Origin of the sequence: Pseudorhodoferax aquiterrae, assembly GCF_014652235.1 — a bacterium.
GTDB lineage: Bacteria > Pseudomonadota > Gammaproteobacteria > Burkholderiales > Burkholderiaceae_C > Pseudorhodoferax > Pseudorhodoferax aquiterrae.
Map to the genome: position 1 here is coordinate 165,033 of NZ_BMYK01000004.1, position 55,203 is coordinate 220,235.

At 69.8% G+C, this 55,203-nt stretch carries 52 protein-coding genes (2 of these 52 running past the window's edge); 36 read left to right on the forward strand and 16 right to left on the reverse strand.

Features of this window, described 5'->3' with window-relative positions:
- The 7 genes from IE209_RS08710 to IE209_RS08740 all read left to right on the forward strand — a co-directional run.
- Positions 1-31, forward strand: the final stretch of a protein-coding gene (locus IE209_RS08710; RefSeq protein WP_189686568.1) for an ABC transporter permease. 1,073 nt of this gene lie to the left of the window's left edge; only the last 31 of its 1,104 coding nucleotides appear in the window; its start codon lies beyond the left edge, outside the window; its stop codon occupies positions 29-31.
- Positions 28-948 carry an ABC transporter permease gene (locus IE209_RS08715; protein ID WP_189686569.1) on the forward strand — a complete coding sequence of 307 codons (921 nt, stop codon included), beginning with the start codon at positions 28-30 and terminating at the stop codon, positions 946-948. The genes IE209_RS08710 and IE209_RS08715 overlap by 4 nt, the downstream gene beginning before the upstream one ends.
- A 13-nt stretch (positions 949-961) precedes the next feature.
- On the forward strand, positions 962-1,963 hold the full coding sequence (locus IE209_RS08720; protein WP_189686570.1) for a formamidase: 1,002 nt from the start codon (positions 962-964) through the stop codon (positions 1,961-1,963).
- Positions 1,960-2,652 (forward strand): biuret amidohydrolase, encoded by a 693-nt coding sequence (gene biuH / locus IE209_RS08725; protein ID WP_189686571.1) that lies wholly within the window; start codon positions 1,960-1,962, stop codon positions 2,650-2,652. The genes IE209_RS08720 and biuH overlap by 4 nt, the downstream gene beginning before the upstream one ends.
- Positions 2,649-4,220 carry an ABC transporter ATP-binding protein gene (locus tag IE209_RS08730; protein WP_189686572.1) on the forward strand — a complete coding sequence of 524 codons (1,572 nt, stop codon included), beginning with the start codon at positions 2,649-2,651 and terminating at the stop codon, positions 4,218-4,220. The genes biuH and IE209_RS08730 overlap by 4 nt, the downstream gene beginning before the upstream one ends.
- Before the next feature lie 194 nt (positions 4,221-4,414).
- Complete coding sequence (locus IE209_RS08735) at positions 4,415-5,110, forward strand: cysteine hydrolase family protein (RefSeq protein WP_189686573.1); 696 nt, start codon at positions 4,415-4,417, stop codon at positions 5,108-5,110.
- 39 nt (positions 5,111-5,149) lie between these two features.
- On the forward strand, positions 5,150-5,878 hold the full coding sequence (locus tag IE209_RS08740; RefSeq protein ID WP_189686574.1) for a GntR family transcriptional regulator: 729 nt from the start codon (positions 5,150-5,152) through the stop codon (positions 5,876-5,878).
- A 61-nt stretch (positions 5,879-5,939) separates the two neighbouring features.
- On the opposite strand, the gene IE209_RS08745 is transcribed toward IE209_RS08740, so the two are convergent.
- A complete protein-coding gene (locus IE209_RS08745; protein WP_189686575.1) occupies positions 5,940-6,824 on the reverse strand; it encodes a LysR family transcriptional regulator in 885 nt (294 codons plus the stop codon).
- A 76-nt stretch (positions 6,825-6,900) separates the two neighbouring features.
- Between IE209_RS08745 and IE209_RS08750 the strand changes: the two genes are divergently transcribed.
- On the forward strand, positions 6,901-8,148 hold the full coding sequence (locus IE209_RS08750) for an SGNH/GDSL hydrolase family protein (RefSeq protein WP_189686576.1): 1,248 nt from the start codon (positions 6,901-6,903) through the stop codon (positions 8,146-8,148).
- A 40-nt stretch (positions 8,149-8,188) separates the two neighbouring features.
- Here the strand turns inward: IE209_RS08750 and IE209_RS08755 are convergent, their stop codons facing one another.
- Positions 8,189-8,980 carry an exodeoxyribonuclease III gene (locus tag IE209_RS08755; RefSeq protein ID WP_229882759.1) on the reverse strand — a complete coding sequence of 264 codons (792 nt, stop codon included), beginning with the start codon at positions 8,978-8,980 and terminating at the stop codon, positions 8,189-8,191.
- A gap of 10 nt (positions 8,981-8,990) precedes the next feature.
- On the opposite strand from IE209_RS08755, the gene pyrE reads away from it, so the two are divergent.
- Both pyrE and IE209_RS08765 read left to right on the forward strand, forming a co-directional pair.
- Positions 8,991-9,707, forward strand: coding sequence for an orotate phosphoribosyltransferase (pyrE, locus tag IE209_RS08760; RefSeq protein WP_189686578.1), 717 nt, complete (start codon positions 8,991-8,993; stop codon positions 9,705-9,707).
- Positions 9,704-10,348 (forward strand): DUF4124 domain-containing protein, encoded by a 645-nt coding sequence (locus IE209_RS08765; protein ID WP_229882760.1) that lies wholly within the window; start codon positions 9,704-9,706, stop codon positions 10,346-10,348. Before pyrE ends, IE209_RS08765 begins: the two co-directional genes overlap by 4 nt.
- Positions 10,349-10,360: 12 nt before the next feature.
- Here IE209_RS08765 and gatB read toward each other — a convergent pair whose 3' ends face one another.
- The 3 genes from gatB to gatC are packed head-to-tail and all read right to left on the reverse strand — an operon-like array spanning position 10,361 to position 13,622.
- Positions 10,361-11,851 carry an Asp-tRNA(Asn)/Glu-tRNA(Gln) amidotransferase subunit GatB gene (gatB, locus tag IE209_RS08770; protein ID WP_189686579.1) on the reverse strand — a complete coding sequence of 497 codons (1,491 nt, stop codon included), beginning with the start codon at positions 11,849-11,851 and terminating at the stop codon, positions 10,361-10,363.
- Between the two features lies 1 nt (position 11,852).
- Entirely contained in the window at positions 11,853-13,319 is a 1,467-nt protein-coding gene (gene gatA / locus IE209_RS08775) for an Asp-tRNA(Asn)/Glu-tRNA(Gln) amidotransferase subunit GatA (protein WP_189686580.1), read from the reverse strand.
- Between the two features lie 3 nt (positions 13,320-13,322).
- Complete coding sequence (gatC, locus tag IE209_RS08780) at positions 13,323-13,622, reverse strand: Asp-tRNA(Asn)/Glu-tRNA(Gln) amidotransferase subunit GatC (RefSeq protein WP_189686581.1); 300 nt, start codon at positions 13,620-13,622, stop codon at positions 13,323-13,325.
- A 204-nt stretch (positions 13,623-13,826) separates the two neighbouring features.
- Between gatC and IE209_RS08785 the strand changes: the two genes are divergently transcribed.
- Genes IE209_RS08785 through mrdA form a run of 4 tightly spaced genes read left to right on the forward strand, consistent with a single transcriptional unit; the run spans position 13,827 to position 18,414 of the window.
- The gene (locus IE209_RS08785; RefSeq protein ID WP_056671509.1) at positions 13,827-14,870 is read left to right on the forward strand and encodes a rod shape-determining protein; all 1,044 of its coding nucleotides are present in this window, start codon (positions 13,827-13,829) and stop codon (positions 14,868-14,870) included.
- Between the two features lie 16 nt (positions 14,871-14,886).
- Entirely contained in the window at positions 14,887-15,831 is a 945-nt protein-coding gene (gene mreC, locus IE209_RS08790; RefSeq protein ID WP_189686582.1) for a rod shape-determining protein MreC, read from the forward strand.
- Entirely contained in the window at positions 15,828-16,358 is a 531-nt protein-coding gene (mreD, locus tag IE209_RS08795; protein ID WP_189686583.1) for a rod shape-determining protein MreD, read from the forward strand. Before mreC ends, mreD begins: the two co-directional genes overlap by 4 nt.
- Before the next feature lie 25 nt (positions 16,359-16,383).
- Entirely contained in the window at positions 16,384-18,414 is a 2,031-nt protein-coding gene (mrdA, locus tag IE209_RS08800) for a penicillin-binding protein 2 (protein ID WP_189686584.1), read from the forward strand.
- A 220-nt stretch (positions 18,415-18,634) separates the two neighbouring features.
- Here the strand turns inward: mrdA and IE209_RS08805 are convergent, their stop codons facing one another.
- Both IE209_RS08805 and IE209_RS08810 read right to left on the reverse strand, forming a co-directional pair.
- Entirely contained in the window at positions 18,635-19,090 is a 456-nt protein-coding gene (locus tag IE209_RS08805) for a hypothetical protein (RefSeq protein ID WP_189686585.1), read from the reverse strand.
- Between the two features lie 83 nt (positions 19,091-19,173).
- Positions 19,174-19,653 (reverse strand): Lrp/AsnC family transcriptional regulator, encoded by a 480-nt coding sequence (locus tag IE209_RS08810; RefSeq protein ID WP_189686586.1) that lies wholly within the window; start codon positions 19,651-19,653, stop codon positions 19,174-19,176.
- 150 nt (positions 19,654-19,803) lie between these two features.
- Between IE209_RS08810 and IE209_RS08815 the strand changes: the two genes are divergently transcribed.
- From IE209_RS08815 to IE209_RS08835, 5 genes are all read left to right on the forward strand, one after another.
- Positions 19,804-23,412 carry an indolepyruvate ferredoxin oxidoreductase family protein gene (locus tag IE209_RS08815; protein WP_189686587.1) on the forward strand — a complete coding sequence of 1,203 codons (3,609 nt, stop codon included), beginning with the start codon at positions 19,804-19,806 and terminating at the stop codon, positions 23,410-23,412.
- A gap of 166 nt (positions 23,413-23,578) precedes the next feature.
- Complete coding sequence (gene yajC, locus IE209_RS08820; protein WP_145548832.1) at positions 23,579-23,914, forward strand: preprotein translocase subunit YajC; 336 nt, start codon at positions 23,579-23,581, stop codon at positions 23,912-23,914.
- 46 nt (positions 23,915-23,960) lie between these two features.
- Positions 23,961-25,844 carry a protein translocase subunit SecD gene (gene secD, locus IE209_RS08825; RefSeq protein WP_189686588.1) on the forward strand — a complete coding sequence of 628 codons (1,884 nt, stop codon included), beginning with the start codon at positions 23,961-23,963 and terminating at the stop codon, positions 25,842-25,844.
- A 15-nt stretch (positions 25,845-25,859) separates the two neighbouring features.
- A complete protein-coding gene (gene secF / locus IE209_RS08830; RefSeq protein WP_189686589.1) occupies positions 25,860-26,810 on the forward strand; it encodes a protein translocase subunit SecF in 951 nt (316 codons plus the stop codon).
- A 19-nt stretch (positions 26,811-26,829) separates the two neighbouring features.
- Entirely contained in the window at positions 26,830-29,181 is a 2,352-nt protein-coding gene (locus IE209_RS08835; protein WP_189686590.1) for a DUF1631 family protein, read from the forward strand.
- Positions 29,182-29,190: 9 nt separating this feature from the next.
- On the opposite strand, the gene IE209_RS08840 is transcribed toward IE209_RS08835, so the two are convergent.
- Genes IE209_RS08840 through IE209_RS08850 form a run of 3 tightly spaced genes read right to left on the reverse strand, consistent with a single transcriptional unit; the run spans position 29,191 to position 32,030 of the window.
- On the reverse strand, positions 29,191-29,640 hold the full coding sequence (locus IE209_RS08840; RefSeq protein ID WP_189686591.1) for a Smg family protein: 450 nt from the start codon (positions 29,638-29,640) through the stop codon (positions 29,191-29,193).
- Between the two features lie 34 nt (positions 29,641-29,674).
- Positions 29,675-30,805: a DNA-processing protein DprA gene (dprA, locus tag IE209_RS08845; RefSeq protein ID WP_189686592.1), complete on the reverse strand. Its 1,131-nt coding sequence runs from the start codon at positions 30,803-30,805 to the stop codon at positions 29,675-29,677.
- 25 nt (positions 30,806-30,830) lie between these two features.
- Positions 30,831-32,030 (reverse strand): LysM peptidoglycan-binding domain-containing protein, encoded by a 1,200-nt coding sequence (locus IE209_RS08850; RefSeq protein ID WP_189686593.1) that lies wholly within the window; start codon positions 32,028-32,030, stop codon positions 30,831-30,833.
- Positions 32,031-32,213: 183 nt separating this feature from the next.
- On the opposite strand from IE209_RS08850, the gene def reads away from it, so the two are divergent.
- From def to IE209_RS08880, 6 genes are read left to right on the forward strand one after another with little or no spacing between them, the layout of a single operon-like run.
- Positions 32,214-32,732: a peptide deformylase gene (gene def / locus IE209_RS08855; RefSeq protein ID WP_189686594.1), complete on the forward strand. Its 519-nt coding sequence runs from the start codon at positions 32,214-32,216 to the stop codon at positions 32,730-32,732.
- A 4-nt stretch (positions 32,733-32,736) separates the two neighbouring features.
- Positions 32,737-33,207, forward strand: coding sequence for an outer membrane protein assembly factor BamE domain-containing protein (gene bamE, locus IE209_RS08860; RefSeq protein ID WP_189686595.1), 471 nt, complete (start codon positions 32,737-32,739; stop codon positions 33,205-33,207).
- A 3-nt stretch (positions 33,208-33,210) separates the two neighbouring features.
- Entirely contained in the window at positions 33,211-34,161 is a 951-nt protein-coding gene (gene fmt, locus IE209_RS08865; protein ID WP_189686596.1) for a methionyl-tRNA formyltransferase, read from the forward strand.
- Positions 34,161-34,901: an AzlC family ABC transporter permease gene (locus IE209_RS08870; RefSeq protein ID WP_189686597.1), complete on the forward strand. Its 741-nt coding sequence runs from the start codon at positions 34,161-34,163 to the stop codon at positions 34,899-34,901. Before fmt ends, IE209_RS08870 begins: the two co-directional genes overlap by 1 nt.
- On the forward strand, positions 34,898-35,239 hold the full coding sequence (locus IE209_RS08875) for an AzlD domain-containing protein (RefSeq protein WP_189686598.1): 342 nt from the start codon (positions 34,898-34,900) through the stop codon (positions 35,237-35,239). The genes IE209_RS08870 and IE209_RS08875 overlap by 4 nt, the downstream gene beginning before the upstream one ends.
- A 51-nt stretch (positions 35,240-35,290) precedes the next feature.
- Positions 35,291-36,484: a phosphoglycerate kinase gene (locus IE209_RS08880; RefSeq protein WP_189686599.1), complete on the forward strand. Its 1,194-nt coding sequence runs from the start codon at positions 35,291-35,293 to the stop codon at positions 36,482-36,484.
- On the opposite strand, the gene IE209_RS08885 is transcribed toward IE209_RS08880, so the two are convergent.
- Both IE209_RS08885 and IE209_RS08890 read right to left on the reverse strand, forming a co-directional pair.
- On the reverse strand, positions 36,485-37,423 hold the full coding sequence (locus IE209_RS08885) for a DUF3014 domain-containing protein (protein ID WP_189686600.1): 939 nt from the start codon (positions 37,421-37,423) through the stop codon (positions 36,485-36,487).
- Positions 37,424-37,492: 69 nt separating this feature from the next.
- Positions 37,493-38,593 (reverse strand): fatty acid desaturase, encoded by a 1,101-nt coding sequence (locus tag IE209_RS08890; protein ID WP_189686601.1) that lies wholly within the window; start codon positions 38,591-38,593, stop codon positions 37,493-37,495.
- A 133-nt stretch (positions 38,594-38,726) separates the two neighbouring features.
- On the opposite strand from IE209_RS08890, the gene pyk reads away from it, so the two are divergent.
- The gene (gene pyk / locus IE209_RS08895; protein WP_189686602.1) at positions 38,727-40,175 is read left to right on the forward strand and encodes a pyruvate kinase; all 1,449 of its coding nucleotides are present in this window, start codon (positions 38,727-38,729) and stop codon (positions 40,173-40,175) included.
- 7 nt (positions 40,176-40,182) lie between these two features.
- On the opposite strand, the gene IE209_RS08900 is transcribed toward pyk, so the two are convergent.
- Positions 40,183-40,953, reverse strand: a complete 771-nt coding sequence (locus tag IE209_RS08900) for a DUF481 domain-containing protein (protein WP_189686603.1) — start codon at positions 40,951-40,953, stop codon at positions 40,183-40,185.
- A 284-nt stretch (positions 40,954-41,237) separates the two neighbouring features.
- On the opposite strand from IE209_RS08900, the gene IE209_RS08905 reads away from it, so the two are divergent.
- The 3 genes from IE209_RS08905 (at position 41,238) to IE209_RS08915 (ending at position 45,686) form a co-directional block, all read left to right on the forward strand.
- A complete protein-coding gene (locus IE209_RS08905; protein ID WP_189686604.1) occupies positions 41,238-42,125 on the forward strand; it encodes a fructose bisphosphate aldolase in 888 nt (295 codons plus the stop codon).
- 119 nt (positions 42,126-42,244) lie between these two features.
- Positions 42,245-43,141: a phosphoribosylaminoimidazolesuccinocarboxamide synthase gene (locus IE209_RS08910; protein ID WP_189686605.1), complete on the forward strand. Its 897-nt coding sequence runs from the start codon at positions 42,245-42,247 to the stop codon at positions 43,139-43,141.
- A gap of 148 nt (positions 43,142-43,289) precedes the next feature.
- Positions 43,290-45,686 (forward strand): DUF6351 family protein, encoded by a 2,397-nt coding sequence (locus tag IE209_RS08915; protein WP_229882761.1) that lies wholly within the window; start codon positions 43,290-43,292, stop codon positions 45,684-45,686.
- 9 nt (positions 45,687-45,695) lie between these two features.
- On the opposite strand, the gene IE209_RS08920 is transcribed toward IE209_RS08915, so the two are convergent.
- Positions 45,696-46,664, reverse strand: coding sequence for a tetratricopeptide repeat protein (locus tag IE209_RS08920; RefSeq protein ID WP_189686606.1), 969 nt, complete (start codon positions 46,662-46,664; stop codon positions 45,696-45,698).
- A 35-nt stretch (positions 46,665-46,699) separates the two neighbouring features.
- Between IE209_RS08920 and purE the strand changes: the two genes are divergently transcribed.
- From purE to IE209_RS08940, 4 genes are read left to right on the forward strand one after another with little or no spacing between them, the layout of a single operon-like run.
- Complete coding sequence (gene purE / locus IE209_RS08925; protein WP_189686607.1) at positions 46,700-47,191, forward strand: 5-(carboxyamino)imidazole ribonucleotide mutase; 492 nt, start codon at positions 46,700-46,702, stop codon at positions 47,189-47,191.
- Positions 47,188-48,372 carry a 5-(carboxyamino)imidazole ribonucleotide synthase gene (locus IE209_RS08930; RefSeq protein ID WP_189686608.1) on the forward strand — a complete coding sequence of 395 codons (1,185 nt, stop codon included), beginning with the start codon at positions 47,188-47,190 and terminating at the stop codon, positions 48,370-48,372. The genes purE and IE209_RS08930 overlap by 4 nt, the downstream gene beginning before the upstream one ends.
- A gap of 2 nt (positions 48,373-48,374) precedes the next feature.
- Positions 48,375-49,400 (forward strand): L-threonylcarbamoyladenylate synthase, encoded by a 1,026-nt coding sequence (locus tag IE209_RS08935; RefSeq protein WP_189686609.1) that lies wholly within the window; start codon positions 48,375-48,377, stop codon positions 49,398-49,400.
- A gap of 52 nt (positions 49,401-49,452) precedes the next feature.
- Positions 49,453-50,418: an SGNH/GDSL hydrolase family protein gene (locus IE209_RS08940; protein ID WP_189686610.1), complete on the forward strand. Its 966-nt coding sequence runs from the start codon at positions 49,453-49,455 to the stop codon at positions 50,416-50,418.
- 69 nt (positions 50,419-50,487) lie between these two features.
- Here the strand turns inward: IE209_RS08940 and IE209_RS08945 are convergent, their stop codons facing one another.
- The gene (locus tag IE209_RS08945) at positions 50,488-51,624 is read right to left on the reverse strand and encodes an SGNH/GDSL hydrolase family protein (protein ID WP_189686611.1); all 1,137 of its coding nucleotides are present in this window, start codon (positions 51,622-51,624) and stop codon (positions 50,488-50,490) included.
- A gap of 173 nt (positions 51,625-51,797) precedes the next feature.
- The gene (gene dacB / locus IE209_RS08950) at positions 51,798-53,240 is read right to left on the reverse strand and encodes a D-alanyl-D-alanine carboxypeptidase/D-alanyl-D-alanine endopeptidase (RefSeq protein ID WP_189686612.1); all 1,443 of its coding nucleotides are present in this window, start codon (positions 53,238-53,240) and stop codon (positions 51,798-51,800) included.
- Positions 53,241-53,280: 40 nt separating this feature from the next.
- Between dacB and tsaB the strand changes: the two genes are divergently transcribed.
- The 3 genes in view from tsaB to IE209_RS08965 are tightly spaced (at most 13 nt apart) and all read left to right on the forward strand, a layout consistent with a single transcriptional unit that may run on beyond the window.
- Positions 53,281-54,000 carry a tRNA (adenosine(37)-N6)-threonylcarbamoyltransferase complex dimerization subunit type 1 TsaB gene (tsaB, locus tag IE209_RS08955; protein ID WP_189686613.1) on the forward strand — a complete coding sequence of 240 codons (720 nt, stop codon included), beginning with the start codon at positions 53,281-53,283 and terminating at the stop codon, positions 53,998-54,000.
- Positions 53,997-54,467: a ribosomal protein S18-alanine N-acetyltransferase gene (rimI, locus tag IE209_RS08960; RefSeq protein WP_189686614.1), complete on the forward strand. Its 471-nt coding sequence runs from the start codon at positions 53,997-53,999 to the stop codon at positions 54,465-54,467. Before tsaB ends, rimI begins: the two co-directional genes overlap by 4 nt.
- 13 nt (positions 54,468-54,480) lie before the next feature.
- Positions 54,481-55,203: the 5' portion of a uracil-DNA glycosylase gene (locus tag IE209_RS08965; protein ID WP_189686615.1), read on the forward strand. The gene runs 144 nt beyond the window's last position; 723 of the gene's 867 nt are visible here — the first part of the coding sequence; the start codon lies at positions 54,481-54,483; the stop codon falls past the right edge of the window.

Consider the following 55,203-nt stretch of genomic DNA (forward strand, 5'->3'; position numbering starts at 1 on the left):
GCCGGGCAAGCTGCAGGGAGCGCTGGCATGACTTCCGACCAATGGCTCGCCCTGTTCGCCGCCATCGTGGGCGGCGCGCTGCGCGTGGGCGTGCCCTTCCTGTTCGTGAGTCTGGGCGAATGCCTGACCGAGAAGGCCGGCCGCATCAACCTGGGGCTGGAGGGCGTGCTGGTGCTGTCGGCCATGGCGGCCTTCGGCGGCGCCTATGGGAGCGGCTCGCCCTGGATCGGCGTGCTGGTCGGTGCGGCGGTCGGCGCGCTGCTGGCCACGCTGCACGGCGTGCTGTGCTCGCTGACGGGCGTCAACGACGTGGCCACCGGCATCGCGCTGATGCTGCTGGGCATGGGCCTGGCGTTCTACCTGGGCAAGCCGCTGATCCAGCCGCAGGCGCCGCAGTTGCCGGCCATCCCGCTCGGGGGCTGGAGCGATTCGCCGGTGGTGCAGGCGGCGCTGCAGATCAACGCGCTGCTGCCCGTGGGCATCGTGCTCGCGGTGGTCTTGTGGTGGGCCTTCGGCCGCACGCGCTGGGGACTGCTGGTGCGACTGGCCGGCGACTCGGCCATGGCCACCAAGGCGCTGGGCTACTCGGTCAACGGCATCCGCATCGCGGCCACGGCGGCGGGCGGGGCCATCGCCGGCCTGGGCGGGGCCTCGCTGACGCTGTTCTATCCGGGCAGCTGGAACGAGGGCATTTCCAGCGGCCAGGGCCTGATCGCCGTGGCGCTCGTGATCTTCGCGCGCTGGAGCCCGCTGCGCTGCGTGGGCGCGGCGCTGTTGTTCGGCGGTGCCGGCGCGATCGGTCCGGCCATGCAGTCCATCGGCGTCTCCTGGGGCTACCACCTGTTCAACACCGTGCCCTATGTGCTGACGCTGCTGATCCTCGTGGTCACCTGCAGGCCCGGCAGCGTGGCCGTGGGCAGCCCGGGCGAACTGTCGTCTGCGCGATGAAAGGACCGATGCGATGAGTGGATTGGGTGGTTTGAACAAGTCCAGGGCCGGCGTGGTGCTGGGCCTGGTGCAGCTGCAGCTGCCGGTGGTCGCGACGCCGCAGGACCTCGCGGCGCAGACGCGGCGCATCTGCGAACTGGTGGGCAAGGCGCGCCGCAACATGGCGACCATGGACCTCGTGGTGTTCCCCGAGTACGCGCTGCACGGCCTGTCCATGGACACCAACCCCCAGATCATGTGCACGCTGGACGGGCCCGAGGTGGCGGCGTTCCAGGCCGCTTGCGTGGAGCACCGCATCTGGGGCTGCTTCTCCATCATGGAGGCCAACCCGGGCGGCAATCCCTACAACAGCGGGATCGTCATCGACGACCAGGGCGCCATCCGGCTGTACTACCGCAAGCTGCATCCCTGGGTGCCGGTGGAGCCCTGGGAGCCCGGCAACCTGGGCGTGCCGGTCTGCGAGGGGCCCAACGGCGTCAAGCTGGCCCTCATCATCTGCCACGACGGCATGTTCCCCGAGATGGCGCGCGAGGCCGCGTACAGGGGCGCCGAGGTGATCCTGCGCACCGCCGGCTACACCGCGCCGATCCGCCATGCCTGGCGCATCACCAACCAGAGCAACGCCTTCCAGAACCTGGCCTACACGGCTAGCGTCTGCATGTGCGGCAGCGACGGCAGCTTCGACTCCATGGGCGAGGGCATGTTCTGCAGCTTCGACGGCACGGTGATGGTCGAGGGCGGTGGCCGCCCGGACGAGATCGTCACGGCCGAACTGCGGCCCGACCTCGTGCGCGAGGCGCGCGCGGGCTGGGGCGTGGAGAACAACCCCTACCAGCTCTGGCACCGCGGCTACGTGGCGGTGCAGGGTGGTGCGCAGGACTGTCCCTACACCTTCATGCACGACATGGTGGCTGGCCGCTACCGGCTGCCCTGGGCCGACACCGTGCAGGTGACCGATGGCACGTCCTGCGGCTTCGCGCCGCCGACGCGCCGCCATGCGGGAGGCAAGCGATGACGCGCCAGGTGCACGCCGACCCCTACGCTTGGCCCTACGACGCCAGCCTGCGCCCCGACAACACGGCGCTCGTCGTGATCGACATGCAGACGGATTTCTGCGGCCAGGGCGGCTACGTGGACGTGATGGGTTACGACCTCTCGCTCACGCAGGCCCCCATCGCGCCGATCCAGCGGCTGCTCGCGGTCATGCGCCCGCTGGGCTACACCATCCTCCACACGCGCGAAGGCCATCGGCCGGACCTGTCGGACCTGGCTGCCAACAAGCGCTGGCGCTCGCGCCAGATCGGCCAGGGCGGCCTGGGCATCGGCGACGCGGGGCCCTGCGGCCGCATCCTCGTGCGCGGCGAGCCGGGCTGGGAGATCATTCCCGAACTCGCGCCGCTGCCAGGCGAGGTGGTCATCGACAAGCCCGGCAAGGGCTCGTTCTACGCGACCGACCTGGAGCTCGTGCTGCGCTCGCGCGGCATCGTCAACCTGATCCTGGCCGGCATCACGACCGACGTGTGCGTGCACACCACCATGCGCGACGCGAACGACCGCGGCTTCGAATGCCTGCTGCTGTCGGACTGCACGGCGGCCACCGATCCGGCCAACCACCAGGCCGCGCTGAACATGGTGACCATGCAGGGCGGGGTGTTCGGCGCGCACGCAACGTCCGGGGCCTTGATCGAGGCCTTGCAGGCATGATTGCCCCGGTCAACGCCGCTGCGCCCGCCACCGGCGCCCTCGCGCTCGAAACCTACCACCTGACCAAGCGCTTCGGCGCCTTCACGGCCATGGACCATGTGAGCATGCGCGTGGACGCCGGCAGCGTGCACGCGCTGCTGGGCGAGAACGGCGCCGGCAAGAGCACGCTGGTCAAGTGCGTGGCCGGCTTCCAGCAGGCCGAGGAGGGCGCCATCCTGATCGACGGGCGCGAGCGCGACATCGCCAACCCCATCGTCGCGCGCGCGCTGGGCATCGGCATGGTCTACCAGCACTTCACGCTGGCGCCCGGCATGACGGTGGCCGAGAACCTGCTGCTGGCGGGCGGCGACACGCCGGCCGTGATCGACTGGACGGCCAAGCGTGCCGAACTCGAAGCCTTCCTCGCGACCACGCCGTTCCGGCTGGACCTCGATGCGCGCCCGGCCGAGCTCGCGGCCGGCGAGAAGCAGAAGCTCGAACTGCTCAAGCAGCTGTACCTAAAGCCGCGCCTCCTGATCCTGGACGAGCCGACCTCGGTGCTCACGCCGCAGGAGGCCGACGAGGTGCTGGGCCATGTGCGCGCGTTCGCGCAGAGCGGGCAGTGCACGGTGCTCATCATCACGCACAAGTTCCGCGAGGTCATGGCCTACACCGACGCCGTGACCGTGCTGCGCCGGGGCAAGGCCGTGCACCACTGCCGCGTGGCCGACACCGATCCGACCCGTCTGGCGGCGGCCATGATGGGCGAGGCCGCCACGCCGGCCGAGGTGCTGCACGCCGAGGGCGGCACCGCTGCCGCACGCAGTGCGGTGCCCGCCGGCGCCCGCGTGGCGCTGCAGCTGCAGGGCCTGAGCGCCATGGGCGACCGCGGCACCCTGGCCGTGCACGGCGTGGACCTGGCCGTGCGGAGCGGCGAGATCCTGGGCGTGGCCGGCGTCTCCGGCAACGGCCAGCGCGAACTCGTCGAAGCCCTGGTCGGCCAGCGCCCGCGCCATGCCGGCAGCGTGACCGTGATGGGCGAGCCCTACGCCGCGCGCCGCAGCGAGAACACGCGGCTCAAGCTGCGCAGCCTGCCCGAGGAGCCGCTGCGCAACGCCTGCGTGGGCGATCTCTCGGTGGCCGAGAACATGGCCCTGCGCGACTACGACGCGCCGCCGCTGTCGGCCCGTGGCTGGCTGCGCTTCGGCCAGTGGCGGAGCCGCGCGCGCGCCTGGATCCAGGAATACGGCGTGAAGACCCAGGGCGAGGGCGCGCCGATCAAGAGCCTGTCGGGCGGCAACGTGCAGCGCGCCGTGCTGGCGCGCGAGCTGGCCGGCGACATCAACGTGCTGATCGCGGCCAACCCCGTGTTCGGCCTGGACTTCGCGGCCGTGCGCGAGATCCACGGCCGCATCGTGCAGGTGGCGGGCAAGGGCGGCGCGGTGCTGCTGGTCAGCGAAGACCTGGACGAGCTGCTGGAGCTGTCGGACCGCATCGTGGTCATGAGCGAGGGCCGCATCGTCTACGAGACATCCGCTGCAGGCGCCGAGCGCCAGATGCTGGGCGCCCACATGGGAGGAGGCCACTGATATGACGCCCCCCCGTTTGGATTTCTCACTGCGTGTAGAAATCCCATCCCCCCTACAGGGGGCGCCGCGAGCGCCCGGGCAGAGCCCGTTGCGCCGCGTCCGCTGGCATGGCCTGCTCCGCGGCCTTCGGAGCAGCGGCTGGCAAGCCGGTTCCATGTCCTGCGAGGGGCGCGCCGGCGCCATGGAGAACTGACATGCAAAGCGACGTGCGCGAGATCCGCAGCCTGGCCGTGCAGGCCCAGCCGTTCGACTTTCCGTTCGACCTGGCGACCACGGCCCTGGTCATCATCGACATGCAGCGCGACTTCATCGAGCCCGGTGGCTTCGGCGCGAGTCTGGGCAACGACGTGTCGCTGCTCGAGGCCATCGTGCCGGCCTGCCGGCGCACACTGCAGGCTTGGCGCGCGGCTGGCGGCCTGGTGCTGCACACGCGCGAGGCGCACCGGCCCGACCTGCGCGACTGCCCGCCCGCCAAGCGCCTGCGCGGCAACCCGAGCCTGCGCATCGGCGACGTGGGCCCCATGGGCCGCGTGCTGGTCAGCGGCGAGCCGGGCGTGGAGATCATCCCCGCACTCGCGCCGCTGCCGGGCGAGATCGTGGTCGACAAGCCCGGCAAGGGCATGTTCCACGGCACACCCGTGCAGAACCTGCTGCAGCAGGCCGGCATCCGTTCGCTGGTGTTCATGGGCGTCACCACCGAGGTCTGCGTGCAGACCAGCATGCGCGAGGCCAACGACCGCGGCTACGAATGCCTGGTCCTGGAGGACTGCACCGAGAGCTACTTTCCGCAATTCAAGGCGGCCGCCCTGGAAATGATCCGGGCCCAGGGTGGCATCGTCGGCTGGACGGCCAGCAGCGCGCAGCTGCTGGCGGCCCTGCATTCGGAGTAAGGTAGCGGCCTTTTCCATCCTCCAGGCCCCACGCGCTCCGTGCCCCCCACCGTCTCCAAGAAGCCCCCGGCCGTGCAGGCCTCCGCCTACCGCTCGCGCGCCGACGAGGTCTACGAACAGCTCAAGCGCGATGTGGCCGAGTTCCAGCTGGTGCCGGGCGACCGGTTCACCGAGAACGAGATCAGCGAGCGCCTGGGCGTCTCGCGCACCCCCGTGCGCCAGGCGCTGTTCCGGCTGCAGCAGGAGGGCTTCGTCGAGGTGCTGTTCCGCGCCGGCTGGCGCGTGCTGCCCTTCGACTTCGACCAGTTCGAGCAGCTCTACGACCTGCGCATGGTGCTGGAGACCACGGCCATCCACCGGCTTTGCGAGGACGCGCTGCGCGTGGACCATGCGCTCATCGATGCGCTGGCCGCGGTCTGGCTGGTGCCGCCGGCCGAGCGCAGCAGCGACATGGCCCAGGTTTCGCAATGGGACGAGGAATTCCACTGCCAGATCGTGGCGGCGGCCGGCAACGCCGAGATGGCGCGTGTGCACCGCGACGTGACCGAGCGCATTCGCATCATCCGCCGGCTCGACTTCACGCAGCAGCTGCGCATCGCCGCCACCTACGACGAGCATGCCAAGATCCTCAAGGCCGTGCAGCGCAGGCGCGGCGACCAAGCCGCGATGCTGATGCGCGCCCACATCGAGACCAGCCAGGCCGAGGTCCGCAAGATCACGCTGCACCAAGTGCACCTGGCGCGCCAGGGCGGCTACGGGCCGCGCTGAGGCCTGTGCCCTGCGTCGACGGCGAGGGCATTGCGATCGTCCGTGGGACGGATTGGCGCCGCTACAACGCCTGGATCTCGCCGACCAGCAAGTCCTTCATGAGCTGCACCCGCATCGGCTGGCGGCGGCGCCGCGGATGGACCAGCCAGGCGTGCTGTGCCGGCCCGCTCCACGCGGGCAACAGGCGCACCAGTTCTCCGCGCTGCAGCAGGGCGTTGACCATCCAGCAGGGCTGGAACGCGATGCCGGCGCCTTGGCGCACCGCGTCCAGCAGCGCGACGGCGTGGTTGACGCGGTAGCGCGTGGCGACCGGCAGGTCCACCCGGTCTTGGCCGCGGCTGAGCGTCACCACACCGTCGTTCCACCCGGGATAGCGCAGGAATCCGTGGCGCGCCAGGTCCGCCGGCGCTTCGGGCCGGCCGTGGGCTTGCACATAGCCGGGCGAGGCGACGATGTAGCGCGGCCAGGTCGCCAGCGCGCGCGCCACGAGGTCGGGTGGCAAGGGCCCGCCGATGCGCACGGTGAGGTCGAAGCGTTCTTCCACCGGGTCGACGAAACGGTCTTCCAGCACCAGGTCGATCTGCAGTTCGGGGTACTGCCGCAGCGTGCGCAGCATCAGCGGGTGCAGCCGGAGCTCGCCCAGCGCCACCGGCGCCGCGATGCGCACCAGGCCGCGCGGCTCGCGGGCGCGCTGGTCGAGCTTGGCGACGGCCTCCTCGTAGTCCTCGAGCAGGCGCCGCGCGCTGTCGGCGAAGCGCAGTCCTTCCTCGGTCAGCGCCGCGCGCGCGGGCCCGCGCTCGAGCAACTGCGCGCCCAGCGAGGCCTCCAGCGCGGCGATCAGCTTGCTGGCCGTGGGTTGGGTGGTGGAGAGCGAGCGGGCCGCCGCCGACAGGCTGCCCAGCTCTGCGACCCTCACGAACATCTGCATCGCACGCAGCCGGTCCATGGCATTCCAGTTTCGAATGGAGAGGCTTCCACTTTGCCATCTTCTCGATGCGGATGGCATGGGCCACAGTGGCGCCATGCAAGGCTCTCCCCGCTTCTTCCTCGCCGCTGCGCTCGTCGCGCTTCTGGGTTGGCCGGCTGTCGCCGCGCCGCCGCCGCCATGGCAGCCCAGCTGGTTCTCGCCTGCCCAGCCCGTGTGGGGCGAGGGTTGGGTCGTTCCGCTCGGCATGTCGGCCAGCCTGCGCGACGTGACACTGCGCCAGTCGCTGCGCAGCAGCCTGGGCGGCGAGCGTGTCCGGATCGTCGTCAGCAACGAATACGGTGGCGCACCGCTCACGCTGGGGCCGGTGGCGCTGCGCCAGGTCGGTGACGGGCCGGCGCGCGCGGTGCGTTTCCAGGGGGAGGACGGCACGGTCGTGCCCGCCGGTGCGCGGGTGGTCAGCGACCCGCTTGTGCTGTCCGTCGCGGCTGGCGAGCGCCTGGAGGTCGATCTCCACCTGCCGCAGCCCACCGCGACCGCAGGCTTCCATTGGGATGCCCAGGAGCAGACGCTGTTGCTGCAGGGCAATGCCGTGGGCCACGGCACGGCCCCGGTCCTGCAGGTTCTGCAGACCCGCGCCTTCGTCTCCGGCCTGTGGGTCGACACCGGACGCGCACCGGCGACCGTGGTCGCGCTGGGCGACTCCATCACCGACGGCAACGGCTCGGGCATCGGCACGGACCAGCGCTGGCCCGACCATCTCTCGCGGCGGCTGGCACAGCGCGGCGTCGCCGTGCTCAATGCCGGCATCGCGGGCAACCGCCTGCTGCGCGGCGGCTGGGGCGACAGTGCGCTGGCGCGGCTGGAGCGCGATGTGCTGGGCCACCCCGGCGTGCGCGCCGTCGTGGTGCTGATCGGCACCAACGACATCGGTTTTCCCGGCAGCCCCTTCGCGCCGGACGAGGCACCGGCCGCGCTGGCCGAACTGCAGGCCGGGCTGCGCCAGCTCGTCACGCAGGCGCATGCGCGCGGCGTGCGCGTGATGGCCGGCACGCTGCCGCCGTTCGAGCGTGCGCTGGAGGGCACGCCTCTGGAGGGGCACCACAGCCCGGGCAAGGAGGCGCAGCGCCAGGCGCTGAACGCATGGATCCGCCAGGCCGGCGTGTTCGATGCCGTGGTCGATTTCGACGCCGTGCTGCGCGACCCTGCCCATCCCGGCCGGCTGGCGCCGGCGCTCGATTCGGGCGACCACCTGCATCCGGGCGACGCCGGCTACCGGCGCATGGCCGAGGCGATCGACCTGGATGCCTTGCTCGGTCCATCCGCCGAAAAGGTGCGGCCATGAGCGGCGTTCCGCGCGCCGCGGCGGCCCTGGGCGCGCTGCCTCAGAGCTGGAGGTCGTAGTCGATGGTCAGCGGCGCGTGGTCGCTGAACCGCTGGTCCTTGAACACGGCGGCACTGCGCGCGTGCGTGGCCATGGCGGGCGTGGCCAGGTGGTAGTCCAGCCGCCACCCCACGTTGTTGGCCCAGGCCTGGCCGCGGTTGCTCCACCACGTGTAGCACTCGCTCGTGGTTTCGGGGTGCAGGCGGCGGTAGACGTCGACCAGGCCCGTTTCGGACAGCAGCTTGGTCATCCAGGCACGCTCTTCGGGCAGGAAGCCGCTGTTCTTCTGGTTGCTGCGCCAGTTCTTGAGGTCGATGGGCTGGTGCGCGATGTTGATGTCGCCGCACAGGATGAATTCGCGCTCGCGCTTGAGCGCGACGAGGTAGGGATCGAACAGGTCCAGGAAGCGGAACTTGGCGGCCTGGCGCTCCTCGCCCGAGGAACCGCTCGGGAAGTAGCAGCTGATCAGCGAAAACTTGCGGCCGGGCGTGTCGAAGCGCAGCTCGAGGTAGCGGCCTTCGTCGTCGAACTCGGGGGCGCCGAAGCCGATCCGTACATCGCTCGGCGCATGCCGGCTGTAGATCCCCACGCCCGAATAGCCCTTCTTCTGCGCAAAGTGGAAGTAGCCTTGCATGCCGGCCAACTGCTCGAAACGTCCCGCCACGTCGGCCTGCTGGGCCTTGACTTCCTGTACACAAATACAATCCGGGCCCGTTGCCGAGATCCAGGCTTCGACGCCCTTGGTGGTGGCCGAACGGATGCCGTTGAGATTCAGGCTGGTCAACTTGAACAAGGAAGCTCCCATGGTGGAACACAAGGTCGGCGCAGCGGATGCCGGCCAGAAAGATAGCTTGGCCCAGGACTTCGTGCGCTTCGCGGTCGAGACCGGTGTGCTGCGCTTCGGGGAGTTCAAGACCAAGGCGGGCCGCATGAGCCCGTACTTCTTCAACGCAGGCCTGTTCGACGACGGCGTCAAGCTGGCCCGGCTCGCGGAATTCTATGCCTCGGCCCTGGAGGCCAGCGGCACCGAATTCGACATGGTCTTCGGCCCGGCCTACAAGGGCATTCCGCTGGCCGCCGCGCTGGCCGTGGAGTTCGCGCGGCGCGGCCGCAACCTGCCGTTCGCCTACAACCGCAAGGAAGCCAAGGACCACGGCGAGGGCGGCACGCTGGTCGGCGCGCCGCTCAAGGGCCGCGTGCTGGTGGTGGACGACGTGATGTCGGCCGGCACTGCGGTGCGCGAGTCCATCGCCATGATCCGCGCGGCCGGTGCCACGCCGCATGCGGTGGTCATCGCGCTGGACCGCCAGGAGATGGCGACAGAGGACGGCCGCGACGTGCCGCACAGCGCCGTGCAGTACGTGCGCGGGCAGCTGGGCCTGCAGGTCTGCGCGATCGCCCGGCTGCAGGACCTGCTGCAGTACCTGGCCGATGGCAGCCAGGCCGCGCTGGCCGAACACCATGGCCGTGTGCTGGCCTACCGCCAGCGCTACGGCGTGCAGGAGGGCGCCGGCTCGTGACCGGTGCGGGCACCCGCGTGGCGCTCGGCCTGCTCGGCGCAGGCTGGGCCATGCTGGTGCAGGCGCAGGGCATCTACACCTGCGTGGACGGGCAGGGCCGGCGCATCACCTCGGACCGGCCCATCAAGGAATGCATCGACCGCGCGCAGAAGGAGCTCAACCCGAGCGGCAGCGTGCGGCGCGAGGTCGGCCCCTCGCTGACGGCCAGCGAGCGGGCGCAGATCGAGGCGCGCGAACGCAAGGCGGCCGAGGAATTGGCACGCCACAACGAAGAAGCCCGGCGCAGCCGCGCGATGCTTTCGCGCTACCGTGACCAGGCCGCGCACGACCGCGCGCGCGCCGACGCGTTGGCCCCGGTCGATGGTGTGCTGGCACTGGCCCAGCAGCGCATGCAGGCGCTGGACAAGCAGCGCCAGCTGCTGGACCGCGAACTGGAGTTCTATCCCAACACCCCGCCCGAGAAGCTGCCGCCCAAGCTGCGCAGCCTGCTCGACGAGCACCAGGCCAGCGTGGCCGCGCAGCAGCGCGTGATCGCCGAGCAGGAGGCCGAACGCAAGCGTGTGAACGAGCGCTACGACGAGGAGCTTGCGCGGCTGCGCGTGCTGTGGGCCGAGCAGACGCAGCCCGGCCGGCCGCGCTGAGCGGCAGGGGCGTCAGCCCCCGAGCTTCTTGCGCAGCAGCGCGTTGACCTGGGCCGGGTTGGCCTTGCCCTTGCTGGCCTTCATGGCCTGGCCAACCAGCGCGTTGAAGGCCTTGTCCTTGCCGGCCTTGAACTGCGCCACGTTGTCGGGGTTGGCGGCGATGACCGCGTCGAGGATGGCCTCGAGCGCACCGTCGTCGTTCATCTGCTTGAGGCCCTTGGCCTCGATGACGGCGTCCACGTCCTGGCCGTCGCCCGTCCACAACGCGTCGAACACCTGGCGTGCCGCGTTGTTGGAAATGGTGTTGTCGGCGATGCGGCCCAGCAGTGCGGCCAGCTGCGCGGCCGAGACCGGTGCCTGGTCGATCGCCAGTTCGCCCGCGTTGAGCCGGCGCGAGATCTCGCCCATGACCCAGTTGCTGGCCAGCTTGGCCTGGCCGCTGGCCTTCGCGGCCTGCTCGAAGTAGGCGGCGGTGGACTTGCTCGCGGTCAGCTGCGTGGCGTCGTAGGCCGGCAGGCCGTAGTCGGCGACGAAGCGCTGCGCCATGGCGCGCGGCAGCTCGGGCATCTCGCCGCGCACCTGGTCCACCCATTCGGGCGCGATGACCAGCGGCGGCAGGTCCGGGTCGGGGAAGTAGCGGTAGTCGGCCGCGTCTTCCTTGGTGCGCATGGCGCGCGTCTCGCCGGTGTCGGGGTCGAACAGCACGGTGGCCTGCTGGATCGCGTGGCCGTCCTCGATCTGCTCGATCTGCCAGCGGATCTCGAAGTCGATGGCCTGCTGCATGAACTTGAAGCTGTTCAGGTTCTTGATTTCGCGCCGCGTGCCCAGCGGCTGGCCGGGTTTGCGCACCGAGACGTTGGCATCGCAGCGGAAACTGCCCTCCTGCATGTTGCCGTCGCAGATGCCGATCCAGGTCACGATCTTGTGGAGCTCCTTGGCATAGGCCACGGCCTCGGCCGCCGAGCGGATGTCGGGCTCGGTCACGATCTCCAGCAGCGGCGTGCCGGCGCGGTTCAGGTCGATGCCGCTCTGGCCGACGAAGTCCTCGTGCAGCGACTTGCCCGCGTCTTCCTCCAGGTGGGCGCGCACCAGGCGCACGGTCTTCAGTTCTTCGCCAAGGTAGAAGCTCACCGTGCCGCCCTGCACCACCGGGATCTCGTACTGGCTGATCTGGTAGCCCTTGGGCAGGTCGGGGTAGAAGTAGTTCTTGCGCGCGAAGATGCTGCGCGGCGCGATCGTCGAGCCCAGGGCCAGGCCGAGCCGGATGGCCCGCTCGACCGCGCCCTTGTTCATGACCGGCAGCGTGCCGGGCAGGGCCAGGTCGACGGCACAGGCCTGGGTGTTGGGCGCGGCACCGAAGGCGGTGGACGCGCGGCTGAAGATCTTGCTGGCGGTGGACAGCTGGGCGTGGGTCTCGAAGCCGATGATGACCTCGTAGCCCTGCACCAGCGGGCCCGTGGGACGGCCGGCCTGCGCGGCCGCGAAGGGGTTGGTTTCGCTCATGTCAGAAGCCCTCCGGCGTGCGGAGGTGGAAGTCGGTCGCCTGCTGGAAGCGGTGGGCCGCGTTGAGCAGCTTCGCCTCGCCGAAGTAGTTGCCCAGCAACTGCAGGCCCACGGGCATGCCACTGTCGCCGAAGCCGGCTGGCAGGCTCATGCCCGGCAGGCCGGCCAGCGAGCCGGGCAGGGTGTAGATGTCGGCCAGGTAGTTGGCCACGGGGTCGTCGGACTTGTCGCCGAGCTTCCAGGCCACGGTGGGCGCCACCGGGCCGGCGATCACGTCGCAGGACGCAAAGGCCTGCTGGAAGTCGTCGGCGATCATGCGGCGGATCTGCTGCGCCTTGAGGTAGTAGGCGTCGTAGTAGCCGTGGCTCAGCACATAGGTGCCGACCATGATGCGGCGCTTGACCTCGTCGCCGAAGCCTTCGGCGCGCGTCTTCTTGTACATGTCCAGCAGGTCGCCGTACTGGGCGGCGCGGTGGCCGAACTTGACGCCGTCGAAGCGCGAGAGGTTCGAGCTGGCCTCGGCCGGCGCGATGATGTAGTAGACCGGAATCGCCAGCTCGGTGCGCGGCAGCGAGATCTCGACCAGGCGCGCGCCGAGCTTCTCGTACTCCTTGAGCGCAGCGTCGAGCGCCGCGCGCACGTCGGCGGCCAGGCCGTCGCCGAAGAACTCCTTGGGCACGCCGATGCGCAGGCCGTCCAGGCTGTCGTTCAAGCTGCGGCCGAAGTCCTCGGCCGGACGGTCCAGCGAGGTCGAGTCGCGGTCCAGGTCGGGGCCGCAGATGCTCGACAGCAGCAGCGCGCAGTCTTCGGCGCTGCGTGCCATCGGGCCGGCCTGGTCCAGGCTGGAGGCGAAGGCCACCATGCCGTAGCGCGAGGCGCGGCCGTAGGTCGGCTTGATGCCCGTGACGCCGCAGAAGGCGGCGGGCTGGCGGATCGAGCCGCCCGTGTCGGTGCCGGTCACGGCCGGGGCCAGGCGCGCGGCCACGGCCGCGGCGCTGCCGCCCGAGGAGCCGCCCGGGATGCGCGTGGCGTCCCAGGGGTTTTGCACGGCGCCATAGGCCGAGTTCTCGTTGGACGAGCCCATGGCGAACTCGTCGCAGTTGAGCTTGCCCAGCGTGACGGCGCCGGCTGCGGCGAGGCGGGCCACGGTGGTCGCGTCGAACGGCGAGCGGTAGCCCTGGAGCATCTTCGAGCCCGCCGTGGTCGGGAAGTCGCGCGTGACGAAGATGTCCTTGTGCGCGATGGGCACGCCGGCCAGCGGGCCGGCGTTGCCGGCGGCGATTGCCGCGTCGGCCGCGCGCGCCTGGGCCAGCGTGGCCTCGGGGTCGGTGGCGACGAAGGCGTTGAGGCCGCGGTGCGCGTCGATGCGGGCCAGGAAGTGCTGGGCGGCTTCGACGGCGGAGAGTTCGCGCGACCGGATGCGCGCGGCGATGGCGGCCACGGAGGCCTGGGTCAGGTCGAACGCCATGGCTTACTCGATCACCTTGGGCACGAGGAACAGGCCGCGCTCGACGGCCGGGGCACTGCGCTGGTTGGCTTCGCGCGCATCGGGCTCGCTGACCACGTCCTCGCGCAGGCGCAGGGCGACGTCGGACACCACGTCGGCCGGGTGGGCCAGCGGCACCACGCCGGTGGTGTCGACCGCCTGCATGCGCTCCACGATGTCGAAGAAGCCGTTGATCTGGCCGAGCATGCGCGCACGCTCGGCGTCGTGCAGTTCCAGCCGCGCCAGGTTGGCGATGCGTGAGATGTCGTCGGAGGTCAGTGCCATGGAAAAAATGCAAGCAGAAAGGTCGCGGAAACGGCCTGCCACAAGGCTTTGCGGCGGGTTTTCACGGGGGGATCGGGTATTATCCCGCCTTTGCGCGAGGGCCGGTTCGACGCTGCCTGACGCGCCTTTCCCCACCCGATTCGACCTGATGTCCGGGCGACCGCAAGCCGACGCGCATGCCGTGCCCCCGAGAGGAATTTTTCAATGTTTGGTGCTTTCCGTCGGTATTTCTCGACCGACCTGGCGATCGACCTTGGCACGGCCAACACCCTGATCTACGTGCGCGACAAGGGCATCGTGCTGGACGAGCCCTCGGTCGTCGCGATCCGCCACGAGGGTGGTCCCCAGGGCAAGAAGACCATCCAGGCCGTCGGCAAGGAAGCCAAGGCCATGCTGGGCAAGGTGCCCGGCAACATCGAGGCGATCCGCCCGATGAAGGACGGAGTGATCGCCGACTTCACCGTCACCGAGCAGATGCTCAAGCAGTTCATCAAGATGGTGCACCCGCGCGGCGTGCTGCGGCCCAGCCCGCGCATCATCATCTGCGTGCCCTGTGGTTCCACCCAGGTCGAGCGCCGAGCCATCCGTGAATCCGCGCTCGGCGCGGGCGCCTCGCAGGTCTACCTGATCGAAGAGCCCATGGCCGCCGCGATCGGCGCCGGCCTGCCCGTGGCCGAGGCCTCGGGCTCCATGGTCGTGGACATCGGCGGCGGCACCACCGAGGTCGGCGTGATCTCGCTGGGCGGCATGGTCTACAAGGGCAGCGTGCGCGTGGGCGGCGACCGCTTCGACGACGCCATCATCAACTACATCCGCCGCAACTACGGCATGCTGATCGGCGAGCCCACGGCCGAGGCCATCAAGAAGAACATCGGCTCGGCCTTCCCGGGCTCCGAGGTCAAGGAGATGGAAGTCAAGGGCCGCAACCTGTCCGAAGGCGTGCCGCGCAGCTTCACGATCTCGTCCAACGAGATCCTGGAAGCACTGACCGATCCGCTCAACAACATCGTCGCCTCGGTCAAGAACGCGCTGGAGATGACGCCGCCCGAACTGGGCGCCGACATCGCCGAGCGCGGCATGATGCTGACCGGCGGCGGCGCGCTGCTGCGCGACCTGGACCGTTTGCTGGCCGAGGAAACCGGCCTGCCCGTGCTGGTGGCCGAGGACCCGCTGACCTGCGTGGTGCGCGGCTGCGGTCTGGCGCTGGAGCGCATGGACCGCCTGGGTTCCATCTTCACCAGCGAGTAAGTCCCAGGGGTAGGCGATGCCACTCGGTACGCTGGACAGAACCCCGCCACCGTTCTTCAAGCAGGGCCCTTCCGCGCTCACCAAGCTCATGGTGTTCAGCGCGGTGGCCCTGTTCCTGATGGTGGCCGATGCGCGCTTCGCCTTGATGCGGCCGCTGCGCGCGGCGGTGGCCACCGTGCTCTATCCCGTGCAATGGGCCGCGCTCGGACCGGTGCGCCTGGTCCAGGGTGGCAGCGTCTATCTGGACAGCCTGACCGAGGTGCAGGCCCGCGCCGACGCGGCCGAGCGCCGCATGGCCGAACAGTCGCAGCGTGCCGGCCAGTCCGACCTGCTGCAACTGGAGAACGCGCAGCTGCGCAGCCTGCTGGGCCTGCGCGAGCGGCTGACCACACCGGGCCAGGCCGCCGAGGTGCTCTACGACGCGGCCGATCCCTATGTGCGCAAGGTCGTGATCGACCGCGGCCTCACGCATGGCGTGCAGGCCGGTGCGCCCGTGCTCGATGCGGGCGGTGTGCTGGGCCAGGTCACGCGCGTGCTGCCGCTGGTCAGCGAGGTCACGCTGCTGATCGACCGCGACCAGGCCATCCCCGTGCTCAACGCGCGCACCGGCGCGCGCAGCGTGGCCTACGGCAACCCGGGCTACCTGGGCGGCGTGCTGGAGCTGCGCTTCATGGCCGGCAACTCCGACGTGCAGGTGGGCGACCTCCTGACCACCAGCGGTGTCGATGGCGTCTATCCGGGCGGCCTGCGCGTGGCCGTGGTCGAGGCCGTGGAGCGCCAGGCCGATTCCACCTTCGCGCGCATCTACTGCCGGCCGTTCGCACAGCTCACGGGCGTGCGCCACGTGATGGTGCTGGAGCCGCTGCGTCCGGCCGCGGAGTCCGCGGCGGTGGAGCCGCCGGCGGCCAAGGCCTCGGCGCCGGCGGCGAAGGCGGCCGCGGCCAAGGGGGCCACGAAATGATCATGCGCCCGGGCCAGCAGCTGCTGCTGCCGGCCAGCCCCGTCTTCATCTGGAGCAGCCTGGTCGTGGCGCTGCTGCTCAACATGGTCCAGAACATGGGCCTGTGGGGGCGCGCGGCCTGGGTGCCCGACCTCGTGGCCGTGGTGCTGGTGTTCTGGACCGTGCACCAGCCGCTGCGCGTGGGCGTGGGCACGGCCTTCGTGTTCGGCCTGTGCATGGACGTGCATCAGGCGGCGTGGCTGGGCCAGCACGCGCTGGCCTACACGGTGCTGAGCTACCTGGCCATCGCGATCCACCGGCGGCTGCTGTGGTTCAGCGTGCCATCGCAGGCCATGCAGGTGCTGCCGCTGTTCGTGATCGCCCATGCCATCGAGTGGGTGCTGCGCCTCTTGGGCGGCGGCATCTTCCCGGGCTGGTGGATGCTGCTGACGCCGGTGGTCGAGGCGGCGCTGTGGCCCGTGGTCAGTGTGGCCTTGCTGCTGCCGCAGCGGCGCGCGCCCGATCCGGACGACAATCGGCCGCTTTGAGGCCAGCCCCGCGCGCGCCACCCGCATGACCGAGTTCAAGGACGTCGAACGCGAGCTCGCCGGCTTCCGCCGCCGGCTGGTCGTGGTCGGCCTGGTCGTGCTGCTGGCCTTCGCCGGCCTGTTCGCGCGGCTGGTGGTGCTGCAGGTCGGGCGCCATGAGGACCTGCGCGCGCAGGCCGAGCGCAACCGCACGGCCATCGTGCCGGTGGCGCCCACGCGCGGCCACATCCTGGACCGCAATGGCGTGGTGCTGGCCAGCAATTACTCGGCCTACACGCTGGAGATCACGCCGTCCAAGGTCGGCCCGCTGGAGCCGGCCATCGATGCGTTGTCCGAGGTCATCGAGATCACGCCGCGCGACCGCCGGCGCTTTCGCAAGCTGCTGGACGAATCGCGCAACTTCGAGTCGCTGCCGATCCGCACGCGGCTGTCCGACGAGGAGGTGGCGCGCTTCGCGGCCCAGCGCTACCGCTTCCCGGGCATGGACATCAAGGCACGGCTGTTCCGCCACTACCCGCAGGGCGAGCTCGGGGCCCACGTGATCGGTTACATCGGACGCATCAACGCCGCCGAGAAAACGCGTCTGGAGGAAACCGACGACGAGGGCAACTACAAGGGCACGGAGTACATCGGCAAACTCGGCATCGAACAGAGCTACGAGGCCGAACTGCACGGCAAGACGGGCGTGGAGCAGATCGAGACCTCGGCCGGTGGCCGCGCCGTGCGGCGCCTGGCCAGCAGCAAGGCAACGCCGGGCAACACCGTGGTGCTGTCCATCGACGCGCGGTTGCAAAAGCTCGTCGAAGACCTGTACGGCGAGCGCCGTGGCGCGCTGGTGGCGCTGGATCCCAAGACCGGCGAGGTGCTGGCCTTCGTCAGCAAGCCGACCTACGACCCCAACCTGTTCGTCGAAGGCATCGACCAGGAAAGCTGGACCGCGCTCAGCGAGTCGCTGGCCCGGCCGTTGCTGAACCGCGCCTTGCGCGGCACCTACCCGCCGGGCTCGACCTACAAGCCCTTCATGGGCCTGGCCGCGCTGGAGACCGGCAAGCGCCGGCCCGGCGACATCACCAACGATGGCGGCTCCTGGACCTTCGGCGGCCACACCTACCGCAGCCACGGCGACGGCGGCCTGGGTGCGGTGGACTTGCACCGCAGCATCGTCAAGTCGAGCAACGTCTACTACTACTCCCTGGCCAACGACATGGGCGTGGACGCCATCCACGATTTCATGGTGCCGCTGACCTTCGGCCAGCTCACGGGCCTGGACATCAACGGCGAGGTGCGCGGCGTGCTGCCCAGCCAGGCCTGGAAGCGCAAGGCCTACCGCCGGCCCGAGCACCAGAAGTGGTATGCGGGCGAGACCATCTCGCTGGGCATCGGCCAGGGCTACAACACCTTCACCATGCTGCAGCTGGCGCAGGCCACGGCCATCCTGGCCAACAACGGCATCAAGCACCGGCCGCACCTGGCGCTGGCCGTGGAGGACAGCGTGACCGGCGAGCGCCGCCCGGTGGTGCGCGAGCCCGGCGTGAACCTCAACTACAAGCCCGAGAACGTGGCGATCATCCGGCGCGCGCTGGTCGGTGTGACCCAGGAGGGCACGGCCACGCGCGTGTTCTCCGGCGCTGCCTACCTGTCGGGCGGCAAGACCGGCACGGCCCAGGCCGTGACCATCGGTCAGAAGAGCAAGTACAACGCCGCCGCATTGGCCGAATACCAGCGCGACCACGCGCTGTACATGGCCTTCGCGCCGGCCGACAAGCCCACGATCGCGCTGGCGCTCATCGTCGAGAACGCAGGCTGGGGGGCCGAAGCCGCCGCGCCCATCGCGCGCCGTGTATTCGATTTCTGGGTGGCCGGCCTGTACCCCAGCGAGGCTGACCTGGCCCATGTTCGTGCCGGCAAGGGTGGCCCGCCGGTGGGCAAGCCGCGGCCCATCGCCGAGGTGCCCGACCTGCCGGCGCCGCCGAGCGTGGGCGCGTCGATGGCCGATGCGGCTGCGCCCGGCCCGGTGCAACTGGCGCAGACGCCGGTGCCGGCCATTGCCCGCTGATGCCCTGTTCCAGGCGCCTGTTCCAGACGGTACAGGCGAAAAAAAACGCCGCAGATGCGGCGTTTTGAAGTTGGAAACATCTCGTACGGATGCCTGAGTGATGTGCTTGACTTGTTGGAATGTCTCCTCGGACCTCTCGTATCCAGTCGACAAGGCCGCCGGACAACATCAAGGACTTTAGGACAATTTGTTCAGGGCGCGACTCGGGATTTACCCTGCGTCAGTTTGCCGTCAGCGCATGCGGCCTGGTTTCGGCGCCACTGCCGAAGCTCAGCTGCTGCTCGGCCATGAAGTCGCTGAGGCTGTAGTCGTCGGCACGTTCGTGTTGCGCGGCTTCGGCCTCGCGGCGCTGGGCCAGGGCCAGCAGCGACTTCAGCGCCATGGCCGTGCCCGGATCGAGGGCGCGTTCGCATTCGCGCAGGGCCTGTGCCAGGTCGTCGGCCACCAGGTGGGCCTTGGCAGGGTTGCGGTAGTCCAGCGCGCGCGTGAGCCGCTGCACGACGCGGCGCGTCGGCAGGAACCTGCTGCGCGCGAACTCGGGGCTCAGGCGGCTCAGCAGCAACGACAGGCCGCCCGCGGCGATCTGCATCTGCGTGAGCCCGGCGTCCTGCGTGATGCGGGGCAGCAGCAGCTCGGTGTTCCAGGGGCTTTCTTGTTGCAGCAGGGGCGAATCCATGGCCGCCGATTCTCGGGGGGCGGCGGACGGCGCAAACCCGCCGCCAAGCGGGCAAAGGCCTGGCTTTTGCAGGCTTCGCTGGTTCAGCGCTGCTGCAGGTGGCCGAGCGGCAGCGCGCTGCTCTCCTTGACTTCGCCCAGCGAGAAGCTGGTGTGCAGGTCCTTCACGTTGGGCAGGTTGATCAACACTTCGCGCGCGAACTGCGCGAAGCTGTCCAGATCGCGCGAGACCACCTGCAGTTCGAAGGTGCCGGCGCCGCTGATGTAGTGGCAGGACACGACCTCGGGCAGCTTGCGGATCGCGTCTTCGAGTTCGCGTGTGACGTTGCCGTTGTTGCGGTCGGCGTCCAGCCGCACGAAGGCCAGCACCCCCAGGCCGATGCGGCGCCGGTCGATCTCGGCGTGGTAGCCCTTGATGAAGCCGGCGTCTTCCAGCGCCTTCACACGGCGCCAGCAGGGCGCGGCCGACAGGCCCACGCGCTGGGCCAGTTCGGCGTTGCTGAGCCGGCCGTCGGCCTGCAGTTCTTGCAGGATCGCGCGGTCGAACTTGTCGAGTGTTTCCATGAAGGTCAATTTACAGCAAGAAGCTTTCTGAAATGGCCGAAATCAAGGAAGCAAAAGCAAGGACATATCTGCGCCATCTCCCTACACTGTCCGGCAGAACCAGTGCCGGCCGCCACGACGCGCCGGCGTCACTTTCCGGAGACCCCCACGATGAACGCACCGCTGCCCGAGCACATCCGCAAGGCGCTAGAGACCGTCACGCTCGACGACAAGTACAGCCTGGACCACGGCCGCGCCTTCATGAGCGGCGTGCAGGCCCTGGTCAAGCTGCCCATGCTGCAGCGCCTGCGCGATGCGCAGGTGGGCAAGAACACCGCCGGCTTCATCAGCGGCTACCGTGGGTCGCCGCTGGGCGGCTACGACCAGGCGCTCTGGAAGGCCAGCAAGTACCTCAAGGCGCAGAACATCGTGTTCCAGCCCGGCGTGAACGAGGAGCTGGCGGCCACGGCGCTGTGGGGCACGCAGCAGCTGGGCTTCTCCCCGCCGGGCACCAACAAGTTCGACGGCGTGTTCGGCATCTGGTACGGCAAGGGACCGGGCGTGGACCGCTGCTCGGACGTGTTCAAGCACGCCAACATGGCCGGCACCACGCCCTGGGGCGGTGTGATCGCGGTGGCCGGCGACGACCATGTCTCCAAGAGCTCGACCGCCGCGCACCAGAGCGACCACATCTTCAAGGCCTGCGGCCTGCCGGTGTTCTTCCCGACGAACGTGCAGGAGATCCTGGACCTGGGGCTGCACGCCTTCGCCATGAGCCGCTTCTCGGGCGTGTGGGCCGGCATGAAGACCATCCAGGAGATCGTCGAGTCCAGCGCCACGGCGATGATCGACCCGGACCGGGTGCAGATCCGCCTTCCCACCGACTTCGAGATGCCGCCCGGCGGCGTGCACATCCGCTGGCCCGACCATGCGCTCGAGCAGGAGGCCCGGCTGTTCCACTACAAGTGGTACGCCGCGCTGGCCTACATCCGCGCCAACCGGCTCAACCACAACGTGATCGAGGGCCCGAATGACCGCTACGGCCTGATCGCCAGCGGCAAGGCCTACAACGACACCCGCCAGGCCCTGCTCGACCTGGGCCTGGACGACGCCACCTGCCGCCAGCTCGGCATCCGGCTGCACAAGGTGGGCGTGGTCTGGCCACTGGAAGCCCAGCTCACGCGCGATTTCGCCACCGGCCTGCAGGAGATCCTGGTGGTGGAGGAAAAGCGCCAGGTCATCGAATACCAGCTCAAGGAAGAGCTGTACAACTGGCGCTCCGATGTGCGACCCAATGTGCTCGGCAAGTTCAACGAGGTCGAAGGCGACTTCTCGGGCGGCGAATGGTCCATGGCCAACCCCACGGCCAACACCTTGCTGCGCGCCAATGCCGACCTCTCGCCCGCGCTGATCGCCAAGGCGCTGGCCCAGCGGCTGCAGAAGACCGGCGTGCTGGCGGCCGGCGGGGCCGACATGGTGGCGCGCGTGGACGCGCAGCTGGCCATCCTGGAGGCCAAGGAACGTTCCATGCAAAAGCTGGAGCTGGGCGGCGTGCAGGGCGCCGACCGGCTGCCCTGGTTCTGCTCGGGCTGCCCGCACAACACCTCCACCAAGGTGCCCGAGGGTTCGCGCGCCATGGGCGGCATCGGCTGCCATTTCATGGCCACCTGGATGGACCGCTCGACCATCGGATTCACCCAGATGGGCGGCGAGGGCGTGCCCTGGGTCGGCCAGCAGCCGTTCACGACCGACCAGCACATCTTCGCCAACCTGGGCGACGGCACCTACTTCCACAGCGGCCTGCTGGCGATCCGCCAGTCCATCGCGGCCGGCGTCAACATCACCTACAAGATCCTCTACAACGACGCGGTGGCCATGACCGGTGGCCAGCAGGTGGGCGAGCGGCCGGAAGGCCATTCGGTGCTGCAGATCGCCGAGAGCCTGCATGCGGAAGGCGCCAAGAAGGTCGTGGTCGTGACCGACGAGCCCGAGAAATACCAGGGCGTGGCGATCCCGGGCGACCAGGTCACCGTGCACCACCGCGACCGGCTGGACGAGATCCAGCGCGAGTTCCGCGCCATTGCGGGCACCACGGCCATCATCTACGACCAGACCTGCGCCACCGAGAAGCGCCGCCGCCGCAAGCGCGGCACCGCGGTGGATCCGGCCAAGCGCGTGGTCATCAACGAACTCGTCTGCGAGGGCTGCGGCGACTGCAGCGTGCAATCCAACTGCCTGTCGGTGGAACCGCTGGAGACCGAGTTCGGCCGCAAGCGCCAGATCAACCAGAGCAGCTGCAACAAGGACATGAGCTGCCTCAAGGGCTTCTGCCCGAGCTTCGTGACCGTGGAGGGCGGCAAGCTCAAGGGCAAGTCCAAGGCGCAGGCACCGTCACCGTTCGATCTGGGCCCGCTGCCCGAGCCGCAGCTGCCGGCGCTGACGGGCACCTGGGGCATCGTGGTCGCCGGTGTCGGCGGCACCGGCGTCATCACGATCGGCCAGCTGCTGGGCGTGGCTGCCCACCTGGAGGGCAAGGGCATCGTCACGCAGGACGCGGCAGGCCTGGCGCAAAAGGGCGGCGCCACCTGGAGCCATGTGCTGATCGGTCCGCAGCAGGACGACATCCGCACCACGCGCGTGTCCATGGCCGCGGCCGACCTCATCCTCGGCTGCGACCCGCTGGTGACGGCGGGCAAGGAATCCACCATGCGCATGCGCGAGGGCCGCACGCATGTGGCGCTCAACGTGCACGGCGCGCCCACGGCCGCCTTCGTCAAGAACACCGAGTGGCAGAACCCGGCCGAGGCCTGCGCGGCCGAACTCGCGCAGATCGTGGGCGAGGCCGGCCTGGGCCGCTTCGACGCCGACGCCGCCGCCACCCGGCTCATGGGCGACACCATCTACGTGAACCCCATGATGCTGGGCTATGCCTGGCAGAAGGGCTGGATTCCGCTGGCCTTCGATTCGCTGATGCGCGCGATCGAACTCAACGCCGTGGCCGTGGAGCAGAACAAGGCCGCCTTCGCCTGGGGCCGCCGCGCGGCCGCCGAGCCGGCGGCGATGGAGCAACTGCTGGCCGGTGGCAGCGCCAAGGTGCAGGTCATCGACTTCAAGAAGCGCGAGACGCTGGACCAGCTCGTCGCGCGCCGCGTGGAGTTCCTGACCGGTTACCAGAACGCCGCCTACGCCGCCGAGTACCAGGCCTTCGTGGAGAAGGTGCGCGCGCGCGAGCAGGCCATGGGTGCGCCCAAACACCTGCCGCTCAGCGAGGCCGTGGCGCGCTACCTGTTCAAGCTCATGGCCTACAAGGACGAGTACGAGGTCGCGCGGCTGCACAGCGACCCGGCCTTCCTGGCCCGCGTGCACGGCATGTTCGAGGGCGACTACACGATCAATTACCACCTGGCGCCGCCCATGACGGCGAAGAAGAACGCCAAGGGCGAGCTGCAAAAGCGCAAGTACGGCCCGTCCATGCTGACCGGCTTCAAACTGCTGGCCAAACTCAAGGGCCTGCGCGGCACGGCGCTGGACGTGTTCGGCCGCACCGAGGAGCGCCGCACCGAGCGGGCGCTGATCCGGGAGTACCGCGCCAGCATCGAGGAGGTGCTGGCCGGCCTGAACGCCGCCAACCACGCCGTCGCGCTGGACATCGCGCGCATCCCCGAGCAGATCAAGGGCTATGGCCATGTGAAGGAACGCAACCTGGCGCAGGCACGCCAGAAGTGGGCCCAGCTGCAGGCGGCTTTCCGCGACCCGGCCGGCCAGGCGCGCGCCGCCTGAAACCCTGTGCCCCGCCGGCCTTACGCCGGCTGGGGCCTGTCGCCCCGCCCTCTGGCGCGCGGCATACAATCCCGTGTTTTTCGCCTGCTCCGTGCGTTTGCTGCGCGCGGCGTTGCGCGCATTCGCGCGCTTTTCGATCTTTGCATTCCTCGTCTGGAGACGCTTCGTGCTGATTTCTTCCGCCTTTGCCCAAACCGCGCCTGCTGCAGCTTCCGGTGGTGGCGACCTGATGTCGTCGCTGGGCAGCATGCTGCCGCTGCTGCTGATGTTCGTGGTGCTGTACTTCATCATGATCCGCCCGCAGATGAAGAAGCAGAAGGAACACCGCGCGATGATCGACGCGCTGGCCAAGGGCGACGAGATCGCCACCGCCGGTGGTCTGATCGGTCGCGTCACCAAGCTGGGCGAGGGTTCGCTGAGCATGGAGATCGCCAACGGTGTCGAGGTGCAGTTGCAGCGCCACGCCGTGGTGCAGGTGCTGCCCAAGGGCACCATCAAGTAAAGACGTCGTTTCCCGTTGAAAGGCGCCTTGCGGGGCGCGGCCGATCATGAACCGTTATCCGGTATGGAAGTACGTGACCATCGTGGTCGTGCTGCTTCTGGGGCTGATCTACGCCCTGCCCAATTTCTTCGGCGAAGCGCCGGCCGTGCAGGTCTCTGCCGGCAAGGCCAGCGTGAAGGTGGATGCGAGCACGCGTGAGCGCGTCGAGCAGATCCTCAAGGAAGCGGGCACCACGCCCGACCTGGTGTCGCTGGACGGCAGCTCCGTGCGCGCGCGCTTCGCGACGCCGGACGAGCAGCTCAAGGCGCGCGACGCGCTGCAGCGCGCGCTGGTGCCCGATGCGGCCGACCCGTCCTACGTCGTCGCGCTGAACCTGGTGTCGCGCTCGCCGGCCTGGCTGGCCGCGCTAAACGCCCATCCCATGTACCTGGGCCTGGACCTGCGCGGCGGCGTGGACTTCCTGCTGCAGGTCGACATGAAGGGCGCCATCGACAAGCGCGCCGAATCCTTCGCCGGCGACCTGCGCACGGCGCTGCGCGACAAGAACATCCGGGGTGCCTCGGTCAACCGCAGCGGCCAGAACGTGGAAATCACCTTCCGCGACGCCCAGGCGCTGGAAGCCGCCCGCCGCGTGGTGCAGGACCAGTTCCCCGATCTGTCCACCACCGACAGCCAGGATGGCAACACCTGGAAGATGGTGGCCAGCATCAAGCCCGAGGCTGCGCGCCGCCTGCAGGACGCCGCGCTCAAGCAGAACATCACCACGCTGCACAACCGGATCAACGAACTCGGCGTGGCCGAGCCCGTGATCCAGCAGCAGGGCCTGGAGCGCATCGTGGTCCAGCTGCCCGGCGTGCAGGACACGGCCAAGGCCAAGGACATCCTCGGCCGCACGGCCACGCTGGAGGTGCGCCTGGTCGACGAGAGCACCGAGGCGCGCAGCGCCGAGACCGGCACCGGCCCCGTGCCCTTCGGCTCCGAACGCTACCCGGACCGCGCCGGCCAGAACGTCATCGTCAAGCGTCAGGTGGTGCTGACCGGCGAGAACCTGACCGACGCCCAGCCCGGCTTCGACAGCCAGACCCACCAGCCTACCGTCAACCTGACGCTGGACGCCAAGGGCGCCCGCATCTTCAAGGACGTCACGCGCGAGAACATCAACAAGCGCATGGCCATCATCCTGTTCGAGAAGGGCCGCGGCGAAGTCGTCACGGCACCCGTGATCCGCAGCGAGATCGCCGGCGGCCGTGTGCAGATCTCCGGCAGCATGACCACCACCGAGGCCAACGACACGGCGCTGCTGCTGCGCGCCGGCTCGCTGGCCGCGCCCATGGAGATCATCCAGGAACGCACCATCGGCCCGAGCCTGGGCGCCGACAACATCAGCAAGGGCTTCAACAGCGTGCTGTACGGCTTCCTGGCCATCATGGTCTTCATGTGCGCCTACTACGCGCTGTTCGGCGTGTTCTCGTCGATCGCGCTGGCCTTCAACCTGCTGCTGCTGGTGGCCGTGCTGTCCATGCTGCAGGCCACGCTCACCTTGCCCGGCATCGCGGCCATGGCGCTGGCCATCGGCGTGGCGATCGACTCCAACGTGCTGATCAACGAGCGCGTACGCGAGGAACTGCGCAACGGTGCCTCGCCGCAGGCCGCCATCCATGCCGGCTACGACCGCGCCTGGGGCACCATCCTGGACTCCAACGTGACCACGCTGATCGCCGGCGTCGCGCTGCTGGCCTTCGGCTCCGGCCCGATTCGCGGCTTCGCCGTGGTGCACTGCCTGGGCATCGTGACCTCGATGTTCTCGGCCGTGTTCTTCTCGCGCGCACTGGTCAACCTCTGGTATGGCCGGCAGAAGAAGCTCAAGAGCGTGTCCATCGGCACCGTCTGGCGTCCCGAGAAGGATGCATTGGCCGTGCAAGCCAAGTAAGCGGGAGCGCTAGCCATGGAATTTTTCCGCATCCACAAGACCATCCCGTTCATGCGCCATGCCCTGGTGCTGAACATCGTGTCCTTCGTCACCTTCGCGCTGGCGGTGTTCTTCCTGTTCCACCGCGGGCTGCACCTGTCGGTGGAGTTCACGGGCGGCACCGTGATGGAGGTGGCCTACGAGCAGTCCGCCGACATCGGCAAGGTGCGCGAGAGCCTCGGCGCGCTGGGCTATTCCGAAGTGCTGGTACAGGCCTACGGTTCCTCGCGCGACGTGCAGATCCGCCTGCCCGCGCGCAAGGACATGAACGCCACGCAGCAGAGCGACCAGGTGATGCAGGCGCTCAAGGCCGGCGACCCCGGCGTGAGCCTGCGCGGCGTGGAGTTCGTCGGTCCGCAGGTCGGCGAGGAGCTCACCACCAACGGCCTGAAGGCGCTGGCCATGGTGGTGGTCGGCATCATGGTCTACCTGGCGTTCCGCTTCGAGTGGAAGTTCGCCGTGGCCACCGTGTTCGCCAACCTGCATGACGTGGTCATCATCCTGGGCTTCTTCGCCTTCTTCCAGTGGGAGTTCTCGCTGGCGGTGCTGGCGGCCGTGCTGGCGGTGCTGGGCTACTCGGTCAACGAGTCGGTCGTGATCTTCGACCGCGTGCGCGAGAACTTCCGGCGCTACCGCAAGCTCTCCACGCAGGAGGTGATCGACTCGGCCATCACCAGCACCATCAGCCGGACCATCATCACCCACGGCTCGACGCAGCTCGTGGTGCTGTCCATGTTCTTCTTCGGCGGCCCCACGCTGCACTACTTCGCGCTGGCCCTCACGATCGGCATCTGCTTCGGCATCTACTCGTCGTGCTTCGTCGCGGCGGCGATCGCCATGTGGCTGGGCGTCAAGCGCGAGGACCTGGTGAAAGTCACCAAGAAGGACGAAGATCCGAACGACCCCAACGCGGGTGCCGTCGTCTGAGGACAGCCAACGAACGTCCATGGCCACCACCGCCAACCCCGACCATCCGCTCGCCCGGCGCACGCGCCAGCATTTCGTGGCCGAACTCAGCCGGCGGCTGGGCGAGGTCGGTGTCGCGGTCAAGGAGCGCCTGACGCAGGCGCTGGAGCAGGTCAGTTCGGTGCGCGAGATGCAGGAGCGGCGCGACGCCTGGACCCTGTTCCAGAGCCATGGCCGCGCCTGGGAAGAGGCCGTGGCCGCGGCCTGGCAGCGTGCCGCGCGGGCCGATCCGGCGGCCGTGCCCTCCAAGCCGGTGCCGCCGGTGCTCGAGCTCTCGCTGGTCGGCGACGATGTGGTCGAGAACAAGATCCTGGCCTCGCGGCTCGCGCTGGCGCTGCAGGAACGCGTGGGCGGGCCGCTGTCCGAGCTGCGCGTGCGCGTGCAGCAGCTCGAGAAAAGCGATGAGCTGGCGCCGGACGACGTGCTGCGGCCCGAGACGCTGATGCGGCTGCTGATCGAGCAATGGCTGGCCTCCCGGCTGCCGCGCGCCAGCCTGCTGCTCGTGGTCGAGGCCTTGCAGCGCGAGCTGGCCGCGCATCTGCTGGATGCCTGCAAGTCCTGTGAAGCCCTGCTGGTGTCCGCGGGCGTGCAGACCGATGGCGAGACCAAGTACCGCGTGCGCCTGACGCAGATGTCCGGATCGTCGCCAGGGCAGCCCGCGGCCCAGTTGCAGCGCGAGGCGCCGACCGGGCGGGACGCGCTGGAGCACGCATTTCCCGATGCGGTGCGCCGCGGCCCCGACACCGCGCAGCCGCTGGCGCGGGACGACGGCCAACGCAACCGCCACCTGGCCGACGGCCAGATGGTGGCCGCGATGTCGCCGCTGGCGCGTGCGCGCCGCCGCGCCCAGGGCGTGCTGGGCCAGCTGCGCCGCGTGCTGAGCGAGCAGACCGCCGGCATCTTCGAGGCCACGGCCAAGCAGGAGATCACGCCGACGCTGGCCAACGCGCTGCAACACAGCCAGAGCCTGGTCGACCCGGACATGCTGATCGGCGACACCGAGTCGTCCGACGGTGTGGCCTACACCCAGGCCAGCGTGGTCCGCGTGGCTGGCGTGCTGCGCGAGCGCTCCAACGAACTCAAGAAGAAGGCCTCCACCGACGGCGAGAGGGCCACGATCGAGATCGTGGCGTTGATGTTCCAGAGCATCCTGGCCGAGGAGCGCATTCCGGCAGCCGTGCGCGTGTGGTTCGCGCGGCTGCAGCTGCCGGTGCTGCGCGTGGCGCTGGCCGAGCCCGAGTTCTTCGGCACGCTGAACCATCCGGCGCGCCAGCTGATCGACCGCATGGGCTCGTGCGCGCTGGGCTTCGATGCCCACGCCATCAGCGGCAGCGCGCTGGAGGCCGAGATCCGGCGCGTGGTGCAGGTCATCGAGCAGTACCCGGAGACGGGCCGGCGTGTGTTCCAGCTGGTCTACGACGAATTCCAGAAGTTCCTGTCCAAGTACCTGACCGAGAAGGGCGCGGCCTCCAAGGTGGTCAGCGTCGCGCAGCAGGTCGAGCAGAAGGAGACGCTCGCGATCCAGTACACGATCGAGCTGCGCGACATGCTCAAGGACATGCCGGTGCGCGACGAGGTGCGCGAGTTCCTGTTCAAGGTCTGGGCCGAAGTGCTGGCCATGGCGGCCGTGCGCAAGGGCCCGCAGGACGAGGAGACCGTGGCCTTCAAGCGCTCGGCCGCCGACCTGGTCTGGGCCGCGAGCGCCAAGCCCAACCGGGCCGACCGCGCGCGCGTGATCCAGAGCCTGCCGGCGCTGCTGCAGCGCCTGCGCCAGGGCATGACGCTGCTCGGCTTGAGTTCGCCCGTGCAGGAAGGCCACATCAAGCGCATCAGCGACACGCTGGCCGACGCTTTCATGTCCAAGACCGAGGCCATTCCGCAGGCGCGCATCGACATGATGGCCCAGCGCCTGGCCAACCTGGAGGACTTCGTCAGCGACGAGAGCATGGGCGACCTGCCACTGGACGCCGACAGCATCGAGCTCATGCTGGGCATCGATGCCTCGTCCATCGACGTGATTCCCGACGCCGGCGCCAAGCCCAGCGAGGCCATGCTGGCCTGGGCGCACGAGCTGCAGCTGGGCCACTGGTTCACGCTGGACCACAACCAGAAGATCAGCCAGGTGCAGCTGGCCTGGCGCAGCGAGCGCAAGCAGCTGTTCCTGTTCGCGGCCATGGACGGCCGCAGCACCTTGATCCAGGCCAAGCGCCTGGCGGCCTACCTGCAGGCCGGCCTGCTGATCCCGCAGGAGGAAGAAGCGCTCACGCTGCGCGCCACGCGCCAGGCGCTCGAGAAGCTGGACGCCAACCCGGGGCGGCTGCTGGCGGTTTGAGCGGCCGGCTCAGTGCGCCAGGCGCGCCGAGGTGTCCTGCGAGAGTTCGTCGAGCACCAGCGCATCGGGCTCGGTGCCGCTGCTCCAGTACACCATCAGCACGATCATCTTGAACTCGGGCAGCGCCACCGGCGCGCCAGGGGCGGCCATCGCGCGGTCCACCACGAGTTCGCGCTGCGCGGCCGGCAGCACACCGGCACCTTCGAGCAGTTGCATGAACCCCAGGCACTCAGCGCCCAGGTGTTCGCATTCGGCGGGGGTGTAGACGCGCATGGCCGTGCTGGGCGGCAGCGCCTCGTGCACGGTGCCCACGCGCAGGCCGCTGAGCCAGTCCAGCGCCTGGCTGATCTCCTCGGCCTCGAAACCCACGGCGCTGAGCTTGCGCCCCAGCTGCTGCGGTTCGGGGCAGGCATCGCCGCGCCAGTAGTTTTCGTAGACGTAAGCGAGCACTTCGAACATGGGCCCAATATAGCGCAGCCGCCTGGCAGATCTGTCAGGCGGCCACGAAGCGCTGGAACAGCGCGCCGGGCAGGCGCACGATGCGGCCCTCCAGCTCCAGCTCGAGCAGGCGGGCCTGCAGGCGCGCGGTCGGCAGGCCGGTGCGGGCCGCCAGTGCATCCAGGCCCATGGGGTCGAAGCCGATGTGGGCCAGCACGTCGTCGTCGGGTGGGGCCTCGGCCGGTGTGGGGGCGGCGGGCGCTGCGGCCGCCGGACCGAATTCCTCGAGCACGTCCTCGATCCGGGTGACCAGCTTGGCGCCCTGCTGGATCAGCTGGTGGCAACCGCCGGCCTGCGGCGCATGGATGGAACCCGGGATCGCGAACACCTCCTTGCCCTGTTCCACGGCCAGCCGTGCCGTGATCAGCGAGCCCGAGCGCAGCGCGGCCTCCACCACCAGCGTGCCGCGGCTGAGTCCGGCGATCAGGCGGTTGCGGCGCGGAAAGTTGGCCGCCAGCGGCGGCGTGCCGAGCGGGTACTCGGACAGCAGCATGCCGCGCGCCGCGATGGCGCGGGCCAGCGCGAGATGGGCCTTGGGATAGACGCTGTCCAGACCGGTGCCGACGACCGCCACGGTGGCGAGGCCGGGCGCCTCGTCGGCCATGCCTTCGAGCGCGCCCTCGTGCGCCGCACCGTCCACGCCCAGCGCCAGGCCGGAGACGACGGTCCAGCCGGCGGCGGCCGCGCCGCGCGCGAACTGCCGCGCATGGGCCATGCCCTGGGGCGTGGGCTTGCGGCTGCCGACGATGGCCAGGCCGCGGCCGCCAGGCGCCACGAACTGTGGCCAGCGCACGAAGTTGCCGGCGGCATACAGCAGCAACGGCGGATCGGCCATGTGCAGCAGCGTGGCGGGGTAGTCGTTCTGGCCGGGCACCAGCACGCGGCGCTGCTCGGGCCGTTGCTGCAGCCACTGCCAGGTCTTCTCCAGCAGTTCGGCGTGGCCGGGCGGTGGCGCAGCCAGGTGCCGAAGCTGGCGCGTGTTGACCACCTGGGCGAGCACGGCGGCGTCCTGCTCGAACACCGCCTGTGGCGTGCCGAACGCCGTCAACAACCGGCGCGCGCTGTCGTTGCCGATCTCCGGCGTGCCCAGCAGCCGGAGCCAGTGGCCGAGCTCGCTGCGCTCCATCGCCCGTGCTCCGGGAAGAAGGCCCTCAGCGTGGCGAGACCAGCCGGTCGCCGACCTTGACGCCGCTCTGGATGTCCAGGATCAGGCCGTAGGACACGCGCTCGAAGGTGCGGAACACCATCAGCATGCCGTTGGTCTCGTCGGGCAGCTTGAGCATGGCCTTGGCCGGATCGGTGCTGTCCGGCAGGCGCCCGCCGTCGCTGAGCAGCGTGAGCACGTGGCCGCGCTCCAGGCCGTCGCGCGTGCCCTTGTTGATGGCCACCACCTGGCTCTGTGCCGCGTTGGTGTTGGAGATGCCGCTGCTGCCGTAGATCGACACCACGCGGCCATCGATGGGGCCGGAGGGGGCATGCGGTACGTAGCGCGTCAGTGCGGGCGGCGGTTCGGGCAGCAGGCGGTCGCCCACGCGGATGTCTTCCTTGGACACCAGGATGTCCATGGACGCGGGCACCACCTCCACGGTGGTCTTGCCGTCCTGGTCGGTGATCTCGCGCGTGCCCTCGCCCTGCAGCAGCAGGGCCTTGCCGAGGTAATAGGCCTCGTAGCCCAGCACTTCGCCGGACACCGGGTCCTTGAGCGGCACGGCGTTGCGCACGACGCGGAAGGCCGGCTGGGTGCCCGGCACGGGCGCCAGCGGGAACTCCACCGAGCCGCGGGCGTAGGCGCGGTCGCCCTTGGCCAGCATGACGCGCTGCTCGCGCGTGGCCACGATGCGCGGCGCGTTCTGCAGTGTGTTTTCCTCGACCACCAGCGATTCGGTCAGGAAGGGCTCGATGGCGCTGGGCGACAGCGTGGGCAGTGCGCTGTCGGCCAGCGAGGTCGAGCGCACGCGCGGCGACACCCGCACCGTGGCCAGGCCGTCGGCACCGGGCGCGCGCAGGCTCAGCGTGGCGCGGTCGCCGCTCCTGTGCAGGAACAGCTGCTGGCCCGGGTAGATCAGGTGCGGGTTGCGGATCTCCTGCAGGTTCATGCCCCACAACTCGGGCCAGCGCCAGGGCCGCGCCAGGAACAGGCCGGAGATGCCCCACAGCGTGTCGCCGCTCTTGACCGTGTAGCTGTCCGGCGCGTTGGGCGCCAGCTCCGACAGCGCCACGCCGCGCTGTGCCACCTGGGTGGCGGTGCCGCGCTGTGCAGGGGTGACCGGCAGATTCTGGGCATGGGCGGGCGCGGCCAGCAGGGCGGTCGCGGCGGCCAGCGCGGCGATTCCCAGGCTGTGGTTGGTCATGCGTTGCACCGGAAACATCCTTTGAGCGAAGCGTGATGGTGGCCGCGCCGTTCGGAAATCGCGCGAAAGATCCCAATCAATTGTGCGCGTGAGCCCCTGATCGGACAACGATTATTGCCCCGGCCGTCCAGGCGCCCCGCCAAAAGTGGCGAAAATAGCCACAACTCCGACCTCAGCGTTTCCATGGCCCTGCTCCCGATTCTTCAATTCCCTGACGCCAGGCTGCACAAGGTGGCCAAGCCGGTGGCGGCCGTGGACGACCGCATCAAGGCCTTGCTGGCCGACATGCTGGAAACCATGTACGACGCCAAGGGCATCGGCCTGGCCGCCACCCAGGTCGACGTGCACGAGCGCGTGATCGTGATCGACGTGTCCGAAGAGCGCGACCAGCCGCTGGTGCTGATCAACCCCGAGATCACCTGGGCCAGTCCGGAACGCGAGATCGGCGAAGAGGGTTGCCTGTCGGTCCCCGGCATCTACGACGGCGTCGAGCGCGCCAGCCGCATCCGCGTGCAGGCCCTGGATGGCGAGGGCCAGTCCCGCAGCATCGAGGCCGAGGGCCTGCTGGCCGTCTGCATCCAGCACGAGATGGACCACCTGCTGGGCAAGGTCTTCGTCGAGTACCTGTCGCCGCTCAAGCGCAACCGCATCAAGACCAAGATGCTCAAGGCCCAGCGCGACCTGGCGCGCGACGCGGCCTGAGCCCATGCTGCGCCTGCTTGCCGCCATGCTGCCTTTGCTGCTGGCGGCCTGCGCCAGCGTGCAGCCCGGCATGACGCGTGAACAGGTGCTCTCGTCCTGGGGCCAGCCCACGCGCAGCGTGGCCTTGCGCGACGGCCAGCGCCTGCAGTACTCCCAGCAGCCGTCGGGCCAGCGGGTCTTCATGGTCGACCTCGACGCCGCGGGCCAGGTGCGCAGCGTGCGCCAGGTCATGACGCGCAGCGCGTTCGCGCGCATCGCCACCGATGGCTCGTGGAGCCGCGCCGATGTCGAGCGCGAGTTCGGCCCCGCGCCCGACAACGAGCGCGTGGCCAGCTGGAACGGCCCCATCCTGACCTACCGCTGGCGCGAAGGCATGATCGACCTGTACTACTGGGTTTACCTGGACTCCGCCGGCGTGGTGCGCCGTGCCCACGAGGGCGTGGACTGGCGCAACATGCGGCACACCATCAACTGATCCATGCGCATCGTTTTTGCGGGCACACCCGAGTTCGCCCGGGTGGCCCTGGCGGCCCTGCACGCCCACGGTTTCGAGATTCCCCTCGTCCTGACCCAGCCCGACCGGCCCGCTGGCCGCGGCATGAAGCTGCAGGCCTCGCCGGTCAAGCAGTTCGCGCTGGAGCACGGCTGGCCCGTGGCCCAGCTGCGCAGCCTGCGCCTGGACGGCAAGTACCCCGATGACGCCGCCGCCGCGCGCGAGGCCTTGCTGGCTGCGCGGCCGGACGCCATGGTCGTCGCCGCCTACGGCCTGATCCTGCCCCAATGGGTGCTGGACCTGCCGCGCCTGGGCTGCCTGAACATCCACGCCAGCCTGCTGCCGCGCTGGCGCGGCGCGGCGCCCATCCACCGGGCCATCGAGGCCGGCGACGCCGAGAGCGGCGTGACCATCATGCAGATGGATGCCGGCCTGGACACCGGCGACATGCTCATCGACGAGTCGCTCGCCATCGGCGAGGACAGCACGGCCCAGCTGCACGACCGCCTGGCCGCGCTGGGCGGGCGCCTGGTCGTCGAGGCTTTGCGCCAGGCCGAGGCCGGCCGCCTGCAGCCCCGGCCGCAACCGGCCGACGGCATCACCTACGCCCACAAGATCGAGAAGTCCGAGGCACCGATCGACTGGCGCCTGCCGGCCGCGGCCATCGCGCGCCGCCTGCGCGCCTTCGACCCGTTCCCCGGCGCGACCACGGAGCTCGGCGGCGAGACGCTCAAGTGCTGGGCCGGCCGCGTGCTGCCCGAACCGACCGAGCAGCCGCCCGGCACCGTGCTGGCGGCCGACGCCGCCGGCCTGGCCGTGGCCACGGGCGAGGGCGTGCTGCTGCTGACCGAGTTGCAGCGTGCCGGCGGCAAGCGGCTGCCGGCCGCGGCCGTGCTGGCGGGCTTTGCCGTCCAGCGCGGCCAGGTGCTGGGCTGATGTTCTGGTCGGCCGAGATCCGGCGCCGGCCGGCGTTCGACGAGGCCTGGCGCGAGATGCTGCCCGTGGCCATGGGCATCGGTGCCTGGGGACTCATGACGGGCGTGGCCATGCTCAAGTCCGGCCTGTCGGTGGTCGAGGCCGTGGCCATGACGCTGCTGGTCTACGCCGGCAGCTCGCAGCTGGCGGCGCTGCCGCTGCTGGTCGCCGGCGCGCCGTTCTGGGTCATCCTGGCCACCGGCTTCTGCGTGAACCTGCGCTTCGTGGTGTTCAGCCTGCACCTGCGCCCGTACCTGCTGCACATGCCGCGCTGGCGCCGCCTGCTGCACGGCTACCTGACGGCCGACATGAGCTATGCGATGTTCACGCGCCGCTACCCCGCGCCCGGCACCACGCCGGCCGAGTTGCAGGCGCAGGAGGCCTTCCTGACCGGCGGCTACTGCGTGACCTGGATCGCCTGGATGGGCATGAGCCTCATCGGCATCGCGCTGGCCAACTTCATCCCCTCGCACTGGGGCCTGGGTTTTGCCGGCGTGCTGAGCCTGCTGGCCATCGTGTGCTCGATGGCCACCACGCGGCTGCGCATCCTGGCCGCGCTGATCGCCGCGGCCACGGCCGTGGCGGCCTACGCGCTGCCGCTCAAGCTCAACATCGTCGCAGGCATCGGCACGGCCGTGCTGGTCTGCTTCTGGCTCGAAAAGCAGCTGGGCCTGAACCCGGACGAGGAAGACGCCAAGTGAGCGGCACGACCGACCTGTGGACCCTGGCCGTCATCGTCGGCCTGGCCGGCATCACCGTGCTCACACGCTGCTTCTTCTTCATCCTGGACCGCCCCTGGGGGCTGCCCGACTGGGCGCACCGCGCGCTGCACTACGCGCCGGTGGCGGCGCTGGCCGCCGTGGTGCTGCCCGAGGTGGTGATGACGAATGGCCACTTCGTCAGCACCTGGCAGGACGCACGCCTGTACGCGGCCGTGGTCGGCGCGGCCTGGTACTTCTGGCGCGGCGGCGGCGTGCTGGGCACCATGCTGGTGGGCATGGCGGTGTACCTGCCATTGCACCTGGGGCTGGGCTGGTAGGGCTGGTTTCTACAATGGTCGGCTGTTGTCCACCATCCCTACCACTACACCATGAACGTTCTCCGCTTCTCCGACCTGTGTGCCCAAGGCAAGGCCGCCGGCCAGCGCGTCTTCATCCGCGCCGACCTCAACGTGCCGCAGGACGACGCCGGCAACATCACCGAGGACACGCGCGTGCGTGCTTCCGTGCCCTGCATCCGCATGGCGCTGGACGCCGGCGCGGCCGTGATGGTGACCTCGCACCTGGGCCGCCCGACCGAAGGCGCGTTCAAGCCCGAGGACTCGCTGGCCCCGGTGGCCAAGCGCCTGGGTGAATTGCTGGGCCGCGAGGTGCCGCTGGTCGCGAACTGGGTCGACGGCGTGCAGGTGCAGCCCGGCCAGGTCGTGCTGCTGGAGAACTGCCGCGTCAACAAGGGCGAGAAGAAGAACGACGAGGCGCTGGCGAAGAAGCTCGCCGCGCTGTGCGACATCTACGTGAACGATGCCTTCGGCACGGCCCACCGCGCCGAGGCCACGACCTACGGCATCGCCCAGTTCGCCAAGACCGCCAGCGCCGGCCCGCTGCTGGCGGCCGAGATCGACGCCATCACCAAGGCGCTGGCCAGCCCCAAGCGCCCGCTGATCGCCATCGTGGCCGGCTCCAAGGTCAGCACCAAGCTGACCATCCTGCAGTCACTGGCCAAGAACGTGGACGGCCTCGTCGTCGGTGGCGGCATCGCCAACACCTTCCTGCTGGCGGCCGGCCTGCCGATCGGCAAGAGCCTGGCCGAGCCCGACCTGGTCGGCGAGGCCAAGGCCGTGATCGAGGCCATGAAGGCGCGCGGCGCCGAGGTGCCGATCCCCGAGGACGTGGTCACGGCCAAGGCCTTCGCGGCCGACGCGCCGGCCACCGTCAAGGCCGCGGCCGACGTGGCGGCGGACGACCTGATCCTGGACATCGGCCCCAAGACCGCGGCCCGCCTGGCGGCCCAGCTCAAGGCGGCCGGCACCATCGTCTGGAACGGCCCGGTCGGCGTGTTCGAGTTTGACGCGTTCGCCAAGGGCACGGAGGCGATCGCGCGTGCCGTGGCCGAGAGCAGCGCGTTCAGCATCGCCGGCGGTGGCGACACGCTGGCGGCGATCGCCAAGTACGGCATCGAGAAAGATGTGGGCTACATCTCCACGGGCGGCGGCGCCTTCCTCGAAGTGCTGGAGGGCAAGACCCTGCCGGCCTTCGAGATCCTGTCCAGGCGCGCCGCCGGCTGATCAGCGCGGCGCCGAGGCCGCCGAGGCGGTCGATGGGGCCGGCGCCGAGAGCACCGGCGCGGTGGCTGCACCCGCGGCCACCAGCCGGCGCAGCTTGGTCAGCAGGGTCTTGGCCCGCTTGGCATTGGCCGGGCCCATGCGCACCAGCATCTTCTGGCCGGCCGACAGCGATTGCAGCTGCGGATCGGCGAACTCCCAGCGCACCCAGGGGCGCGGGTCGGCCACCTCGCCGCGCACCTCGAGCAGGCGCACGGCCAGCGGGCCCTGCGGTTCCGGGGCTTGCAACAGGTGGTCCAGCACGGCGACGAGCCGGTCGTTGAAGTAGCGGCCCGGGTAGCCCAGCTCCTCGTAGGCCTGCTGGAACAGCGGGTAGAGCCGGCCGTAGAGCTGCACCGCACGCTCCAGCGGAATGGCCTCGGCGAAGGACAGCAGCGCGCCATAGCGGCCGGCATTGGTCGGCGCGACGACGGCCTGTTCTCCCTCTCCCTGCACCAGGAAGCGCTGCGGTGTGGGCTGGACCGGCCACAGCCGGGCCGGCGCGCTGGCGCGCGGCAGGTTGTCCACGGTGGCGACCACCCGGCGCACGAAGCCGTCCGTCAGCAGCAGGGCCTGCACAGGGCCGCGGCCCAGCAACTCGACCAGGGCATCGGTGACCGCGCCGTCGGCCTCGGCCAGGGCGGGCAAGGGCTGGCCCTGGGGCTGCGGCACCTCGATGGGATGTTGCGGCCCGGAGGCCGCGGCCTGCGGCGGCGGGGTGCTGGCCGCGGGCTCCGCGGGAGCCGACACCACAGGCGCCGGTGCGGGCGGCGCCGGCTCGGCAGGCCGGCCCCAGAACCACCAGGCGCCACCGGCCGCCAGCGCGAGCGCCAGCAGCCCCAGCATCCAGGACGAACCCGATGCGCGGGGCGGGTGCAGGTCGCGGTGGTCGGGGGCGGGCATGCGGTTCCTTTCAGTGGCTGGCCCTGTGATCCTCGCACGGCCCGCGCGTTCCCCCTGCGCTGCCTGGGGTCAAGCCGCGATGGCGGCAGGGCGGCCCTGGAAGTCGGTCCAGCACTGGCGCGAGAAGTCGTACAGCTTGCAGGCCCGCGCGGTGGCGAAGTACCACTTCCACGAGAAACGCTGGACGATGATGCGCTCGGGCAGCAGTTGCTCGAGCACGGCCTGGGCCTCCTTGAGCTTGTACAAGGGGATGCTCATGTCCACGTGGTGCGCCGTGTGCTCCATGATGTGGTGGATCAGTGCGCCGATCCGCAGCGGGAAGGTCAGGTGCACGGTGGTCGAGACGAAGGGCTGGGCGCGCTGCCAGGCCGCCTTGTCGTCGTGCCACTTGACCTTCACGTGGGTGTGGTGGCCATAGATCACGAAGCCCATCATGTGGAACCAGAACACCATGGGCACGACGAAGCCCAGCAGCAGCACGCGCCAGACGGCCTGGTCGGTGGCCACGGCGCCGGCGACCAGCGCGGCGATCCACAGCGCCGCGAAGCCCGTCACGAGCAGGCAGTCGCGCGTGAAGACCGGCCGGTAGCTGTTGCCCATGCCGCTGCGGCGCGGGAACATCATCTTCTTCCACCAGATCTCCACCATGTAGTACAGACCCGGCCCCCAGCCGCTGCGGTAGATGCGCTCGCACAGCCGGCGCAGCGGCGGCATGGCGCGGTACTCGGCCTGCGTGGCCGGAGCCCACACGAAGTCCACGCCCTTGAGGTTGGTGAAACCGTGGTGCACCACGTTGTGGCCCATGTCCCACAGGCTGTAGGCCGTCAGCGAGGGCAGGAAGGCGATGCGGCCCAGCCAGCGGTTGAGCCGGCGGTGCGGCGTGAGGCTCTGGTGGCAGGCGTCGTGGCCGATGATGAACAGCCGGCCGATGACGAAGCCGGCCGCCAGCGCACTGGCCAGCTGCAGCCACCAGGTGGGCAACTGCACGGTGCCGGCGATGAGCGCGGCGAACAGCGCGAGGTCCAGCGCCAGCAGCCAGAGCGCGCGCAGCGTGCTGCGCTGGACGATGGGCGCCAGCCAGCCGCGGATCGTCTTGCGGTGCGGCAGCGGGGCGTCGGGCGCCAGCGGCGCGGGTAGTTCCGGCCGGGCCGGATCGAGAGGGCTTTGCATGAACGGAGCGGTGCGGTCGAACGAAAGGCCCGCACCGTAGCGCAGCCGCCGCGGCAGGGTTGTGATGGAGGTCAAAGCCGCGCTGATCTGTCGCACCGCCATGTGAGAATGGCCGCGACAAGGAGACTCACGCATGAGCACGACCCGACTTCCCCGCCACGCCACCAAGATCGTCGCCACCCTGGGCCCGGCCTCCAGCACGCCCGAGATGCTGGAGCAGATGATCGTCCACAAGGTCAGCGTGGTGCGCCTGAACTTCAGCCACGGTACCGCGCAGGACCACATCGCGCGCGCCGCCATGGTGCGCGAGGCCGCGCGCAAGGCCGGCCGCGAAGTGGCCATCATGGCCGACCTGCAAGGCCCCAAGATCCGCGTCGGCAAGTTCGCCGCGGGCAAGGTGCTGCTGGTGCCCGGCGAGAAGTTCGTGCTCGACGCGGCGCGCACCGAACTCGGCGACATCGACGGCGTGGGCCTGGACTACAAGGATCTGCCGCGCGACGTCAAGGCCGGCGACCGGCTGCTGCTCAACGATGGCCTGATCGTGCTGGTCGTCGATGCCGTCAAGGGCGAGCAGGTGCACACCACCGTCAAGCTGGGCGGCGAGCTGTCCAACAACAAGGGCATCAACAAGGAAGGCGGCGGCCTGACCGCGCCGGCGCTGACGGCCAAGGACATGGAGGACATCAAGACCGCCATGAGCTTCCAGGCCGACTACGTGGCAGTGAGCTTCCCCAAGAACGCCACCGACATGGAGATGGCGCGCCAGCTGTGCAACGTGGCCGGCGCCGAGAGCGGGCACAAGCCCGGCATGATCGCCAAGATCGAACGTGCCGAGGCCATCCCCAAGCTCGAGGAGATCCTGCGCGCCAGCGACGGCATCATGGTCGCGCGCGGCGACCTGGCGGTGGAGGTCGGCAACGCCGCCGTGCCGGCGCTGCAAAAGAAGATGATCCGCATGGCCCGCGACATGGACAAGGTGGTCATCACGGCCACGCAGATGATGGAGTCCATGATCACCAACCCGGTGCCCACGCGCGCCGAGGTCAGCGACGTGGCCAACGCCGTGCTGGACGGCACGGACGCGGTGATGCTGTCGGCCGAGACGGCCTCGGGCCGCTACCCGCTGGAAACCGTGATGGAGATGAGCCGCATCTGCGAGGCCGCCGAATCGGCCGAGGACAAGCAGCTGGACGCCGACTTCAGCGGCCGCAACTATTCGCGCATCGACCAGTCCATCGCCATGGGCGCGCTGTTCACGGCCCATCACGTGGGCGCCAAGGCCATCGTGGCGCTAACGGAATCGGGCTCGACCTCGCTGTGGATGAGCCGGCACCGCGCCCACATCGCCATGTACGCGCTGACCTCGCGCCTGGCCACGCAGCGCAAGCTGGCGCTGTACCGCAACGTGCGCCCGCTGCTGATGGACGCCCACACGGACCGCGACACGGCGCTGGAGCAGGCCGAGGCCCACCTCAAGAAGCGCGGCATCGTGCAGACGGGCGACGTCTACACCATCACCTGCGGCGAGCCCATGGGCGCCCCGGGCGGCACCAACATGCTCAAGATCTGCGTGGTGCGGTAAAGGCGCGTCAGTCGAAGCGGAACGACACGCCGGTCACGAACATGGCGTCGGTCTTCTTCACGCCCACGCCAGGGTCGCTGTTGTAACGCACGCTGAGGCCAGCCGTGAGGTTCATGGACTGGGTCATGGCCACGGTGACGTTGGTGTCGAAGCTGGCGCGGTATTCGCCCGTGTCGCGCAGGTTCGGGTAGAGCGCCAGGCGCTGCCGCAGGCTGGTGGTCTGCGTGAGCTTGTGGTTGGATTCCTCGGCCAGCACCAGTTCGAGCCGGCCATAGCCGTCGCGCACGCTGCCGTCGATTTCGGTCGGCTCGATGAAGCGGTCGCGGCTGTACCCCAGGCCGCCCGACACGTCGAAGGTGGTTTGTTCGTTCTTGATCACGTGGTAGCCCACGCCCGAGGCCACCGACAGGCGCGAGGACAGGTTGGCCAGCTTGTCGCGCAGCGCATCGGCCGAGCCGAAGCCGAACCACACTGGCGTGAGGTCGCGGGTGTACTGCGTGCCGAGCGCGAAGCGCTCGGTCTGCGTCTCGCCGTCGCTGTGGGCGTAGGCGGCCTGGCCCAGGAAGGTCCATTTGTCGATCGCGCTCACGCGTGCGGCCTCGCCGGTCAGATTGAGGCTGACCGATTCGTTGTTGCCGGTGGCGGCGTTGGCGCCCGCCGTGAACAGGTAGCGCCACTTGTTGTCCGGCTTGAGCGTGACCTGGGCGCTGGCCAGAAGCGGTGCTGCGAGCAGCGCGGCCATGGCGGCGTGACGGAGCGGGAGACGGATGGGCGGCATCGGAAAAATCCTCCTGGCGAAAAAGAAAGAGCGCGGGGCGCGCTCGGGTCCGCCAATGGTGTGCGGTGCAGCAATCGGGGTTCGCGGTCATTTCTGACACCGGCTTTCGATCGCGCGCCTGTCCGACAAGGGCGCGGCGCGCGGTCTGTCGCGAATGTCGGTTACGGTCTGGTTACCAGCGGCGACGCTCGGGTTTCACCCGATCCGGTGGGCCATCCCCCTACAATTCCGCGGTTTTGTGCATCCCGCCGCCCCGGCTTCCCCATCCCAAGAAGGTGTCACCAGTGAATCAGGAACAACTGAACAAAGTCTCCACCGGCAACGGTTTCATCGCCGCCCTGGACCAGAGCGGCGGCAGCACGCCCAAGGCGCTCAAGCTCTACGGTGTCGAGGAATCCGCCTACAGCGGCGAAGCGCAGATGTTCGACCTGGTCCACGCGATGCGTAACCGCATCGTTACCAGCCCGGCCTTCGACGGCCGCCGCGTGCTGGGTGCCATCCTGTTCGAAATGACCATGGACCGCCAGTTCGACGGCATCGACGCCGCGACCTACCTGTGGGAGAAGAAGCAGGTCGTGCCCTTCCTGAAGGTCGACAAGGGCCTGGCCGAAGAAGCCGACGGCGTGCAGCTCATGAAGCCCATGCCCGAGCTCGACGCCCTGGTGGCGCGCGCCGTCAAGAAGGGCATCTTCGGCACCAAGATGCGCTCGGTCATCAACAGCGCCAATGCCAAGGGCATCGACGCCGTGCTGGACCAGCAGTTCGCCGTCGGCCTGCAGATCCTCAAGGGCGGCCTGATGCCCATCATCGAGCCCGAAGTCAACATCAAGGCCACCGACAAGAAGGAAGCCGAGGCCCTGCTCAAGGCTGGTTTCCTCAAGCGTCTGGACGCGCTGCCGGCCGACGCCAAGGTCATGCTCAAGCTGACCATCCCGACGGTGGACGGTTTCTACACCGAGCTCGTCAAGCACCCCAAGGTCGTGCGTGTGGTGGCCCTGTCGGGCGGCTACAGCCGCGACGAGTCCAACGCCATGCTGGCCAAGAACCCCGGTGTGATCGCCAGCTTCAGCCGCGCGCTGACCGAAGGCCTGTCGGCCCAGCAGTCCGACGCCGAATTCAACGGCGCGCTGGACGCAGCCATCGAATCGATCTACAAGGCCTCCATCGCCTGAGCGGCGACTGCGCCCAGTCCAAGGCCGCGGCATCCGCGGCCTTTTTTCTGGGCGCCCGGCGTCGTGGACAATCGCCGGCGACCTGTGTTCCGACTTTCCGATCCCTCGCGGCCTGTACCATGATTTCTGCCCTGCACACCTCCAAGCTGACCTCCCTGCCGCTGCTGGCCCGCGGCAAGGTGCGCGACAACTACGCCGTCGGCACCGACCGCATCCTGATGGTGGCCAGTGACCGCATCAGCGCCTTCGACGTGATCATGGGCGAGCCCATCCCCGGCAAGGGCGCGTTGCTGACGCAGATGGCGCTGTACTGGTTCGACCAGTTGGGCCACCTGTGCCCCAACCACCTGACGGGCGATGCGCCCGAGAGCGTGGTGGCGCCCGAGGAGGTGGAGCAGGTGCGCGGCCGGGCCATGCTGGTCAAGCGCCTCAAGCCCATTCCGGTCGAGGCCGTGGTGCGCGGCTACCTGGCCGGCAGCGGCTGGAAAGAGTACCAGGAAGGCCAGGCCGTCTGCGGCGTGCCGCTGCCGGCGGGCCTGCAGAACGCGAGCCAGCTGCCCGCGCCCATCTTCACGCCGGCCTACAAGGCCGAGGCCGGCGCCCACGACGAGAACATCACCTTCGAGAAGGTCGTGGAAATCGTCGGGCCCGAGCTGGCCGCCAAGATCCGCGACACCAGCATTGCGATCTACCAGGCCGCCTGCGAGATCGCCAAGGCCAAGGGCATCATCATCGCGGACACGAAGTTCGAGTTCGGCCTGGACGAGGCCGGCACGCTGCACCTCATGGACGAGGTGCTGACCCCCGATTCCTCGCGCTTCTGGCCGGCCGAAAGCTGGCAGGAAGGCAGCAACCCGCCCAGCTACGACAAACAGTTCGTGCGCGACTGGCTGGAATCGGTGCGCATCAACGGCAAGCCCTGGGACAAGACGCCGCCGGCGCCGCGCCTGCCGCGCGAGGTGATCGAGAAGACGGCCGCCAAATACCAGGAAGCCTGGCAGCGCCTGAACGCCTGATCCGCGCCGTGCACCATCGGGGTGCACCCTGATGCCGTGCCGCGCCGCCCGGCTTAGTCTGCGCCCTGCGCCCCGGTGTCCGGGGTGTGCGGCAGCGCCGGTGGCCACCGGCGCGCGCCCGCTCACAAGATGCGCGGAGGAGACCACGATGGAACTGCGGATGATGGCGGCGGCTTGGGGCGCCGCCCTGGCGCTGCTGGCCGGCTGCGGCGCCGGCGACGGCGGCACGACGGCCGAGGTGACGGCCCGTGCCCAGGGACAGGGCCGGGGGGCGGGCGAGGTGCGCCTGCGCGTGCTGTCCAGCGCGCCCGAGCAGGTCAGCGGCGGCGATGCGCGCATCGCCGTCCAGGCGCCCCCGGGCCTGCGCGACAAACTGGAGCTCTGGCTCAACGGCGTGCGGCTGGATCTGGCGCTGGATCCGACCGAGGATGGCCTGCAAGGGGTGGTGCGCGGGCTCGTGCCCGGCGCCAACCAGCTCGAAGTGCGCCACCGCAGCGGCGCGGGCCAGCCGCGCGACCGGTTGACGCTGACCAACTACCCGATCACCGGCCCGATCTTCACCGGTCCGCAGCAGCAGCCCTTCGTCTGCACCAACAACCAGGGCGCGGTCGGCCGCGAGCCGCTGGTCGACAGCGCCGCCCCGCCCGGCTATCCGGTGCGCGACGCCCAGGGCCAGTTGCTGGGCTATAGCCGCGACTGCTCGATCCCGACCCTGGTCCGGTACTTCTACCGCAGCACCGCCGGCAGCCTGCAGCCCTGGCCCGCCAACGGCCAGCGGCCGACCGACCTGGCGCAGACCACGCTGGCCGACGGCCGGCGCGTGGACTTCATCGTGCGCCGCGAGCTCGGCAGCATCAATCGCTTCCTCTACAGCATCGCCATGCTCGCGCCGGCGCCGCAGGCCGACAGCGCGGCCCAGGACGACACCAGCTTGTGGAACCGCAAGCTGCTCTACTGGTTCCAGGGCGGGGTGGCGATCGGCCACAGCCAGGGCACGGTCCACGGCGGCTCGATGAACCTGGAAGTCCTGGGCAAGGGCTGGGCCATCGTGCACTCCAGCGGCAACAACACCGGCACCCACTACAACATGAACCTGGCGGGCGAGACCGCGCTGATGACCAAGGAGCGCTTCATCGAGCGCTACGGCGTGCCCCTGTACACGGTCGGCCTGGGCGGCTCGGGCGGTGCCATCCAGCAATACCTGATCGCGCAGAACCATCCGGGCGTGCTCGACGGCCTGCTGCCGGTGCAGAGCTACCCGGACATGGTCACGCAGACCATCCACGTCGGCGACTGCGAGTTGCTGGAGCACTACATGGACGCGACCGACCGCGCCAACCCCAAGTGGCGGGTCACGAAGAACCGGAGCTGGCTGGTCGGCATGAACGCCGAGGAAAACCCGCCCGGCGGCCCCAACGCGCGGGTCAACGACGCCCTGGCACCGCTCAAGACCGCACTGGGCTACAGCACGGCCGTCGGCTCCACCGAGTGCGTACCGGCCTGGCGCGGCCTGACCCCGCTGGCCATGAACCCTTGGTACGGCCAGGCGCCCAACCAGCAGCTGTACGTGCCGCAGAGCGACATCGCGGCGATCCGCTGGACCCATTACGACGACCTGCGCAACGTCTACGGCGTGGACGCCACCGGCGCGGCGCGCCCGACCTGGGACAACGTGGGCGTGCAGTACGGCCTGAACGCGCTGCGCGCGGGCCACATCACGCCGGCCGAGTTCCTGGACTTGAACTGGAACGTAGGCGGCTGGAAGCAACCCAGCGAGATGGTGCAGGAAGGCTTCCCGTTCTTCGGCACCGGTGCGGCCGAGGTCAACAAGGCCATGACGCAGCCGGGCTACTTCGACCCCTGGAGCCGGCGCAACATGCGCCTGGGCAGCGCGGCCGCGCCGGCACCGCGCACCAGTGGCGATCCCATCGCCATGCGCGCCGCCTACAGCTCGGGCCACGTCTTCCGCGGCCGGATCGGCGTGCCGACCATAGACCATCGCCAGTACATGGAACGCGAGCTGGACATGCACAACGCCCACCAGTCGTTCGCCGTGCGCCGCCGCGTGCAGCAACAGGGCGGCGGCGACGAGCTGGTCGTGTGGTTCACCGACACCCGCCCCGGCGTGCCCAAGGCCAGCCTGAGCATGCAGGCCCTGGACGTGATGGACCGCTGGCTGGAGCGGCTGCGGTCCAACCCGCAGCTCGGCATCGCCGGCAGCAAGCCGGACGACGCGGTGGACGCCTGCTTCGACCTGCAGGGCCAGCGCCTGCATGCGGGCGCGGGGGTCTGGAGCGGCATCCTGGACGGGCAGGCGGCGGGCGCGTGCACCCAGGCCTTCCCGCTCTACGGCACCTCCCGCACGGTGGCCGGGGCGCCGATCGAAGGCGGCATCTACCGCTGCGCGCTCAAGCCGGTGGCGCAGGCCATCGCCGATGGCAGCTACGGCGGCTGGCAGCCCAGCGCCGAGGAGCGGGCGCGGCTGGAGCGCATCTTCCCCGAGGGCGTGTGCGACTACAGCCGGCCCGACCAGGCGCGGCCCTGAGCGCGGCCTTCAGTTCAGCGCCATGCTGAGCTTGCGGCGGTAGCTGGAGACCAGCGCCGCCTGCGGGTCTTCCACCATCGCGGCCTTGCCCATCAGTTCGATGCCGCCCGCGGTCTTGCCGGCGGCATCGGCCGCGGCCTTGGGCTTGGGCGGGGTCAGCAGTTCCAGGATGGCGATGTAGGTCTTGCGCGGCAGCTCGTCGCTCCACTTCTTGTCGCGCATGACGATCTCCAGCAGCTCGTCCATGGCGGCCGTGAGTTCGCCGCGCGCCAGCAGCACACGGCTCTTGGCCAGGCGCAGGTCGAAGTCGCGCTTGTTCTCGGCGATCTTGGCGTCGAACTGCTCCACGCTCCAGTCGCGGCGCGGGTCGGCCGCCACGGCCTCGAGCGCCGCGCGCCACTGGGCCAGGGCCTCGAAGCGCAGTTGCACCGGGATCTGCACCAGTGCCGGTTGCAGCGCGGCGCCGGCTTCCTCGAGGTGGCCGGCGGAGATCAGCAGCTTGACGTAGTCGTAGCGCGCATCGTCGTTGGCCGGGTTCACGGCCAGTGCCTCCTGCAGCTTGGCCAGGGCCGCGTCGGCGTCGCCGGACTGCAGCAGCTCCTGGGCCTCTTCGGCATCGTCGGCGCTGGCCAGTTCGTCCTCGCCCGGCACATGCTTGTCCAGGAACTCGCGGATCTGCGCCTCGGGCACGGCGCCGACGAAGCCGTCCACCGGCTGGCCGCCCGAGAACATCACGCAGAACGGGATGCTGCGCACGCCGAACATCTGGCTCAGCTGCTGGGCGATCTGCGGCACCTTGTCGGCGTCGAGCTTGGCCAGCAGGAAGCGGCCGTCGTAGTCGCGCTCGAGTTTTTCCAGCACCGGACCCAACTGCTTGCAGGGGCCGCACCACTCGGCCCAGATGTCCAGCAGCACGGGCTGCTGCAGGGAGGCTTCGATCAGGTCGGCCTGGAAATTGTCGAGGGTGATGTCAATCATCGGGAGAACCTGGGGGTGAAAAGTAAAATTGCGCGATGAGCGCAGTTCAAATCGGAATTGTCATGGGCTCCAGCAGCGACTGGGACACCATGCAGCATGCGGTGGGGATTCTCCAGCAATTCGGCATCGCACACGAAGCCAGGGTGGTCTCGGCCCACCGCATGCCGGACGAGATGTTCGCCTATGCCGAGGCCGCTGCCGGCCGTGGCCTGGCGGCCATCATCGCGGGCGCGGGCGGTGCCGCCCACCTGCCCGGCATGCTGGCCGCCAAGACCACGGTGCCCGTGCTGGGCGTGCCCGTGGCCAGCAAGCACCTGCAGGGCGTGGATTCGCTGCACAGCATCGTGCAGATGCCCAAGGGCATCCCGGTGGCCACCTTCGCGATCGGCGTGGCCGGCGCCGCCAACGCCGCGCTGTTCGCGGTCGCCATGCTGGCTGTGAACGACCCGGCGCTGCGCGGCAAGCTCGACGCCTTCCGCGCCGAGCAGACCGCGGCCGCCCAGGCCATGAGCTTGCCGCCGGTATGACGCAGGCCCCCTTGTTGCCCGGCGCCACCCTGGGCGTGATGGGCGGCGGCCAGCTGGGCCGCATGTTCGTGCACGCGGCGCAGAGCATGGGCTACTTCACGGCCGTGCTGGACCCGGATGCGTCCAGCCCTGCCGGACGCGTGAGCCACCACCATGTGCAGACCGATTACCTGGATGCCCAGGGGCTGGCCGAGCTGGCGCGCCTCAGCGACGCCATGACCACGGAGTTCGAGAACGTGCCTGCGCCCGCGCTGGCGCAGCTCGCGGCGCAGCGGCCGGTGGCGCCCGCGGCCGAGGCCGTGGCCATCGCGCAGGACCGCAGTGCCGAGAAGGCGCACTTCACGCGCATCGGCGTGCCGTGCGCACCCTATGCCGTGATCACCGACCCGGCCTCGCTCGACCAGGTCAGCGCCGGCCTGTTGCCCGGCATCCTCAAGACCGCCCGCCTGGGCTACGACGGCAAGGGCCAGGTGCGCGTGCGCACGCGCGAGGAACTCGTGGCGGCCTGGGAACGGCTGCAGCGCGTGCCCTGCGTGCTGGAGCAGATGCTGCCGCTGGCCGACGAATGCTCGGTCATCGTGGCGCGTGGCCGCGACGGCGCCATGGTGCATTTCCCGGTGCAGCACAACCTGCACCGCGAAGGCATCCTGGCCGTGACCACGGTGCACGAAGGCGTGCTGCCGGCCGCCACCTGCGAGAAGGCCGTTGCCGCTGCGCGTGCCGTGGCCGAGGGCCTGGCCTACGTGGGCGTGCTGTGCGTGGAGTTCTTCGTGCTGCAGGACGGCAGCCTGGTCGTCAACGAGATCGCGCCGCGGCCGCACAACAGCGGCCACTACAGCATCGACGCCTGCGATGTCTCGCAATTCGACCTGCAGGTGCGCACGCTGGCCGGCCTGCCCTTGGTCGCCCCGCGCCTGCACAGCCCCAGCGTCATGCTCAACCTGCTCGGCGACCTGTGGTTCGACGCCAATGCGCAGCGTGCCCAGGCCAGTGCCGAGGCCGTGACGCCGCCCTGGGATGCGGTGCTGGCCCTGCCCGGTGTGCACCTGCACCTGTACGGCAAGCTCAAGGCCGCGCGGGCCCGCAAGATGGGGCACCTGACGGTGACGGGCGCCACGCCCGAGGCCGTGCGCGCCACCGCGCTGCAGGCCGCCGCCATCCTGGGCATCGCGCCGTTCTGACCATGATCCTCGCTGCAGCCGATCCCGGCGCCATCGCGCGCGCAGCCCAGACGCTGGCCGCTGGCGAATTGCTGGGACTGCCGACCGAAACCGTGTACGGCCTGGCGGCCGATGCCGGCAACGATGCGGCCGTGGACAAGATCTACGCCGCCAAGGGCCGGCCGGCCGATCACCCGCTGATCGTGCATGTCGCGCCCAGCGATGCCGGCGGCCTGCCGCCCGCGCTGGCGCATTTCGCGCAGGACTGGCCGGCCTGGGCCGAGGCCTTGATCCGCGCCTTCTGGCCCGGCCCGCTCACGCTGATCCTGCCGCGCCGCGCCGCCGTGGGTGCCAAGGCGGCCGGCGGGCAGGACTCGATCGGCCTGCGCTGCCCTTCGCACCCGGTGGCCCAGGCGGTATTCCGCGCTGCCGCCGAACTCGGCGTCGTCGGCGTGGCCGCGCCCAGCGCCAACCAGTTCGGCCGCGTGAGCCCGACCACGGCCGCGCACGTGGCCTCGGAGTTCGGCGACGACCTCCTGGTGCTGGACGGTGGCGCCTGCGATGTGGGCATCGAATCGACCATCGTCGACGCCACGCGCGGCGTGCCCGTGCTGCTGCGCCCGGGCGGCATCAGCCGCGAGCAGATCGAGGCCGTCTGCGGCCAGCCCGTGCGCGGCAAGGACGAGCTGGCAGCCGACCCGCGCGCTTCAGGCACGCTGGCTGCGCACTACGCGCCGCACGCCAGCGTGCGCCTGATGGACGCGGCCGCCTTGCAGGCCGCGCTGCAGGTGCTGGGCACGGAGCTGGACGACGCCGTGGACGCCACGCCCACCGTGGCGGTCTACGCGCGCACGGCGCTGCGCAGTGCATCGCGCCGCGTGCTCGTGCGGCGCATGCCCGCCGACCCTGTGGACGCGGCGCGCGAGCTGTTCGCCGTGCTGCGCGCGCTCGACGCGACCGGCGTGCGCCTGATCTGGGTGGAAACGCCGCCGTCCGATGACGCGTGGGCGGGTATACGTGACCGTTTGCAACGCGCAGCGGCCGCCTGAGCGCGAGGCCGCCTGCACCGTACACTCCCGGCAACTTTTTCTGGAGAGACCGATGAGTCGAATTTCCTGGCGGCGTGCTGTGGCCGCCCTGGCCCTGGGTGCCTCTGCCGTGTTGCTGAGTGCCTGCGGCTCGAGCAGCACGGAATCGCAGCTGCAGCCGGCGCGCCTGCTCGTGTTCGGCGATGCCTTTTCCGATGTGGGCCAGACCGGTGCCAGATACACCGTGAACGACGGCACGACCAACCACTGGCTGCTGCAGTTGGCCAGCGACTACGGGCGCACCCTGACGCCGTCGGCCAGCGGCGGAACGGGCTATGCCCGGGTCGGGGCGCGAATTGCAGGCAAGCCCGGAGTGACGGGCGACGCGACGACCTTGACAGTGACGGAGCAGGTGGACGCTTTTGTGGCAGGCGGGGGAACCTTCGCTTCGGACGACCTGGTCATCCTGAGCGGCGGCATGTCGGATGCGCTGTTCGAGGCCAAGGCCTTCCTGGCTGGGACCCAGACGGCGGACACGGCAGTCGCCAATGCGCGGGCTGCGGGCACCGCGCTGGCCAACCTCGCAAAACGCCTGGTGGATGCAGGCGCCAAGCAGGTCGTGGTCGTCGGTGCGATCAACCTCGGCATCACGCCCTGGGGCCAGGCGACGGGCCAGTACGATACGCTGAACGCGATCAGCCGCAACGTCAACGACGCCTTCCTGATCGACTCGGTGAACCTGGGCCTCGGGAGCAATGTGCTGTACGTCGATGCACCGTACTACTTCAACATCGCCGCGGAGGATCCGGGCAATTTCTCCATGAACAATTCCAAGGGCGTGGCGTGCACCTCGGTGGATGCAGGCGTCGGCATCGGCATCGGCGCGGGTGAAGTCAACTCGGCGCTGTGCACGACGAGCACCATCGCGTCCGGCGTCAGCTACAACAGCTACATGTTCGCGGACAAGCTGTATGTGACGCCCAACCTGCAGCGCTTGTTCGGTACCTACGCGTACGACCGCATCCGCAACCGGTGGTAGACACGCACCTGCCTGCAAAAAACAAAGAGCCCCTCGGGGCTCTTTGTCGTTGGAGGGTTCAGCGAACGTTCAGAGCCAGCCTTTTTCCTTGAGCGCCGCCAGCGCCATGTCGCGGATCAGGGTGTGGCCATAGGGTGTGGGGTGCACTGTGTCGGCGAACAGATAGCGCGCGGAGTTCGCCACCACCGTTGCCGTCGTACAGGTCAACGAGGGAGCCAGGAAGCCCGGTGCATTCGGGAAGGTGTTGGTGCAGGCCGGCGTGCTGGTGTTGGTGAGGCCGAATGCAGCAGGCGTGACCGAGTGCTGGGAATTTTGGGCGTAGAAGTCGACTTGCAAGACTTCAGCCGTGCCGTCCAGGCCGGCCTTGAGTGCGGCGTTGAACGCGAGCGTCATGGTGTCGACCAACTGCTGCGAGCCTGGCATGGCCTCTTCCGCGCCGACGGCCTCCGGCGTCTTGCTAATATTGGGCAGGTTCAAGACCACGACGCGTTTGGCACCCTTGGCGACGATCTGGTTCTTGATCAGGGTGGCCAGTTCCGTACCTGCTTGCGTCAATGCGCCAACGGCTTGGGCTCCTGCGGCTTGCGAGGCGGCGACGACTTGGTCGGGCGAGGTGGCGGTCGCGGTTGCTGCTGCGATGGCTGCCGCGACTTCGTCGGTCGCCACGAACACATCATTGGCCCCGGCCAGGACGGTCACCAGTTCTTTGCCTGTGAAGCTGCCGCCCGAAGCGGCGAGGTGGTTGGCGATCTGCGTGGCGACGGGAACGGTCAGTTGGCCCAGCTGACCCTGGAATTGGGCCTGCTCGGTCGGAATCTGCAGCAAAGCCTTGTTCCAGGGACCCACCGGATTCGTGACCCGCGAGCCGCCTTGGCCATAGGCCGTGCAGCCGGCATGGGAGGTGGTCGGCGCCGCCAACCCCGCGAAGATGCCGCTGGCCTCCAGCCCGGTCAGCGCAGCACAAGGCGCCTGCAAGCCCAATTCGACCGAGAGTTGCTCGATCCAGATCTCGTTGCCGCCGCCGTTGACGGTGTACTTGCCGCCGCCCAGGCTGGCGATGCCCGGCGTCTTGTAGCTGCCCACGTCGGACAGGCTGTCGCCAAACGACACCAGCCTGCTATAGGTCGGCTCGTTGTCATCGCCGCCACCGCAGGCGGCCAATGCCAGCGCCGTCACCACGGCCAGAGAGGTCTTCTTCAAATGCATGGGATTCCTTTCGTCGGCTTGAATGCAGGCAGTCCGGCAGGTGAGGGAACCCGCTCACAAAATTTACAGCCAGACACGCTTGAGCGGCCGATTTTTGAACGAAATGCCATGCGAGTCGACCAAAGAAGGTGTGCAAATTCCCTTGTCATCGGGCGTTTGCATGCAGTAGGTCGTCAGCGCTCGTCTTCGGCGGTCCATTCCAACAGCGCGTCCAGCGCCGGCCGCGCGGCCGGCGCGTTGACGTGGTTGACCATGGCGACCACTACGTAGCGCTGGCCGCTGCGGCCGCGCACGTAGCCGGCGACGGACGCCACGTCGCGCAGCGAGCCGGTCTTGAGCCAGGCGTTGCCGACCACGCTCACGAGCCCGCGCTCGCGCATGCGTTCGGTCGTGCCGTCCACGCCGGCGAGCGACAGCGACTGCAGATAGGTGGCGGCCTCAGCATGGCGGCTGGCGCGCGCCAGCATGCGCGCCAGCGCGCTGGCTGTGATGCGCTCGTCGCGGCTGAGGCCCGCGCCGTTCTCGAGCACCGGGGCCGGTGTGGCGCTGCCGACGAAGCGGCGCCACCAGGCGGCGATGGCCGCACGCCCGTCTTCCATGCGGGCCGGCAGGTGGCGCTGGGCCGCCAGCGTCAGCAGCAACTGCTGGGCCATCACGTTGTTGCTGCGCTTGTTGACGTCGGCGATCACCTCGGCCAGTGGCAGCGACGGGGCCTCCAGCAGCAAGCGCGCGTCGGGCGGCCGGCGGCCCTGCCGGGCGCTGCCGTCGAGTTGGCTGCCGGCAGCGCGGAACAGGGCCAGCAGCGCGCGCTGCGCATAGCTGGCCGGCTCCACGTAGGCCACGGCCCAGTCACGCTCGCCGCAGCGGGCGGGGTAGGTGCCTTGCAACTGCACGGCGTTGGGATCGGAGAAATCGGCCTGCAGCATGCTGCGCCAGTCGCCGCAGGCCTGGCTGCGCGCCAGCGGCACGGCGTCCGGCACGGCCACGCCGGTCAGCGGCGGCTCGCTCGTCACCAGCGCCGTGCCGTCGGCCTGCGGCGTGAAGCGCAGGATCAGCGCCTTGAAGTTGACCAGCAGCCCGTCCGGCGCGACGTTGTAGGGGCGCAGCGGCTCGTTGTCGAAGGCGGCCGGGTCGTGCGCCGGCATCTCGAAGACGCTGTTGTCCAGCACCATGTCGCCGCGCACCTGGCGCACGCCGGCCGCCTGCAGCGCGCGGAAGGCGCTGTCCACGCGCTCGAGCACGAGCTTGGGGTCGCCGCCGCCTTCGATGTAGAGGTTGCCCTGCAGCACGCCGTCGGCCACCGGTCCGTCGGCGTAAAAGCGCGTCTTCCAGGTGTAGCCGGGGCCGAGCTGGTCCAGCGCGGCCAGCGTGGTCACCATCTTCATGACCGAGGCCGGGTTCATGGCCGCATCGACACGGTGGGCCAGCCGTGGCGCGGCATCGTTCAGAGGCTGTACGAGGAAGGCCGCGGCGTCGCGCGGTACCTTGGCCTGGGCGAGGGCCGTGGCCACGGCCGGGGGCAGCGGGCGCTCGGCACCGGGCGGGGCAGCCCCGCTGGACAGGCTCAACATCCAACCCGCCAGCAGCGGGACCAGCCGGGAGAAGGGCGACCACATGGCGCGCGAGTCTACCGGCGGCCCATCGATAATCCCGGCCATGCACCCCGATTCCTCCAGAGCGCGCCTGCTGGCGTTCGACACCAGCACCGAACACCTGTCGGTGGCGGTCTGCGATGGTGCGCGCGTGCTGGAGTGCAGCGGCCCCGGCGGCGCACAGGCGTCCACCACGCTGCTGCCCATGGTGCTGGACCTGCTGCGCCAGGCGGGCCTCGCACTCGCACAGCTCGATGCCATCGCCTTCGGCTGCGGGCCGGGTTCGTTCACGGGCCTGCGCACGGCCTGTTCGGTGGCCCAGGGTCTGGCGTTCGGCACGCGGGCCCAGCACGCCGAAGGTGTGCCATTGCTGCCGGTCGACACGCTGCTGGCCGTGGCCGAAGAGGCGCGGCAGCTGGCGGGTGCGACAAACATCGTGGCCGCGCTGGATGCGCGTATGGACGAGGTCTATGCCGGCCGCTACCGCTTCGAACACGGCCGCTGGCTGCAGCACGGCGATTTCGAACTGCTCGCTCCGCAGGCGCTGACCGTGCCCGATGGCTGGACGCTGGCCGGCAATGCGGGCGCGGTCTATGGCGACAGGCTCGCCGGCGCGCCAGGCGTGGCCGCGCTGCCGCTGGCCACCGCCATGCTGCGTGTCGCGCCACAGCTGCTGGCCGAAGGCGCGGCCGTGCGCGCCGAGGCCGCGCTGCCCCGCTACGTGCGCAACAAGGTCGCCAAGACCACCGCCGAACGCATGGCCGAGAAGGCGGCTGCCCCATGAGCGCGCTGCCCGAACGCACGGGCGAGGCCCGTTTCGAGCCCATGACCGAGGACTGGCTGGCGGCCGTGGTCGCCATCGAGCAGCAGGCCTACACCCATCCCTGGACGCGCCGCAACTTCCAGGATGCCCTGGCCTCCGGCTACCAGGCCCAGGTGCTGCTGGGCGATGCCGAGGTGCTGGGCTACTTCATCGCGATGAAGGGCGTGGACGAGGTGCACCTGCTCAACATCACCGTGGCGCCCGCGCACCAGCGCCGCGGCTGGGCCCGCGTGATGCTCGACGCGCTGTGCCTGTGGGCGCGTGGCCAGCGTGCGCAGTGGCTCTGGCTCGAGGTGCGCGTGAGCAACCTGCGCGCGTTCCAGATCTATGCCGCCTACGGTTTTCGGCGCGTGGGCCTGCGCAAGGGCTATTACCCCGAGTCGACCTTCAAGCGCGAAGACGCCATCGTCATGAGTCTGCAACTGTGAGCGCGCACCGCTGATGGCCCTGGAACTCGATGCGCGCCAGCGCGCGATGCTGGAAGAGATGCATGTGCGCGTCTGGTGGCCGCAGGCCCCGGCCCCGGCGGAGCCGGCTGCGGCCCAGGCCGAGGCCGTCGCCGCACCCGTGGCGCCGCCGCCCATGGCTGCGCGGCCTGCGCCAGCCGTGGCCGCGCCGGCGCCCGTGGTGGCGGCCACGCCCCGGCCCGCGGTGGCGCCCGCCGCCGACGATGGCCGCGCGGCCGCCATCGCCGCCATGGACTGGACGGCGCTGCAGCAGTCCGTGTCCGGCTGCGAGGCCTGCAAACTCTGCGGCACGCGCAAGAACACCGTGTTCGGCGTGGGTCCCGCGGTGCCGCAAGCCGAGGCGCCGCCGCGCGTGGACTGGCTGATCGTCGGCGAGGCGCCTGGCGAGCAGGAAGACCTGCGTGGCGAGCCCTTCGTCGGCCAGGCCGGCAAGCTGTTGGACAACATGCTGCGCGCCGTCGGCGTGAGCCGGCATGGCGAGGTGCGGGGCGCACAGGCGGCCTTCATCGTCAACGTGCTCAAGTGCCGTCCGCCCGGCAACCGCAACCCGGCGCTGGACGAGGTGGCGCAGTGCGAGCCCTATCTCAAGCGCCAGATCGCCCTGTTGCAGCCCAAGATCATCCTGGCCGTGGGCCGTTTTGCCGTGCAGTCGCTGCTGGCAGGCAGCGTGCCCGACGTGCAGACCCAGCCGCTGGGC

Bases quoted from the DNA above. Each gene is read 5' to 3' on its own strand.
- IE209_RS08715 (WP_189686569.1), top strand. From the start codon at position 28: ATGACTTCCGACCAATGGCTCGCCCTGTTCGCCGCCATCGTGGGCGGC.
- IE209_RS08720 (WP_189686570.1), top strand. From the start codon at position 962: ATGAGTGGATTGGGTGGTTTGAACAAGTCCAGGGCCGGCGTGGTGCTG.
- biuH (WP_189686571.1), top strand. From the start codon at position 1,960: ATGACGCGCCAGGTGCACGCCGACCCCTACGCTTGGCCCTACGACGCC.
- IE209_RS08730 (WP_189686572.1), top strand. From the start codon at position 2,649: ATGATTGCCCCGGTCAACGCCGCTGCGCCCGCCACCGGCGCCCTCGCG.
- IE209_RS08735 (WP_189686573.1), top strand. From the start codon at position 4,415: ATGCAAAGCGACGTGCGCGAGATCCGCAGCCTGGCCGTGCAGGCCCAG.
- IE209_RS08745 (WP_189686575.1), bottom strand. From the start codon at position 6,824: ATGGACCGGCTGCGTGCGATGCAGATGTTCGTGAGGGTCGCAGAGCTG.
- IE209_RS08750 (WP_189686576.1), top strand. From the start codon at position 6,901: ATGCAAGGCTCTCCCCGCTTCTTCCTCGCCGCTGCGCTCGTCGCGCTT.
- pyrE (WP_189686578.1), top strand. From the start codon at position 8,991: ATGGTGGAACACAAGGTCGGCGCAGCGGATGCCGGCCAGAAAGATAGC.
- gatB (WP_189686579.1), bottom strand. From the start codon at position 11,851: ATGAGCGAAACCAACCCCTTCGCGGCCGCGCAGGCCGGCCGTCCCACG.
- gatA (WP_189686580.1), bottom strand. From the start codon at position 13,319: ATGGCGTTCGACCTGACCCAGGCCTCCGTGGCCGCCATCGCCGCGCGC.
- gatC (WP_189686581.1), bottom strand. From the start codon at position 13,622: ATGGCACTGACCTCCGACGACATCTCACGCATCGCCAACCTGGCGCGG.
- IE209_RS08785 (WP_056671509.1), top strand. From the start codon at position 13,827: ATGTTTGGTGCTTTCCGTCGGTATTTCTCGACCGACCTGGCGATCGAC.
- mreC (WP_189686582.1), top strand. From the start codon at position 14,887: ATGCCACTCGGTACGCTGGACAGAACCCCGCCACCGTTCTTCAAGCAG.
- mreD (WP_189686583.1), top strand. From the start codon at position 15,828: ATGATCATGCGCCCGGGCCAGCAGCTGCTGCTGCCGGCCAGCCCCGTC.
- mrdA (WP_189686584.1), top strand. From the start codon at position 16,384: ATGACCGAGTTCAAGGACGTCGAACGCGAGCTCGCCGGCTTCCGCCGC.
- IE209_RS08805 (WP_189686585.1), bottom strand. From the start codon at position 19,090: ATGGATTCGCCCCTGCTGCAACAAGAAAGCCCCTGGAACACCGAGCTG.
- IE209_RS08810 (WP_189686586.1), bottom strand. From the start codon at position 19,653: ATGGAAACACTCGACAAGTTCGACCGCGCGATCCTGCAAGAACTGCAG.
- IE209_RS08815 (WP_189686587.1), top strand. From the start codon at position 19,804: ATGAACGCACCGCTGCCCGAGCACATCCGCAAGGCGCTAGAGACCGTC.
- secD (WP_189686588.1), top strand. From the start codon at position 23,961: ATGAACCGTTATCCGGTATGGAAGTACGTGACCATCGTGGTCGTGCTG.
- secF (WP_189686589.1), top strand. From the start codon at position 25,860: ATGGAATTTTTCCGCATCCACAAGACCATCCCGTTCATGCGCCATGCC.
- IE209_RS08835 (WP_189686590.1), top strand. From the start codon at position 26,830: ATGGCCACCACCGCCAACCCCGACCATCCGCTCGCCCGGCGCACGCGC.
- IE209_RS08840 (WP_189686591.1), bottom strand. From the start codon at position 29,640: ATGTTCGAAGTGCTCGCTTACGTCTACGAAAACTACTGGCGCGGCGAT.
- dprA (WP_189686592.1), bottom strand. From the start codon at position 30,805: ATGGAGCGCAGCGAGCTCGGCCACTGGCTCCGGCTGCTGGGCACGCCG.
- IE209_RS08850 (WP_189686593.1), bottom strand. From the start codon at position 32,030: ATGACCAACCACAGCCTGGGAATCGCCGCGCTGGCCGCCGCGACCGCC.
- def (WP_189686594.1), top strand. From the start codon at position 32,214: ATGGCCCTGCTCCCGATTCTTCAATTCCCTGACGCCAGGCTGCACAAG.
- bamE (WP_189686595.1), top strand. From the start codon at position 32,737: ATGCTGCGCCTGCTTGCCGCCATGCTGCCTTTGCTGCTGGCGGCCTGC.
- fmt (WP_189686596.1), top strand. From the start codon at position 33,211: ATGCGCATCGTTTTTGCGGGCACACCCGAGTTCGCCCGGGTGGCCCTG.
- IE209_RS08870 (WP_189686597.1), top strand. From the start codon at position 34,161: ATGTTCTGGTCGGCCGAGATCCGGCGCCGGCCGGCGTTCGACGAGGCC.
- IE209_RS08880 (WP_189686599.1), top strand. From the start codon at position 35,291: ATGAACGTTCTCCGCTTCTCCGACCTGTGTGCCCAAGGCAAGGCCGCC.
- IE209_RS08885 (WP_189686600.1), bottom strand. From the start codon at position 37,423: ATGCCCGCCCCCGACCACCGCGACCTGCACCCGCCCCGCGCATCGGGT.
- IE209_RS08890 (WP_189686601.1), bottom strand. From the start codon at position 38,593: ATGCAAAGCCCTCTCGATCCGGCCCGGCCGGAACTACCCGCGCCGCTG.
- pyk (WP_189686602.1), top strand. From the start codon at position 38,727: ATGAGCACGACCCGACTTCCCCGCCACGCCACCAAGATCGTCGCCACC.
- IE209_RS08900 (WP_189686603.1), bottom strand. From the start codon at position 40,953: ATGCCGCCCATCCGTCTCCCGCTCCGTCACGCCGCCATGGCCGCGCTG.
- IE209_RS08910 (WP_189686605.1), top strand. From the start codon at position 42,245: ATGATTTCTGCCCTGCACACCTCCAAGCTGACCTCCCTGCCGCTGCTG.
- IE209_RS08915 (WP_229882761.1), top strand. From the start codon at position 43,290: ATGGAACTGCGGATGATGGCGGCGGCTTGGGGCGCCGCCCTGGCGCTG.
- IE209_RS08920 (WP_189686606.1), bottom strand. From the start codon at position 46,664: ATGATTGACATCACCCTCGACAATTTCCAGGCCGACCTGATCGAAGCC.
- purE (WP_189686607.1), top strand. From the start codon at position 46,700: ATGAGCGCAGTTCAAATCGGAATTGTCATGGGCTCCAGCAGCGACTGG.
- IE209_RS08930 (WP_189686608.1), top strand. From the start codon at position 47,188: ATGACGCAGGCCCCCTTGTTGCCCGGCGCCACCCTGGGCGTGATGGGC.
- IE209_RS08935 (WP_189686609.1), top strand. From the start codon at position 48,375: ATGATCCTCGCTGCAGCCGATCCCGGCGCCATCGCGCGCGCAGCCCAG.
- IE209_RS08940 (WP_189686610.1), top strand. From the start codon at position 49,453: ATGAGTCGAATTTCCTGGCGGCGTGCTGTGGCCGCCCTGGCCCTGGGT.
- IE209_RS08945 (WP_189686611.1), bottom strand. From the start codon at position 51,624: ATGCATTTGAAGAAGACCTCTCTGGCCGTGGTGACGGCGCTGGCATTG.
- dacB (WP_189686612.1), bottom strand. From the start codon at position 53,240: ATGTGGTCGCCCTTCTCCCGGCTGGTCCCGCTGCTGGCGGGTTGGATG.
- tsaB (WP_189686613.1), top strand. From the start codon at position 53,281: ATGCACCCCGATTCCTCCAGAGCGCGCCTGCTGGCGTTCGACACCAGC.
- rimI (WP_189686614.1), top strand. From the start codon at position 53,997: ATGAGCGCGCTGCCCGAACGCACGGGCGAGGCCCGTTTCGAGCCCATG.